At 67.6% G+C, this 56,405-nt stretch carries 50 protein-coding genes (2 of these 50 cut by a window edge); 25 read left to right on the top strand and 25 right to left on the bottom strand.

The window, feature by feature from the left end; translation table 11 throughout:
* On the bottom strand, nt 1-612 hold the 5' portion of the coding sequence (locus tag FG154_RS05505; RefSeq protein ID WP_186312291.1) for a class 1 fructose-bisphosphatase. The gene continues 396 nt to the left of window position 1, outside the view; only the first 612 of its 1,008 coding nucleotides appear in the window; its start codon is at nt 610-612; the stop codon falls past the left edge of the window.
* An 85-nt stretch (nt 613-697) separates the two neighbouring features.
* Here FG154_RS05505 and cbbR point away from each other — a divergent pair, with 85 nt between their 5' ends.
* A complete protein-coding gene (gene cbbR, locus FG154_RS05500; protein WP_145105069.1) occupies nt 698-1,636 on the top strand; it encodes a LysR family regulator CbbR in 939 nt (312 codons plus the stop codon).
* A gap of 7 nt (nt 1,637-1,643) precedes the next feature.
* Here cbbR and FG154_RS05495 read toward each other — a convergent pair whose 3' ends face one another.
* From FG154_RS05495 to FG154_RS05465, 7 genes are all read right to left on the bottom strand, one after another.
* Nucleotides 1,644-2,339, bottom strand: coding sequence for an ABC transporter ATP-binding protein (locus FG154_RS05495; RefSeq protein ID WP_145105066.1), 696 nt, complete (start codon nt 2,337-2,339; stop codon nt 1,644-1,646).
* Nucleotide 2,340: 1 nt separating this feature from the next.
* Nucleotides 2,341-3,042 (bottom strand): ABC transporter ATP-binding protein, encoded by a 702-nt coding sequence (locus tag FG154_RS05490; protein ID WP_145105063.1) that lies wholly within the window; start codon nt 3,040-3,042, stop codon nt 2,341-2,343.
* On the bottom strand, nt 3,039-3,971 hold the full coding sequence (locus FG154_RS05485) for a branched-chain amino acid ABC transporter permease (protein WP_145105060.1): 933 nt from the start codon (nt 3,969-3,971) through the stop codon (nt 3,039-3,041). Before FG154_RS05485 ends, FG154_RS05490 begins: the two co-directional genes overlap by 4 nt.
* A complete protein-coding gene (locus FG154_RS05480) occupies nt 3,968-4,846 on the bottom strand; it encodes a branched-chain amino acid ABC transporter permease (protein WP_145105057.1) in 879 nt (292 codons plus the stop codon). Before FG154_RS05480 ends, FG154_RS05485 begins: the two co-directional genes overlap by 4 nt.
* A 2-nt stretch (nt 4,847-4,848) precedes the next feature.
* The gene (locus FG154_RS05475; protein WP_145105050.1) at nt 4,849-6,129 is read right to left on the bottom strand and encodes an ABC transporter substrate-binding protein; all 1,281 of its coding nucleotides are present in this window, start codon (nt 6,127-6,129) and stop codon (nt 4,849-4,851) included.
* An 87-nt stretch (nt 6,130-6,216) separates the two neighbouring features.
* Nucleotides 6,217-7,272: a tyrosine-type recombinase/integrase gene (locus FG154_RS05470; RefSeq protein ID WP_246100138.1), complete on the bottom strand. Its 1,056-nt coding sequence runs from the start codon at nt 7,270-7,272 to the stop codon at nt 6,217-6,219.
* A gap of 70 nt (nt 7,273-7,342) precedes the next feature.
* Nucleotides 7,343-7,912: a peroxidase-related enzyme gene (locus FG154_RS05465; protein ID WP_145105048.1), complete on the bottom strand. Its 570-nt coding sequence runs from the start codon at nt 7,910-7,912 to the stop codon at nt 7,343-7,345.
* 103 nt (nt 7,913-8,015) lie between these two features.
* On the opposite strand from FG154_RS05465, the gene FG154_RS05460 reads away from it, so the two are divergent.
* A complete protein-coding gene (locus FG154_RS05460) occupies nt 8,016-8,531 on the top strand; it encodes a DUF2478 domain-containing protein (RefSeq protein WP_145105046.1) in 516 nt (171 codons plus the stop codon).
* A 2-nt stretch (nt 8,532-8,533) separates the two neighbouring features.
* Here FG154_RS05460 and amaB read toward each other — a convergent pair whose 3' ends face one another.
* The 4 genes from amaB to FG154_RS05440 all read right to left on the bottom strand — a co-directional run bounded on the left by amaB (nt 8,534) and on the right by FG154_RS05440 (nt 14,516).
* A complete protein-coding gene (gene amaB / locus FG154_RS05455) occupies nt 8,534-10,018 on the bottom strand; it encodes an L-piperidine-6-carboxylate dehydrogenase (protein ID WP_145105044.1) in 1,485 nt (494 codons plus the stop codon).
* The gene (locus FG154_RS05450) at nt 10,015-11,049 is read right to left on the bottom strand and encodes an ACP S-malonyltransferase (protein ID WP_145105042.1); all 1,035 of its coding nucleotides are present in this window, start codon (nt 11,047-11,049) and stop codon (nt 10,015-10,017) included. Before FG154_RS05450 ends, amaB begins: the two co-directional genes overlap by 4 nt.
* Complete coding sequence (locus FG154_RS05445) at nt 11,046-13,229, bottom strand: thiamine pyrophosphate-dependent enzyme (RefSeq protein ID WP_145105040.1); 2,184 nt, start codon at nt 13,227-13,229, stop codon at nt 11,046-11,048. The genes FG154_RS05450 and FG154_RS05445 overlap by 4 nt, the downstream gene beginning before the upstream one ends.
* Nucleotides 13,230-13,304: 75 nt before the next feature.
* Nucleotides 13,305-14,516: an acyl-CoA dehydrogenase gene (locus FG154_RS05440; RefSeq protein WP_145105038.1), complete on the bottom strand. Its 1,212-nt coding sequence runs from the start codon at nt 14,514-14,516 to the stop codon at nt 13,305-13,307.
* 80 nt (nt 14,517-14,596) lie between these two features.
* Here FG154_RS05440 and FG154_RS05435 point away from each other — a divergent pair, with 80 nt between their 5' ends.
* Nucleotides 14,597-15,511, top strand: a complete 915-nt coding sequence (locus tag FG154_RS05435; RefSeq protein ID WP_145105036.1) for a LysR family transcriptional regulator — start codon at nt 14,597-14,599, stop codon at nt 15,509-15,511.
* Here the strand turns inward: FG154_RS05435 and nagA are convergent.
* Complete coding sequence (gene nagA, locus FG154_RS05430; RefSeq protein WP_145105034.1) at nt 15,483-16,616, bottom strand: N-acetylglucosamine-6-phosphate deacetylase; 1,134 nt, start codon at nt 16,614-16,616, stop codon at nt 15,483-15,485. The genes FG154_RS05435 and nagA overlap by 29 nt on opposite strands.
* Nucleotides 16,617-16,904: 288 nt before the next feature.
* Between nagA and FG154_RS05425 the strand changes: the two genes are divergently transcribed.
* From FG154_RS05425 to FG154_RS05385, 9 genes are all read left to right on the top strand, one after another.
* Nucleotides 16,905-18,665: an AfsR/SARP family transcriptional regulator gene (locus FG154_RS05425; RefSeq protein WP_425456834.1), complete on the top strand. Its 1,761-nt coding sequence runs from the start codon at nt 16,905-16,907 to the stop codon at nt 18,663-18,665.
* A gap of 26 nt (nt 18,666-18,691) precedes the next feature.
* The gene (locus tag FG154_RS05420) at nt 18,692-19,618 is read left to right on the top strand and encodes a phosphatase PAP2 family protein (protein WP_145105032.1); all 927 of its coding nucleotides are present in this window, start codon (nt 18,692-18,694) and stop codon (nt 19,616-19,618) included.
* Nucleotide 19,619: 1 nt separating this feature from the next.
* The gene (locus tag FG154_RS05415) at nt 19,620-21,275 is read left to right on the top strand and encodes a S8/S53 family peptidase (protein ID WP_145105030.1); all 1,656 of its coding nucleotides are present in this window, start codon (nt 19,620-19,622) and stop codon (nt 21,273-21,275) included.
* 149 nt (nt 21,276-21,424) lie between these two features.
* Entirely contained in the window at nt 21,425-22,327 is a 903-nt protein-coding gene (locus FG154_RS05410) for a hypothetical protein (protein WP_145105028.1), read from the top strand.
* A 75-nt stretch (nt 22,328-22,402) separates the two neighbouring features.
* Complete coding sequence (locus tag FG154_RS05405) at nt 22,403-23,239, top strand: flagellar motor protein MotB (RefSeq protein WP_145105027.1); 837 nt, start codon at nt 22,403-22,405, stop codon at nt 23,237-23,239.
* A 96-nt stretch (nt 23,240-23,335) separates the two neighbouring features.
* A complete protein-coding gene (locus tag FG154_RS05400; protein WP_145105025.1) occupies nt 23,336-24,760 on the top strand; it encodes a flagellar hook protein FlgE in 1,425 nt (474 codons plus the stop codon).
* Nucleotides 24,761-24,772: 12 nt separating this feature from the next.
* On the top strand, nt 24,773-26,203 hold the full coding sequence (gene flgK / locus FG154_RS05395) for a flagellar hook-associated protein FlgK (RefSeq protein ID WP_145105023.1): 1,431 nt from the start codon (nt 24,773-24,775) through the stop codon (nt 26,201-26,203).
* Nucleotides 26,204-27,205 carry a flagellin gene (locus tag FG154_RS05390; protein WP_145105022.1) on the top strand — a complete coding sequence of 334 codons (1,002 nt, stop codon included), beginning with the start codon at nt 26,204-26,206 and terminating at the stop codon, nt 27,203-27,205.
* Nucleotides 27,205-28,302, top strand: a complete 1,098-nt coding sequence (locus tag FG154_RS05385) for a flagellar basal body P-ring protein FlgI (protein ID WP_145105020.1) — start codon at nt 27,205-27,207, stop codon at nt 28,300-28,302. The genes FG154_RS05390 and FG154_RS05385 overlap by 1 nt, the downstream gene beginning before the upstream one ends.
* Here FG154_RS05385 and FG154_RS05380 read toward each other — a convergent pair.
* A complete protein-coding gene (locus tag FG154_RS05380; RefSeq protein ID WP_145105018.1) occupies nt 28,289-31,120 on the bottom strand; it encodes a hybrid sensor histidine kinase/response regulator in 2,832 nt (943 codons plus the stop codon). The two genes, FG154_RS05385 and FG154_RS05380, sit on opposite strands and share 14 nt — an antisense overlap.
* Before the next feature lie 133 nt (nt 31,121-31,253).
* Here FG154_RS05380 and FG154_RS05375 point away from each other — a divergent pair, with 133 nt between their 5' ends.
* A complete protein-coding gene (locus FG154_RS05375; protein WP_145105016.1) occupies nt 31,254-32,285 on the top strand; it encodes a hypothetical protein in 1,032 nt (343 codons plus the stop codon).
* Here FG154_RS05375 and fliP read toward each other — a convergent pair.
* Genes fliP through fliF form a run of 4 tightly spaced genes read right to left on the bottom strand, consistent with a single transcriptional unit; the run spans nt 32,276 to nt 35,436 of the window.
* Nucleotides 32,276-32,986 carry a flagellar type III secretion system pore protein FliP gene (fliP, locus tag FG154_RS05370; protein ID WP_145105013.1) on the bottom strand — a complete coding sequence of 237 codons (711 nt, stop codon included), beginning with the start codon at nt 32,984-32,986 and terminating at the stop codon, nt 32,276-32,278. The two genes, FG154_RS05375 and fliP, sit on opposite strands and share 10 nt — an antisense overlap.
* Nucleotides 32,987-32,991: 5 nt before the next feature.
* Nucleotides 32,992-33,258, bottom strand: coding sequence for a FliM/FliN family flagellar motor switch protein (locus FG154_RS05365; RefSeq protein ID WP_145105011.1), 267 nt, complete (start codon nt 33,256-33,258; stop codon nt 32,992-32,994).
* Entirely contained in the window at nt 33,251-33,844 is a 594-nt protein-coding gene (locus tag FG154_RS05360; RefSeq protein WP_145105010.1) for a FliH/SctL family protein, read from the bottom strand. The genes FG154_RS05365 and FG154_RS05360 overlap by 8 nt, the downstream gene beginning before the upstream one ends.
* Nucleotides 33,844-35,436 carry a flagellar basal-body MS-ring/collar protein FliF gene (gene fliF, locus FG154_RS05355; RefSeq protein WP_246100133.1) on the bottom strand — a complete coding sequence of 531 codons (1,593 nt, stop codon included), beginning with the start codon at nt 35,434-35,436 and terminating at the stop codon, nt 33,844-33,846. The genes FG154_RS05360 and fliF overlap by 1 nt, the downstream gene beginning before the upstream one ends.
* A 113-nt stretch (nt 35,437-35,549) precedes the next feature.
* On the opposite strand from fliF, the gene FG154_RS05350 reads away from it, so the two are divergent.
* The 5 genes from FG154_RS05350 to FG154_RS05330 are packed head-to-tail and all read left to right on the top strand — an operon-like array spanning nt 35,550 to nt 39,929.
* Nucleotides 35,550-36,032 carry a flagellar basal body-associated FliL family protein gene (locus tag FG154_RS05350; protein WP_145105005.1) on the top strand — a complete coding sequence of 161 codons (483 nt, stop codon included), beginning with the start codon at nt 35,550-35,552 and terminating at the stop codon, nt 36,030-36,032.
* Nucleotides 36,033-36,041: 9 nt separating this feature from the next.
* Entirely contained in the window at nt 36,042-36,428 is a 387-nt protein-coding gene (locus tag FG154_RS05345; protein ID WP_145105003.1) for a hypothetical protein, read from the top strand.
* Nucleotides 36,425-36,985, top strand: a complete 561-nt coding sequence (locus FG154_RS05340) for a MotE family protein (RefSeq protein ID WP_145105002.1) — start codon at nt 36,425-36,427, stop codon at nt 36,983-36,985. Before FG154_RS05345 ends, FG154_RS05340 begins: the two co-directional genes overlap by 4 nt.
* A 56-nt stretch (nt 36,986-37,041) precedes the next feature.
* A complete protein-coding gene (gene motA / locus FG154_RS05335; RefSeq protein WP_145105000.1) occupies nt 37,042-37,911 on the top strand; it encodes a flagellar motor stator protein MotA in 870 nt (289 codons plus the stop codon).
* On the top strand, nt 37,908-39,929 hold the full coding sequence (locus tag FG154_RS05330; RefSeq protein ID WP_145104998.1) for a hypothetical protein: 2,022 nt from the start codon (nt 37,908-37,910) through the stop codon (nt 39,927-39,929). Before motA ends, FG154_RS05330 begins: the two co-directional genes overlap by 4 nt.
* A 207-nt stretch (nt 39,930-40,136) precedes the next feature.
* Here FG154_RS05330 and galU read toward each other — a convergent pair whose 3' ends face one another.
* From galU to cysQ, 3 genes are all read right to left on the bottom strand, one after another.
* Nucleotides 40,137-41,030 carry a UTP--glucose-1-phosphate uridylyltransferase GalU gene (gene galU, locus FG154_RS05325; RefSeq protein ID WP_145104995.1) on the bottom strand — a complete coding sequence of 298 codons (894 nt, stop codon included), beginning with the start codon at nt 41,028-41,030 and terminating at the stop codon, nt 40,137-40,139.
* A gap of 251 nt (nt 41,031-41,281) precedes the next feature.
* Nucleotides 41,282-42,079: a 3-deoxy-manno-octulosonate cytidylyltransferase gene (locus tag FG154_RS05320; RefSeq protein ID WP_145104993.1), complete on the bottom strand. Its 798-nt coding sequence runs from the start codon at nt 42,077-42,079 to the stop codon at nt 41,282-41,284.
* 82 nt (nt 42,080-42,161) lie between these two features.
* Nucleotides 42,162-42,956: a 3'(2'),5'-bisphosphate nucleotidase CysQ gene (gene cysQ, locus FG154_RS05315; protein WP_145104992.1), complete on the bottom strand. Its 795-nt coding sequence runs from the start codon at nt 42,954-42,956 to the stop codon at nt 42,162-42,164.
* 240 nt (nt 42,957-43,196) lie between these two features.
* Between cysQ and rimP the strand changes: the two genes are divergently transcribed.
* Genes rimP through infB form a run of 4 tightly spaced genes read left to right on the top strand, consistent with a single transcriptional unit; the run spans nt 43,197 to nt 48,597 of the window.
* Entirely contained in the window at nt 43,197-43,811 is a 615-nt protein-coding gene (rimP, locus tag FG154_RS05310) for a ribosome maturation factor RimP (RefSeq protein WP_145104990.1), read from the top strand.
* A 21-nt stretch (nt 43,812-43,832) separates the two neighbouring features.
* Nucleotides 43,833-45,437, top strand: coding sequence for a transcription termination factor NusA (gene nusA / locus FG154_RS05305; protein WP_145104987.1), 1,605 nt, complete (start codon nt 43,833-43,835; stop codon nt 45,435-45,437).
* Between the two features lie 14 nt (nt 45,438-45,451).
* A complete protein-coding gene (locus FG154_RS05300; protein WP_145104986.1) occupies nt 45,452-46,084 on the top strand; it encodes an RNA-binding protein in 633 nt (210 codons plus the stop codon).
* The gene (gene infB, locus FG154_RS05295) at nt 46,081-48,597 is read left to right on the top strand and encodes a translation initiation factor IF-2 (protein WP_145104984.1); all 2,517 of its coding nucleotides are present in this window, start codon (nt 46,081-46,083) and stop codon (nt 48,595-48,597) included. The genes FG154_RS05300 and infB overlap by 4 nt, the downstream gene beginning before the upstream one ends.
* Before the next feature lie 86 nt (nt 48,598-48,683).
* On the opposite strand, the gene FG154_RS05290 is transcribed toward infB, so the two are convergent.
* The 4 genes from FG154_RS05290 to FG154_RS05275 all read right to left on the bottom strand — a co-directional run bounded on the left by FG154_RS05290 (nt 48,684) and on the right by FG154_RS05275 (nt 51,571).
* Nucleotides 48,684-48,824 carry a hypothetical protein gene (locus FG154_RS05290; protein WP_044248362.1) on the bottom strand — a complete coding sequence of 47 codons (141 nt, stop codon included), beginning with the start codon at nt 48,822-48,824 and terminating at the stop codon, nt 48,684-48,686.
* Nucleotides 48,825-48,961: 137 nt separating this feature from the next.
* A complete protein-coding gene (locus tag FG154_RS05285; protein ID WP_145104982.1) occupies nt 48,962-49,360 on the bottom strand; it encodes a (deoxy)nucleoside triphosphate pyrophosphohydrolase in 399 nt (132 codons plus the stop codon).
* Nucleotides 49,357-50,694: a bifunctional glutamate N-acetyltransferase/amino-acid acetyltransferase ArgJ gene (gene argJ, locus FG154_RS05280; RefSeq protein ID WP_145104981.1), complete on the bottom strand. Its 1,338-nt coding sequence runs from the start codon at nt 50,692-50,694 to the stop codon at nt 49,357-49,359. The genes FG154_RS05285 and argJ overlap by 4 nt, the downstream gene beginning before the upstream one ends.
* Before the next feature lie 22 nt (nt 50,695-50,716).
* Nucleotides 50,717-51,571: a peptidylprolyl isomerase gene (locus FG154_RS05275; RefSeq protein WP_145104979.1), complete on the bottom strand. Its 855-nt coding sequence runs from the start codon at nt 51,569-51,571 to the stop codon at nt 50,717-50,719.
* Nucleotides 51,572-51,769: 198 nt separating this feature from the next.
* Here FG154_RS05275 and secA point away from each other — a divergent pair, with 198 nt between their 5' ends.
* The 3 genes from secA to FG154_RS05260 all read left to right on the top strand — a co-directional run.
* Nucleotides 51,770-54,490: a preprotein translocase subunit SecA gene (gene secA, locus FG154_RS05270; protein WP_145104977.1), complete on the top strand. Its 2,721-nt coding sequence runs from the start codon at nt 51,770-51,772 to the stop codon at nt 54,488-54,490.
* A gap of 146 nt (nt 54,491-54,636) precedes the next feature.
* On the top strand, nt 54,637-55,506 hold the full coding sequence (locus tag FG154_RS05265; protein WP_145104975.1) for a hypothetical protein: 870 nt from the start codon (nt 54,637-54,639) through the stop codon (nt 55,504-55,506).
* 15 nt (nt 55,507-55,521) lie between these two features.
* Nucleotides 55,522-56,405, top strand: the 5' portion of a protein-coding gene (locus tag FG154_RS05260) for a phosphate ABC transporter substrate-binding/OmpA family protein (protein WP_145104973.1). It continues 616 nt past the right edge of the window; 884 of the gene's 1,500 nt are visible here — the first part of the coding sequence; it begins with the start codon at nt 55,522-55,524; its stop codon lies beyond the right edge, outside the window.

Raw genomic sequence — 56,405 nt, 5'->3', positions numbered from 1 at the left:
GATCGGCTTCGGCCAGTGGCGGTAGTTGGAGGCGTTGATGGCGAACTCGGTCGAGGTGGGCGGCACCTTCACGGCACGATCCACCAGCACGAAGCTGCGGCTGCCGGGATCGAGGACATATTTCTGCGTTCCCTGGCCAAAGCTGACCATCAGGCAGACCTGCGGGCCGTAGATGATGTAGCCGCCCGCGATCAGATCGGACCCGGGCCGCAGGAAGCTTGCCTCGGGCGTGGCGGCGGCGGGCCAGATGGCGAAGATCGTGCCGACCGAGAGGTTGGTGTCGATGTTGGAGGAGCCGTCGAGCGGATCGATCGCCAGGGCGAGCGTGCCGGCCTCATTCAGCGTCACGGCCTTCTCCTGCTCTTCCGAGGCGTAGAACCTGACAGCCGAACCCTCGAGCGCCGCGCGGAAAGCGTCGTCGGCAATCACGTCGAGCGCCTTCTGCCCGTCGCCGTCGGTGTTGGTTCCGCAGAGGCCGGCCAGATCCTCGTCGATCCCGCCGCGGGCGATCCGGGTCGCAACCTCGATCGCGACCGAACCGAGGCGATCCATCACGTCCTGCAGATCGGCCGGTATGGCGTCGGGATGGGTGGCAAAGGGCTTCACTTGCATCTCCTCCACGGGTCGATGCGCAGCTTGCCTCAAGCCGGATTTTATGGAATTTAATAAGACTGAAGTAATCTTTCAGAAATACGAAATGGTCCGCCTCGACGCCATCACATTGAAGCAGCTTCGGGCCCTGTCTGCGGTGACGGACTGTGCCTCCCTGACGGGTGGCGCCTTGCGGCTTGGGCTGACGCCTCCGGCAATCCACAGCCAGATCAAGAACTTGGAGGAAGCCTTCGGCGTGCCTCTGCTGCACCGCCCGCCCGAGGCCGGGGCTTTCACCCCGACTCTTGCAGGAACCACCGTCCTTGAGGCGGCGCAGCGGATCGAGGTCGTTCTGTCGCAGTGCTCATACCAAGTGATGGCGGTCAGCGAGGGGCGCGCGGGTCAGGTGACGCTGGGCGTCGTCTCGACCGGGCGCTACTTCGCGCCGCGGCTGGTCAAGATGCTGAGTCTCGCCTGTCCCGAGATCCGAATCGCGCTCCGGGTGGGCAATCGCGAGCAGTTGATCGACGATCTGGCGCGGCATGTGGTGGATCTGGCCATCATGGGCCGCCCGCCTCGCCAGCCCGAGGTGGCATCCGTGGCGCTGGGCATCCATCCGCACGGCATCGTGGCCCCGCCCGACCATCCGCTCGCGGGTCTGGCCGAAGTGCCGGTCCAGGATCTGCTGGCCCAGACCTTCCTCGCCCGCGAGGAGGGGTCGGGGACGAGGCTTCTGATGTCGCGCTATCTCGACCGGCTGGGCGAGGGGCAGGTGGTGGAGCTGATCGACATGGACTCGAACGAGACCATCAAGCAGTCGGTCATCGCGGGTCTCGGGATCGCCTTCATGTCGCTGCATGTGGTGATGGACGAGCTGCGCTTCGGCCAGCTCGTGCAGCTCGCGGCGCCGGGCCTGCCGATCGAGCGTCACTGGTTCCTTGTCCATCCCGTCGATCGTCAGCTCAGCCCGGCGGCGCAGAGGTTGCAGGAAGAGATCGCACGACTGAAGGGCACCTACCTGCCTGGGGCGCCGGTGCAGCCCTGAGGGCTCTTCAGACCCCGACATAACGGGCGAACTGCGGCGCGGCGGCCGTGAGATCGGCGGCGGGCAGGGTCTCTGCCACCCGCCCGGTCTCGACGAACGCCACCCGGTCGGCGAGTTCGAGGACCGCCTCGATCCGCTGTTCGACCAGCACCACCGCCACGCCCATGCCGCGCAGCGTCCGCACCGTGTCGCGGATCAGCGCGATCATCGAGGGCTGAAGCCCTTCGGTCGGCTCGTCGAGCAGCATCACCTTGGGCTCGAGGCAGAGCGCCCGCCCGATGGCCAGCATCTGCTGCTCGCCGCCCGAGAGGGTCGAGGCGGTCTGCCCCAGACGCTCGCGCAGGCGCGGGAAGAGGTCGAGCACCCGCTCGCGCACCCGCGGGCCGCGGCCGCGGGTCATCAGGCCGATCTCGAGGTTCTCGGCCACCGTCAGCGGGCCGAAGAGGCGGCGGCCCTGCGGAACATAGCCGATCCCGAGTTGCGGGATGCGATGCGCCGCCAGCCCGTCGAGCCGCTGCCCGTCGAGGGCGATGCGGCCCCCGGTCAGAGGGATCTGCCCCATGATCGCGCGCAGCATGGTGGTCTTGCCCGCGCCATTCCGGCCCATCACGCAGGTCACCTCGCCCGCCTGTGCCGCGAACGAGAGGCCGCGCAGCACCTGCACCCGGCCGTAGCCCGCATCCACGCCTTCGAGGGTCAGCATCTCAGCCTCCGAGATAGGCGGCCTGCACCGCGCGATCGGCCCGGATCTCGGCGGGCGTGCCCTGCGCCAGAACCCCGCCGTTGTTCAGCACCGTGATGCGCTGGGCGAGGTCCATCACCACCTCCATGTTGTGCTCGATCAGAAGCACCGTGACCTTGGGCACAAGACCTCGCACCAAGGCCTTGAACCCTTCGATCTCGCCCGCCGCGAGGCCCTGCGTCGGCTCGTCGAGGATCAGCAGGCGCGGCTCGAGCGCAAGGCCCATCGCGATCTCCAGGAGGCGCTGATGCCCGTAAGAGAGGGCGCCCGCCATCCAGTCCGCCTCGGCCTCGAGCCCCACCCGCGCCAGCGCGGCCCGCGTCGCGGCGGCCAGATCACGGGCGCCCGCGCGTTGCACGGCCAGAGCCACATTGTCGAAGGTCGTGAGGCGGGGATAGACCGAGGTGATCTGAAAGGCATAGGCGATGCCGCAGCGCACCCGCGCGTGGGCGGGCAGGCGCGTGATGTCGCGCCCGTCGAAGCGGATCGTGCCCTCCTGCGCCGGGACGCGGCCGGAAAGGAGCCCCACCAGCGTGGACTTGCCCGCACCGTTCGGCCCGATCAACGCGTGGATCTCACCGGATGCGAGGTCGAAATCCACCCCGTCGATCGCGCGAAGGCCACCGAAATGGCGCACGAGGCCACGGGCCTCGAGGAGGCTCATGGCAATCTCCGCAAGGCATGGTCACGCACGAGGCCCAGCAGGCCGCGCGGGGCAAAGAGGACAAGCAGGATCAGCACCGCGCCCACCACGAACTGCGAGGCCGTGGTGACGGATGAGGCCCAGTCGATCAGGTAGAACATGAGCGCCGTGCCCAGAAGCGGGCCCAGAACGGTGCCCGCGCCCCCGAGCAGCACCCAGATCAGCGGCAGGATCGAATACTGGATCGAGGCGAACGAGCCGCCGACATAGCCGAACATCAGCCCGTAGGTGGCCCCTGCCGCCCCGGCGACAAGGCCCGAGAGCGCGAGGGCGAAGAGCTTCGCGCGGAAGGTGTCAAAGCCCAGCATCCGCGTCCGCTCCTCGTTCTCGCGCACCGCGACCAGCACCCGGCCCGTGCGCGAGCGCGCCAGCGCGAGGCAGCCGAGCATCGCGGTCCCGAACAGCAGGAAGGCCGCGGCATAGCGCGTCGCAGGGTCGGCGAGGTCGAAGGCCCCGATCCGCCGCGCGGCGCCTGACAGCGTGAAACCCTCGTCGCCGCCGGTGAAGCGCCCCCAGTAGAGGATGGCCAGGTGGAACGCCTGCGCGAACATGAGCGTGACGATCATGAAGGCGGGCCCCGCCGTCCTCAGCGCGAGCAGCCCCACGGCTGCGGCCAGCGCGCCCCCCGCAAGGGGCCCCGCCACCAGCGCCATCCAGGGCTGCCAGCCGCCCTGGTCGATCAGAAGCCCCGTCGCATACATGCCCCCCGCAAAGAAGAGCGCGTGGCCCAGCGACAGGAGGCCCGTGTAGCCGAAGGCGATGTTGAACCCGATCGCGTAGGTCGCGAGCACCATGATCCGCGCCGCGTTGGTGTGATGGTAGGCCGGCAGCACGAACTGGAGCGCGAAAAGCCCTGCGAGCACGGCCAGATGAAGGGCGATCATCCTCATGCGCGCGCTCCGAACAGGCCCTGCGGGCGGAAGACCAGCACCAGCGCCACGAGAAGCGTGGCGAGGATCTTGGCCAGCGTCGGCTCGAAGAAGGTCGAGATCACCCCGTCGGACACGCCGATCAGCAGCGCCGCGACCAGCGTGCCCCGAAGCGAGCCGAGGCCCCCGATCACCACGACGATGAAGGACAGCAGCAGCGGGTCGCCTCCCATCAGGTAATGGGCCTGCTGGATCGGCACGATCAGCACGGCCGCGATGGCCGCAAGGCCCGCGCCGAGCGCGAAGGTGGCCGCATAGACACGATCCACGTCGATGCCGAAGGCCGTGGCCGTTTCGCGGTCCACCTGCGTCGCCCGCATCACAAGGCCGATCCGGCTCCGTGACAGGAGAAGCCACAGGCCCGCCAGAACCGCGCCCGCCGCCCCGATCACGAAAAGCTTGTAGCCCGACCAGCCGAACCACGGCAGCTGCATCCGCGCCTCGAACGGCGGCGGAACAGGCCGCGCCTCGGGGCCATAGAGGCTGAGCGCCGCCTGTTGCAGGATGTAGAGAAGCCCGATGGTCGCGATGATCGTGGCCTCGGGCTCGTAGGCGAGACGCTTCAGCACCAGCCGGTCGGCCAGCGCCGCAAGCCCCGCCACCAGAAGCGGACAGGCCACCAGCGCCACGGCAAAGGCCGCGGCGGGCGGTCCCGGCACCCATTGGCTCACGAACCAGGCGGCGACCGCGCCCAGCATGAAGAACTCGCCGTGGGCCACGTTCACCACCCGCATCACGCCGAAGACGAGGCTCAGCCCTGCGGCCGTCAGCGCGAGCACCGCCGCGCCGACCAGCCCCTCCATCCCGGCGAGAAGCAGGAAGGGTCCGAACTCCATCCTCAGAAGGAGGTGGCGGTGTAGTCAACGTCGCTCGGATAGAGCCCGTCCTCGATCGAGGTCTCGTGGACCTTCACGAGCTTGCCGCCCTCGAGCTTGCTGATGAACTGGTGCCCGAACGCCTGATGCAGCTGCGCGTTGAAGACCTTGGCGCCCTGCGGCCGCTCGCGCCCCGCGGGCATGTCGGTGAAGGCCTCGACGGCCTCGACGAAGGCCTGCCGGTCCTGCGGGCCGCGCCAGCCGCAGGCCTCCATGCCCTGCTTGATGGCAAAGAGCGTTTCCCAGACCGAGAACATGTGCCCGTAGCACGAGACATTCTTCGGATCCTCGATCGCCGCGCCATTGGCATCCACGCCCACCGCGTCGCGGTAGAAGGTCTCGGCCTCGGAGGCGTCGGGCTGCAGCATCCGGCACTGGCCCTCCCAGAAGTGCGAGCCCTCGAGGAACTCGAGCCCCGGGCTTGCGATGTCCACCGCCTCGAGCGAGTCGATGAAGCCGAAGATCTCGGGCTTCGCGCCCGATCCGTAGAACTCGCCCAGCTCCTTGACGAAGGTGAGCACGGCCGGCCCCACCATGACGTGGTAGAGCACTTCGGTGTCGCGCGGGATGCGCGGGAAGTAGCGGGTGAAGCTGGTCTCGGTCGGCGGGATGGCGATCTTTGCGATGACCTCGCCGCCCTGCGCCGCCACGGCCTCGGTGAAGAAGTCGCGGTGGTCGTGGCCGAAGGCGTAGTCGGGGAAGATCATCGTGACCTTCTTGCCGAGGTTTTGCGTGACCCAGGGCGCCATCGCCGTGACCTGCGCGCGCACGTCGGTGATGCCGGGCTGCAGGGTCCAGCGGTTCAGCTTGCCCGAGGCGACATGGTAGCCCTCGGAGCAGACGAGATAGGGGATCTTCAGTTCGCCCGCGCGCGGGGCCGAGCCGATCACCACATGGCTGAAGAGCGGCCCGAAGATCAGGTCGACCTTCGCCTGCGTCGCCAGCTTCTCGACCACCTCGGCGCCGCGGCGGGGGTCGGTCGCGTCATCCTCGAACAGGATCTCGACCGGGCGGCCCGCGATGCCGCCGGCCTCGTTCACCACCTTGAGTGCGGCCAGCGCCGTCCGCTCGTACCAGCGCCCGTAGACCGCGCCGATCCCCGTGCGGTGCAGCTGGAAACCGAGCCGGATCGGCTCCGAGCTTTGCGCCTGCGCGTAGCGCGGCAGGGCTGCGGCCGTCAGCGCGGCGGCACCGCCGGCAAGCAGCGAGCGGCGGGTGGGGTGAAGGATCGTCTCGCGAGTCATGGGCGTCTCCGCGGTGGCTGAGCCTTGGGGTTGAATTGCTGCAACGCAAAACACCGCGGGCGCCGATTTTCAAGCAAGAATATTGCGTCAGCCGAGGAGATCGGTGGCCGGATTGCCGGTGATCTCCACATCGTCGTAATACCGCTGCGCCTGCGCAACAGAACGGTGCAGCGAAAGCCGCATGGCAGCCTGAATGGGTGCCCCGTCCAGCGCGGCCTGCGTGAGAAAGCCCGAGCGCAAGCCGTGCGGGCTGGCGTGATCGGGCGGCAACCCGGCCAGCGCAAGGCGGTGGACGAGGATCGTGCGGATCGCATCCGGCGCCAGCCCCCGTGCAAGCGGCCGCCCCGCCTTCGAGATCGGCCGGAAGAGCGGCCCCTCCTCGGCGCCGAGCGCGAGCATCCAGCCCATCACCGCGCGCGCGGCCCGCCCCTTCAGCACCAGCCGCGGCGCGGTGCCCTTGGCCGTCGTCTTGGTCTCGAGCAGCCGCAGCCAGAGGGTGCCCTGCCCGGCGAAGTCGTCCGTCCCTATGTCCTCGATCCTCAGCGCGGTGATCTCGGACCGCCTGCGCCCGCCGCTGGCAAAGCCGAGCGACAGGATCGCCCGGTCGCGCAATCCGCGCATCGTGGAATCGCAGGTGGCGAGAAGCTGATCCAGCAGCGGGCGGGTGATGGGCCGCGCGCTCTTGGGCCGGCGCGGCCGGGCCGCGGCACGGCGGGCCTTGGCGCGGGCCTGCCGCACGAGGGGCGCCTCGAAGGGCGAGACGAGGTTTCGCATCCGGTGGAAGGTCTGCCAGCTCGCGATGCGCCGGTCGAGCGTGGCCGGGGCGGGGCAGTCGAGCGACCGGCGAAGCCCCGCGGCTACAAGCGCCTCGGCCACCCGCCGCCCCGGATCGTCGGCGGCCGCGAGGCCCAGATCGCGCGCGTGATCGGTCACGAAGCGGAGGGCGACCGCCTCGCTCTCGGGCCAGACCAGGGGCTGACCGAACGCCTCCTGCTTCCAGGCGGCGAGGTAGATCAGGTCCCTCTCATAGGCGCGCAGCGTGTTGGCGGGCGTGCCGCGGATGAACAGATCCGTCAGCGCGGCCTCGTCGGCGGCCGAAAGGCTCGGCACCGTGGGCGCCGGAAGGGAAGCGGGTCGCATCATGCCGGAGGCCGTGTCATACTGGCTGCACCCTAGCCCGCCACCGGCCGCCGCGGAAGCCCCGCCGGGTCGGTCAGCGGCCCATCCCGTAGAACTCGGGGTTCGCGCGCATGTCGGTCGCGTTGGCGATCCGGTTCGACATCCCGAAGAAGGCGGCGATCGCGGCGATGTCCCAGGCATCCTCGGCATCGAAACCGTGCGCGGCCAGCGCCTCGTGATCCTCTGGCCCCACCCGATGCGACGCCTGCGAGACCTTCATCGCGAAATCCAGCATGGCCCTCTGTCGCGGCGTGATCCGAGCCTTGCGGTAGTTGACCGCCACCTGATCGGCGACCAGCGGGTCCTTGGCCCGGATGCGCAGGATCGCGCCGTGGGCGATCACGCAATACTGGCAGCCGTTCGCGTTCGAAGTCGCCACCACGATCATCTCGCGCTCAGCCTTGGTGAGGTTGCCGGGCTTCTCCATCAGCGCGTCGTGATAGGCGAAGAAGGCCCGGAACTCGTCGGGCCGCCGGGCCAGCACGAGGAACACGTTCGGGACGAACCCCGATTTCTCCTGAACGGCGAGGATGCGGTCGCGGATGTCCTCGGGCAGTCCCTCGATGTCGGGAACGGGGTAGCGGCTGATCGGTTCGGCTGTCATCTGTGGTCCTCCCGGTTGGATGGTGGCACGGCTGGCACCGCGACACGAGACCCGCTTGCGCAGGATCAAGGCGGGTGACGCCGCGTCGGGGCAGAGAGGGCCGATGAACCAGAGCGACATTCCCGACGAGCGGCTTCCGATCGCCGCGCTGCCGATCCGCCCGGACACGCCCATCGACCGGCTTCTGGCCGAGGTGGTGGCCGACCTTCAGGCCGCCGGGCTGCGCATCGCGGGCTTTCTGCAACGCGACGGGGTGCGGCTCGAGGATCTGATCACCGGCGCCTCCTATCCGATCAACCAGAGCCTTGGCCCCGGCTCGAGCGGCTGCCGGCTCGACCCGCAGGGGCTGGCCGTCGCCGCCGCGGCCGCCCTCGCGGCGCTGGAGGAGGGACCGGATCTCCTCCTGATCCCGCGCTTCGGCAAGGCCGAGATGGAGGGCGAGGGGATGCGGGCGGTGATCGCGCGCGCCTGCGAGCGGGATGTGCCCGTTCTCGTCGCCGTCCGATCCAGCGCCGAGCCCGCCTGGGAGGCGTTTGCCGGTGGGCTCTCGCACTGGCTGACGGTCAAGCGCGAGGCGGTGACGGGCTGGTGCCGCACCGCCTGCGCAGAGCGCGCCTGAGGTCAGATGTCGAACCGGACCCCCTGGGCCAGCGGCAGCGCCGCCGACCAGTTGATCGTGTTCGTCTGCCGCCGCATGTAGCCGCGCCAGGCGTCCGACCCGCTCTCGCGCCCGCCGCCCGTTTCCTTCTCGCCGCCGAAGGCCCCGCCGATCTCGGCGCCCGAGGGGCCGATGTTGACGTTGGCGATGCCGCAGTCGGACCCTGCCGCCGAGACGAAGGCCTCGGCCTCGCGCAGGTTCAGCGTGAAGATGCAGGAAGACAGGCCCTGCGGCACGGCGTTCTGCAGCGCGATGGCCTCATCCAGCGTCTCGTAGCCCATGACATAAAGGATGGGCGCAAAGGTTTCTTCGCGGACGACGCCGGTCTGGGCGGGCATCTCGACCAGCGCGGGCTGGATGTAGGCGCCGCCCGGCACGCCCTCGACCACCTGGCCACCGTGGACGGTGCCGCCTTCGGCCCGCGCCCGGTCAAGCGCCGCCACCATCCGGTCGCGCGAGTCCGCGTCGATCAGCGGGCCCACGAGGGTTCCCTCTGCGCGCGGATCGCCGATCCTCAGCGAGCCGTAGGCCTTGACCAGCCGCCCCACCAGCTCTTCGCGCACCGAATGGTGCACGATCAGCCGCCGGAGCGAGGTGCAGCGTTGCCCGGCCGTGCCCACCGCCGAGAAGACGATGGCGCGCACCGCCATGTCGAGATCGGCCGAGGGCGCCACGATCATCGCGTTGTTGCCGCCCAGCTCGAGGATCGGGCGGCCGAAGCGGGCCGCCACCCTGGGCCCGACGATCCGCCCCATCCGGGTCGAGCCCGTGGCCGAGACGATCGGGATCTCGCTGGACGACACCAGCGCCTCGCCGATCTCGGGGCCTCCGATCGCCAGCTGCACCAGCCCCTCGGGCGCATCCCCGAAACGCGCCAGGGCCCGCTCGAGGATCTTCATCGAGGCGATGGCGGTCAGCGGCGTCTTTTCCGACGGCTTCCAGATCACCGGGTTGCCGCAGACCAGCGCCAGCGCCGCGTTCCACGACCAGACGGCGACCGGGAAGTTGAAGGCCGAGATGACGGCGCAGGGCCCCATCGGGTGCCACGTCTCCATCATCCGGTGGCCCGGCCGCTCGGAGGCGATCGTCAGGCCATAGAGCTGCCGCGACAGGCCCACGGCGAAGTCGCAGATGTCGATCATCTCCTGCACCTCGCCGAGGCCCTCCGAGGTGATCTTGCCCGCCTCGAGCGTGACGAGGGCGCCGAGGTCGTCCTTGGCCGCCCGCAGTTCCTCGCCCAGCAGGCGGACCAGCTCGCCGCGCCGGGGGGCGGGCACCTCGCGCCAGACGCGGAACGCCTCCTGCGCCCTGAGGATCATGCCCTCCATCGCCGCGGGATCGGTGGTGCGGACGCGGCCGATCTCGGCCCCGTCGATGGGGGACCGGACGGAGAGGCTCCCTCCCGTCGCTTCGTCCGCGATGCCGAGGGCGGTGAACAGATCTGTCATGTGGGTCCTCCTGTGACGAGCCCGCGCTGGTCCTCGCGCCCCATCGCGATGAGGAGAGGGCTCTCGGCCTGCCGGGTCTGGAAATCCTTGCGGTCCTTCATCCCGCGCCAATCGGCGAGGATCAAGCTCTGGGCGACGGCGCCGCCCAGCGTGGTGCCGGGGCCGAGCACCACGAAGGCGTCGGGCGCGAACTCGCGCGCTGCGACCGTGATGGCGCGGGTGAAGTCGTAGGGCTCCGTGACCTGATGGCCAAGCGTATAGGCCCGCAGCGCGGCCTCGTCGGTGGCCCTGGGCCACCAGACCGCGCCGCGCCCGTCGATCAGCGGCAGCCGGGGCTGGCGGAACAGCTGTCCGGGCAGCGCCGCCTGCCCGCGCGCGGCGACCGGCGCCTGAAGGGCGGTGTGGAAGGCCGCGTGATTGGCCAGCCGCATCGGAAAGCGGCCCTGCTCGGGCGGCACCTCGGCCTCGAAATCGGCCAGCCCTTCGGCATTGCCCGCCAGCACCAGCATCCCGCCGAGCGCGATGGAGAGGCCGAGGGTGCGGCCCGGGCGGGCGTCGATCTCGGCCACCTTCTCCAGCAGTTGCGCGCGGCGGTCGGGGTCGGGCCGCCAGTCCTCGCCCATCGCCGGATGGACGATCTGGCCGCCGATCAGCGCCTCCTGCATCAGCCTGCCCATCGTGTTGACGACCCGGAAGCCGTCCTCGTCCGAGAGGGCGCCGCCGCAGGCCAGCGCCGTGTACCAGCCCATCGAATTGCCGGTGACGGCCACCACCTCGACGCCCGACAGCGACAGGAAGTCCGCGTAGCTCGCCGCGTAGATCAGCGCCGAGGCGTTGTCGCCCCGGGTGTGGCGCGCGACGGAATAGCTGGCGGCCCCGTCGAGATCGGCCAGCGTCTCCTGCCCCTCGGCCCGGCGCTGGGCGTCGAACCGGGCGAAGAGCGCGGCCTTGTCGGGATGGAGCCGGCCGAGCGAGCCGAGTTCGGTCTTGGTGTAGGTGCCGCGGCCGGGGCAGACGACGACGACCCTCATGCCCGCACCAGCGCAAGCGCCGCTTCGGCGATCCCAGCGGCCGAGGGCAGGGTCGCGGCATAGGCGGGGCCGGTGGCGATGAAGCTGTCCTCGGCCGTGACGCGGGCGATGCGGGTGCGGCCCGCCTCGGCCAGCGCCGTCATCAGCGCCTCGGCCGGCCCACCGGCCGAGCGGCGGCATTCGTCCACCACGAGGACGGCGCGGCAGTCGCGCGTGGCCTCGAGCATCGCCTCGAGCGGCAGGGGAGCGAGCCAGCGCAGGTCGAGGATCCGTGCGGCCACCCCATTTTCGCGAAGCGTGAAATTCGCCTGCTGCGACAGATACATGCCGTTGCCGAAGGTCACGATGGCCAAATCCTGACCCTCGCCGTGGCACCCGATCTCGCCGAAGGGGATGCGCTGCGACGGGTCGGGATAGGTCCGCATCCAGCCCCCGTCCTTCTCCTCCGTCAGATCGCGCATCGGATAGAGCGCGATGGGTTCCAGGAAGACCACCAACCGCTGCTCCTCGCGGGCGAGCCGCACGCATTCGCGCAGCATCATCGCTGCCTCGGCCCCGTCCGAGGGGCAGGCGAGGATCAGCCCCGGAATGTCACGTAGGACGGCGATGGAATTGTCATTGTGGAAATGGCCGCCGAAGCCCTTCTGGTAGCCGAGCCCCGCGATCCGAAGGACCATCGGGTTGGTGTATTGTCCGTTCGAGAAGAAGGGCAGGGTGGCCGCCTCGCCGCGGATCTGGTCCTCGGCGTTGTGGAGATAGGCGAGGAACTGGATCTCGGGGATGGGCAGGAAGCCGTTGTGGGCCATGCCGATCCCAAGGCCGAGGATGGATTGTTCGTCGAGCAGCGTGTCGATCACCCGGTCGCAGCCGAAGCGGGTCTGGAGCTTCTGGGTCACGCCATAGACCCCGCCCTTGCGGCCCACATCCTCACCCATCAGCACGATCTCGGGGTGCGCGAGCATGAGGTCGGTGAGCGCCCAGTTGATGAGGCGGCTCATCGGCTGCGGCTCGGCCATCGCCTTGAGGTCGGCTCCGAAGGCCGCGGCGCGGGCCTCGGACGAGGGGCCGTTGGTGGGCGCGCAGGTCCGCGGCGGGGGGATCAGGCTTGCCATCACGTCAGCGGCCGCCTTCAGGCGCGGCCGGGTGACGGCTTCGGCGGCCACACGGTCCACCCGCTCCTGCGTCTCGAGATAGATCGCCAGCGCCTCATCGGGCGACAGCGCGCCCGCGTCCTCCATCAGCCGGACGGAATGGAGCAGCGGATCGTTGGCCTCCTCGGCCTCGACCTCCTCGCGGCTCATGTAGGTGGTGGGCAGGTCCGCCCCGGCATGGCCATAAAGGCGGACCGTTCCCAGATGCAGGAAGGCAGGCTTGCGGCGGCTGCGGACATAGGCCGCGGCCTCGGCCGCCACGGCGTAAGCCTCCGTAATGTCGAGCCCGTTGGCGCGGAAGTAGCGCAGGCCGGGGCGGGCGCGGAAGCTCGCCTCGATCCAGCCGCGCGGGGTCCTGGTCGAGATTCCGATGCCGTTGTCCTCGCAGACGAAGAGGAGCGGCAGCGGCACCGACTGGAAGGCGGTCCAGCCCGCGGTGTTGAAGGCGCCCTGCGCCGTGGAATGGTTGGCCGAGGCGTCGCCGAAGCTCGCCATCACCAGCGCATCCTCGGGCAGGGCGCGGTGTTCCGGCGGGCGGCGCCGGGCCAGTCCCAGCGAATAGGCGGCGCCCACCGCCTTCGGCAGGTGGCTCGCGATGGTCGAGGTCTGGGGCGGAATGGCGAGCGCCTTCGAGCCCAGCACCTTGTGGCGCCCGCCCGAGATCGGGTCCTCGGAGGAGGAGGCGAAGGACAGGAGCATGTCCCAGGCGATGCTCTGGCCGAGCTGCGCCGCGCGGGCGATCTGGAAGGCCGCGTCACGGTAATGCAGGAAGGCCATGTCGGTCGGGCGCAGCGCATGGGCGACGGCCGCCATCCCCTCGTGCCCCGAGGAGCCGATCGTGTAGAAGCCCTGCCCCGCCTTCTGCATCGCCCGGCTGGTCCGGTCGAGCGCGCGTGACAGGCACTGGCTGCGGAAGAGCGCCACCATCTCGTGCGGCGCGAGGCCCGGGGTGGGTGGGGCGCCCGCCGGCAGGTCGCGGGCCTTCACGCGGGACAGGAAATTCTCATGGACGATGAGGGAGCGGGGCATGGGGCCTTTCCGTCCGGCGGAGGCTCCGGGGAACGGTCGGAGCCTCCGGCGGGGATATTTTTGCGAGAATGAACGTCAGAAGAAGGCCTGCAGCCCGGTAATCGCGCGGCCGAGGATGAGGGCATGGACGTCGTGGGTGCCCTCGTAGGTGTTCACCGTCTCGAGGTTCGCCATGTGGCGCATGACGTGGAAATCCTCCTGGATGCCGTTGCCGCCGTGCATGTCGCGGGCGTGGCGCGCGGCCTCGAGCGCCTTGCCGCAGTTGTTGCGCTTAACGATCGAGATCATCTCGGGCGCGGCGTTGGCCTCGTCGAGGAGGCGGCCGACGCGGAGGCTGGCCTGCGCCCCCAGCGCGATGTCGGTCATCATGTTGGCGAGCTTGAGCTGGTAGAGCTGGGTCTGGGCCAGCGGGCGGCCGAATTGCCGGCGGTCGAGGCCATACTGGCGCGCGGCATGGAGGCAGGCCTCGGCCGCGCCGAGCACGCCCCAGCTGATGCCGTAGCGGGCGCGGTTGAGGCAGCCGAACGGGCCCTTGAGCCCTTCGACACCGGGCAGGAGGGCCTCCTCGCCGACCTCGACCGCATCCATCACGATCTCGCCGGTGATCGAGGCGCGCAAGGAGAGCTTGCCGCCGATCCTGGGTGCCGAGAGGCCCTTCATCCCCTTCTCGAGCACGAAGCCGCGGATCTTGCCGCCGTGCGCCTCGGACTTGGCCCAGACGACGAAGACATCGGCGATGGGGGCGTTCGAGATCCACATCTTCGAGCCGTGCAGGACGTAGCCCGTGGCGGTCTTGCGGGCCGTGGTCTTCATGCCGGCAGGATCGGAACCTGCGTCAGGCTCGGTCAGGCCGAAGCAGCCGATGAGCGCGCCCGTCGCGAGACCGGGCAGATAGCGGCGGCGCTGTTCTTCGGACCCGTAAGCGTAGATCGGATACATCACGAGCGAGGATTGCACCGACATCATCGAGCGGTAACCGGAATCCACCCGCTCGATCTCGCGCGCGATGAGGCCGTAGGAGACGTAGGAGGCGCCGAGCCCGCCGTACTCCTCGGGCACTGTGGCGCCGAGCAGGCCCATCTCGCCCATCTCGCGGAAGATGGCGGGATCGGTCTGTTCCTCGCGGTAGGCGGCGGTCACGCGCGGCATCAGCCGCTCTTGTGCGTAGGCGCGGGCGCCGTCGCGGAGCATCCGCTCTTCTTCCGAAAGCTGAAGCTCCATGCGGAAGGGGTCCTCCCAGTCGAAGCGGCCGAGATCGGGGGCATCCTTGGCCTTCAGGTCCTTCATGGCGTCCTCCGGAGATATGCGGTTTGCGGGCAGATACCGCTTCATGCCGGCCGAGGATAACGCTAATTTCGCCGGAGTTCATGCAGGGAGTGCATCAAGTGGCTTTTGCGCGGCGCTACCTGCCCCCGGTGGGGCAGCTTGCGGCCTTCGAGGCGGTGACGCGGACGGGCTCGACCGCGGCGGCCGCGCGCGAGCTGGATCTGACGCAGGGCACGGTGAGCCGGCTGGTGCAGGGGCTCGAGGAGCAGCTGGGCGTGGCGCTTTTCCAGCGGCAGCGGAAGCGGCTGAAGCCCACGCAGGCGGCGCTGGCCTATGCGGCCGAGGTGCGGCGCGCGCTCGACATCATCGGGCGGGCCTCGCTGCGGCTGGCCTCGGACCCGGACGGCGGGGTTCTGTCGCTGGCGATCCTGCCGACCTTCGGGACGCACTGGCTGGCTCCGCGTCTGCCGGGGTTTCTGAGGGCGCATCCGGGGGTGACGATCAACCTCGCCACCCGGCTGAAGCCGTTCGAGTTCGAGGGCGAGGAGTTCGACGCCGCGATCCACTTCGGCAGCCCGACCTGGCCGAGGGCCGGGCACATGCGGCTCTTTGGCGAGGGGGTGGTGGCGGTCGCGGCGCCGGAGTTCCTTGCCGCGCATCCCGTGGCGGGGGCTGCGGACCTGCTGGGCCTGCCGCTTCTGACGCTCGAGACGCGGCCGCGGGGATGGACGGGGTGGTTTGCGCATCATGGGGTGACGGCGGCGGTGCCGCGCGGGATGGTGTTCGACCAGTTCGCCACCATGATGCAGGCGGCGATCCACGGGATCGGCGTGGCGCTCCTGCCGGAGTTCCTGGCCGGACCGGCGCTGGCCGAGGGGGTGCTCGCGCCGGCCTTCGGTGGGGCGGTCGAGGGGCGGCACGCCTACTGGCTGGTCTGGCCCGAGGACCGCGGAGACCACCCGCCGCTTGCCGCCTTCCGGGACTGGCTCAGGGTCGAGACGGAAGCTCTCGCCTGACGCCGGCGCGCCAGATGCCGGTGGGGCGCAGGTCGGGCGTGAGGAGCACGAGGTCGGCGGGCGTGCCGGGCGCGATACGGCCGAGATCGGGGCGGCCGATCGCGCGGGCCGGGGCCGAGGTCGCCATGGTCAGCGCGCGCTCGATGGGGGCGCCGAAGCGCAACAGGTTGCGGATCGCGGCGGGCAGCGTCAGGTCGGCGCCGGCGAGCGTGCCGGAGGCGAGCGTGAGCTGGCCGTCGCGGCGGAGGATGCGCCGGCCGTTGAGCTCGAACTCGTCGAGGTCGGTGCCCGCCACCGCCATGCAGTCCGAGACGAGGAAGAGCCCCTCGGGCTTGGCGGCAAGCGCGATGCGGATCACCTCGGGGGCCACATGGCGGCCGTCGGCAATGAGGCCCGTGGGCACCGCCGAGGTGAGGGCCGCGCCCGGCAGACCGGGCGCGCGGTGGCCGAGGGCGCTCATGGCGTTGAACAGGTGGGTGACGCAGGAGGCGCCCGCGGCGAAGGCGGCACGCGCCTCGGCCATCGTGCAGTCGGTGTGTCCGAGACTCACGACGATGCCCGCCGCGGCGAGGGCTGCGATCTGCCGCGCGCTGGCCGCAGCCGGCGAGAGGGTCAGCATGAGCCGGGGCAGGGTTCGGGCCGCGGCGAGGTAGAGTGCGAGGTCCGCCTCTTCCATCGGGCGGATGAGGCTGCCGTCGTGCGCGCCCTTCCGTGCAGGATCGAGGTGCGGCCCCTCCAGATGGAGGCCAAGGAGGCCGGGCGTGCCGGCTGCGTCCCGTGCGGCCCCGATGACGCGCGCGACGGCTTCGGGCCGGTCGGTGATGAGCGTGGGAAGGACATGAAGGACGCCCAGAGCCTCCTGGCTGTCGCAGATCCGGGCGAAGGTTGCAGGAGTGGCCGTGCCGTCGAGCGTGACGCCACCGCTGCCATTCACCTGAAGGTCGATCAGGCCGGGGGCGAGGATGCCCTCGATCTCCTCGACCGGCCCGCCCGCCACCGCGCCCGGCGGAAGGATCTCGACCACCTTGCCCTCGCGCAGCACGAGCGCGCCCTCGCGGAAGGAGAACCCGTCGAAGATCCTGGCGCCGCGGAGGATCAGGGGCATGGGGTTCCCTTTCGAAATCAGGATTGGCGGGCGCGCGGCCGTCTTTGACGTTCGCTTGACGCCTCGATCACGCGCAGGGGCTAAGGATCGTTTCCGAAGTCGTCAAGGAGGGACGGGATGTTGTCCTGTGCCATCGCGGCCGCCGCTCGTCGGCCCGCGCCGGTCATTCGCGTTACTGCTTTACCCGAGCCCGTCCCTCGGTCACTCTGTCGTGATCGGACGGATGCCGGGGCTCCGTCCTGCGGAGTGGTGGTTGACCGGATGACGGGCGTGCCTCCTGCCTTGCGGATGTATCTCTTCGGGCCCTTCACCCTGCTGGGGCCCGAAGGCGAGGAGCTGACTCCGAAATCCCGCAAGTCACGAGCGATCCTTGCCATGCTGGCGGTGGCACCCCGTGGCTCGCGCTCGCGCGTGTGGCTGCGGGACAAGCTCTGGAGCGATCGTGGCGAGGATCAGGCTTCCGCGAGCCTTCGGCAGGCGCTGCTCGATATCCGCAAGTCACTGGGGCCGCGCGCGGCCCATGTGCTGACGGCCGACAAGAACACCGTCTCGCTCGATCTGGCGGCGGTGTCGGTCGATGCGCTCGAGTTCGCCTCGCGCGAGCGGCGGGGAGAGGAGGCGGGCACGACCGAACATTTCCTCGAGGGGATCGACGTGCGCGATCCCGAGTTCGAGGACTGGCTGTCGCTCGAACGGCAGAGCTGGTTCGCCCGGCTGGAGGAGGCGGGATTCGAGGCTGACCTTGCCCCGCGGCCCGCGCCGTCCGAGGCGCGCCGCGAGGCCTCGCAGGCCGTGCCGCGCACCTCGCCCCCGGCGATGCCGCAGGTGCCGCCGCAGGGTCTGCTCCGGCAGGAGGATGAGGCGGGCTGGCGCGTGGCGATGATGCCCCCCGTCATCCTCGGCGGTGATCCCGCGGCGGCAGTGCTGCAGGCCGACGTGCAGCGTGCGTTGCGCCGCGCGCTGATGGAGACCGGCGACCTGCGCCTCGTGGAGATGGGGCCCCTGGGGTTCGGCGAAACCGGCCTGGCCGGAGGCGCGCTTGCGGCACGGCTGCCCGAGCTGATCCACCTGAGCGTTCAGGTCCGTGTCCTGGCGGACGTCAGCTATTTCCGTCTCGGGATCGTGCTGCAGAACCCGGCGGACAACGGGCTGGTCTGGGCCGACGAGATGGTGGTGCCCCGCCGGGAAGTGGCCACCGAGGCGAGTTTCGTCATGCCGCTGATCGTGCGCGCCACGGAGGAGGCCATGCTGTATTTCCTCCGCCGGCAGGGAGGAGAGGCGGCCGAGGCCGACGGCCGCATCGCCGCCGCGGTGGCCTCGATGTTCCGGCTGGCGCGCGGTGATCTGGACCGTTCGGAACAGATCCTGCGCCGGCATCTCGACCGGACGCCCACCGCGCAGGGTTACGCCTGGCTGGCCTTCCTGAACACCTTCCGCGTGGGCCAGCGGTTCAACCCCGCCGACGCGCCGCTGATCGAGGAGACGCAGCACCTCGCCCGCCGGGCACTTGCGCTCGAGCCGAACAACGCGCTGGTGTCGGCGCTGGTCGGCCACATCCACTCCTACCTGTTCGGCGAATTCGACTATGCCGCGGCGCTGTTCGAGCAGTCCTTGCGGGTCAATCCGGCGCAGACGCTGGCGTGGGATCTGTATGCCATGCTGCACGCCTATGCGGGTCAGCCGAAGCGGGCGCTGGCCATGGCGCGCTGGGCGCGGCATCTGGGGGCCTTCAGCCCGCACCGCTACTATTTCGAGACGACGCGCGCGATCACCGGCAACTTCTCGGGCGATCACCGGACAGCCATTGACGCCGGCCAGTCGGCGCTGGCCGAACGGCCGGACTTCAACTCGTTGCTGCGGGTGCTTGTCTCCTCGAACGCCCATCTCGACCGGCCCGACGAGGCGCGGCTGTTCCTTGAGCGGCTGTTGCAGGTCGAGCCGAACTTCTCGATCGCCTCGTTGCGCGAGGCGGGCTACCCCGGCCTCGACACCGAGGGAGGACGGCATTTCCTGGACGGGCTGATGAAGGCCGGCGTGCGCAGGCACTGAACCGAACATCTTGCGGAGGATGAGGGATGTGTGAACCCGGAGGAGGGGGCGTGGCGGCCTTTCTGAACCGCCATCCCTATGAAGTGAACGCCGAGCGCGTGCTGCCGCTGGACGGTGGGCCCGCGCATCCGGTGGGGGCCGACGGCTCGGCCGTGGGCGATGTGCCGATGGGAGGGGCCGCATTGTCGGCCCTGAACAAGTCGGTGCGGAACAAGTCCTCGCTGAACAAGAACAAGAATAAAAACAAGAACAAGAACAAGATGGCGGGGGCCGGCGGCGGGGGAGCTGCGCTCTCCAGCCTCATGCCCGCACTGGAGTTGCGGCGCCTGCATCAGCTGCCCGAAGCCGACCCCTTCACGGTGGCGCGGCGCTTCGTGTGGGAATGTCTCGACATCTGCCTTCCACCGGGGCCCGACTTCACACGGCTCGAGACGGCCGTGCTGCTTGCCATGCAGACCCGCGACGCCGAGCGGATGCGGCGGCTGCCCGACATCGAGGCGCAGGCCGCCTTTTCGGTCGAGGAGTTCCTGCGCCCGCTCGGCATCTCGGAGGTGGCGGGATACGAGGCGACCGAGGGGCTGTTCCTGAACATCCTGCAGGCCACGGAATATGTCGGGCTGCTCTACAAGGGCCGGATCGACCGCGACCGGCCGAATGTGGTCGAGCCCCGCCTGCGGCCGCTGCTGTCGGTGCCCGCGCACCAGAGCTTCCCCTCGAACCACGCCTTCCAGGCCCATTCGATCGTGTTCGCCTTCAACGCGATCCTGCCCGAGCATCCGGCCACCGAGGAACTGCAGCGCATCGCCCAGAACGTGGCCGAGAACCGGGAGTGGGCGGGGCTGCACTATCCGTCGGACACGCAGGCGGGAAAGGAGCTGGCACGCCGCTTCGCGCCCTACCTGCGCGATGCCTTTGCCGCCGGCTTCCTCGCGGCCCAGTCGGAGTGGCATTGACATGGAACGGCAGACGATGACCCGCCCGGTTGCGCCCCGCTATTACTGGCTCTGGCACCTTGCGGCGCTGAAGGTGATAAACGCGGACTTTGGCCCGGTGATGGACCCGCTCCCGCCGCTCTCGGAGAGTGCGCTGCGCGAAGTGCCCGCGCCCCGGATCCGCTCGACGGTCTGGGACCGGATCAAGGGCGGCACGGCGACGGTGGCCCTGATCGATACGGGCGTCAGCCGCACCCACCCAAATCTCGCAAGCCGCGTCGATGCCGACCGCTCGATCGACTTCACGACCCATCGGTACGGCGCGCAGAGCGTTGCCCTGGGGCAGGCCACGCCCTGGACGCGCGAAGGGCGGCGGGCCTTCTTCCGGGATCTGGATCTTGACGGGCTGCATCCGCTGCAGCTCTCGTCCCACGAGCAGGATTTCCTTGAGGCCCTGGTTGAGGATCTGCGCCAGTCGCGGGGTGTGACACGCCCGTTGTCCGATGGCGACGAGAGCTTTTCGGCGCATGGCACCGCCTGTGCCGGACTGATCGTCGGCGAGCCTGCGGCGGTGGCGCCGGGTTCGGCCGAGCCGCTTCCGCCTGAACAGGCCTTTCCGCATGGTGAGCCCAGTCCGAATGGCAATCTGCTGCCCTATTTCGGGGTGGACCCCTTCTCGCGCCTGATCTCGATCCGCACCTCGTTCGAGAGCGATCCCTACCAGTACATCAACGCCTTTCTCTATGCCTGGCAGCACAAGGTCGATGTGATCGTGCTGCCGCGCGGCCTGCCCGACCCGGTGCGCGGCCCGCTGCGGCCGAAGGAGGATCTGAAGGCCGACCTCGAGACCTGGAAGAGCCGTCATGCGGCCGACCTGTTCGCAAGGCTGGAGGTGCTTGGGAACGGGGTGGGCGATCCCTTCGCGGCGCAGCCGGGGTTTCAGCCCGACCGGCCGTGGAAGATCCTCAGCCATCTGATGCAGGCCATCTCGTGCCACATTCCGGTGATCTGTGCCGCGGGGAACGACGGCGAGAGCCAGCTGATCTATCCGGCCAGTCTGGCCGACGATTCGAACGGCATCATGGCCATTGGCGCCGTGACGGCCGAGGGGCTGCGAGCGGGCTATTCCAGTTACGGCGAGCGGCTGACGCTGGTGGCGCCTGCGGACGACTACCCCGTCTACAACCGGCACCAGATGCGGTTGAACCGGTTCGACCCGCTGATCGCGCTGCACGATCATTCCGTGGGCGCCGGCAAGGAGCATGTCTTCTGCCCGTTCGCACTGGTGACGACCGACCTTCCCGGCGTCTTCGGCTATGAGAGCGGCTCTCGACCCTGGTCCTCGGTCATGCCTGCCCAGGGCAATCCGGGGCTGGGCGGGGGCTACTACACCGCCTTCGGGGGCACATCCGGGGCCTCCGCGCTGATCGGCGGGCTGGTGGCCCTGGTGCAGCGCGCGCGGCGGGCTGCAGGCAAGGCCCCGCTCGACGGATTGCAGATCAAGCGGCTGCTCGTCCGATGCTCCTCGACCGCGTCCGTGGTCGAGCCGGGTTGCCGTCCCCTCACGCCCGACACGATGAACGCCGACGACGAGCATCACCTCGGGCATGCCGCCTTCTTCGGCGCCGGCCTGCCGGACGCGGGCGCCCTCGTGAGGGCCGCCCTTGCGGAGACCTAGCCGGACAGGCCGCGGTTTTGTCGCACGAACGGAGCGGCGATTTCGGGGCGGATCATTGATCTGGCGGTTTGACGCATGTTTGACGTGTCCGTTACGGTGAAGTCACACCGTCGGAGGCAAGCTGACCGCAGAGAAACAGGGAGCAAGCCATGTCTGCCACAGTGACATCGTCGTGCCGAGTGCGTGTAACTCTCCTGTCCGCGCCGCAGCGGTCCTCCATTGCGGCCGGCCTTCTGGTGCAGCATCTGGGCCTGGACCGTTCCCTCGCCAGCCGCCTGCTGGCCCGCGAGGGCGGCGTGCTGGCCGAGTCGGTGCCCGTTGCGCAGGCAGAGCGGCTGGGGCCGCTGCTCGACGCGCTGGGCGTGAAGGTGCGGCTGGATCCCGTGGGCGCTCCCGACGTTCCGGCGATGGTCGAGCTGGCGATCCAGCCGGTCCGCCGCCCGTCCGAGGGCACCGTCGCGCGGGTCGCGGCGCATCTGCGCCGGCCCTGCCCCGAGGTGCGCGAGGCGCTGACCGATTGCCAGGGGCTGGTGCTCAGCCTTTGCCGCCGCGAGGCCGAGGCCCTGCGCCAGGCCTTCCGCCGTGACCGGAGCCTGCGCATCGTCCTCTCGAACCCCTATGCCGCAAGGTTCGACCTGTTCCTGAGGCCGGAGCGCGCCCTGAGCCCCGGCCTCTCGCGGTTGCTGCGCCGGCTGGGGCTTTCGCCTTGCCCGTTCAGCGGTGCGGTCGGTGCCGCCCTGGACACGCGGACGGCCCGGCTGGTGACGGCCCGGCACGGCGACATCGTCGAGGCCCTGAACCGCGACTTTCAGCGATTTGACCTGTTTCTTGCCGGTGGGGGCGGTCTGGCGCGGCCGGACCTGGCGGATTTCCTTGCCAGCCGGGCCCGGATCGAACGGGCCCGGCTTTCGGCCGCGGCCGGGCTGCACAACATCCGGCTCGAGGCAGGGCTCAGCCGGGCCGCCGCGCGGCGCTTCCACGCCGATTACGCCACCATCGGCCTTGACACGCGGATCGCGCTGGCCTGCCGGCCTTCTCCGTTGAACGATTAAAATCCCGCCGGTTAAGGCGCCATTCATCCGACGCCTCTAGTCTCGGACCCGGGTGTGTAGGAACGGGTGGACGGAATGGCCGGGCAGTCAAATGCTGCGCCAGTCGTCATCAAACGGAAGAAGGTCGTGCAGGGCGGCGGGCATCATGGCGGTGCCTGGAAGGTTGCCTATGCCGACTTCGTGACGGCCATGATGGCCTTCTTCCTTTTGATGTGGCTGCTGAACGCGACGACGGAAAAACAGCGCAAGGGTCTGGCGGATTACTTCAATCCGACAATTCCGATGAACCGGGTCTCTGGTGGGGGCGACGGGGCCTTTGGCGGCGATTCCGTCTTTCACGACCGGACGATGACCCAGACGGGCACCGGCGCCGTGGACGAACGCGCCACGGCTGAGAACAAGGCCCGCGGCGAACGCGGAGAGACGGGCGAAGCCGCGGAAGAGCAGGCGCGTCTCGAAGGGGTCGAGAAGCTGCTCAAGGCGCGCACCGGCGAAAGCATGACGATGGAGCGCCTCTTGCGCCATATCGTGACGCGGATCACCGACGAGGGACTCGTGATCGAGATCTTCGACCTGCCGGACGTGCCGCTGTTCTTTGGCGATACCGACCAGCCCGAGCCGATCCTGCCGCAGATCGCGCGACTTCTGGCCGAGGTTCTGCCGATCACCACCAACAGGATCGCGGTGAGCGGCCATGTGCGGAGCTATCCGATCACCCTCATCCGCAACCCCGCCTGGGACCTCTCGGCGGTCCGGGCCCAGCGGATGCGGGAACTGATCGAATCGGCGGGACTCCCGGGTGAACGGACGCAAAGGATTTCGGGCTTCGCGGATCGCAAGCCCGCCACGCCTGATCCCACGGCGGTCCGAAACAATCGACTTGAAGTAATTCTCCTCAGAAAGGACCGGTAAGCGCCTCGGTCGGGCGCTGATGTTAGCGCGGTGTTAAGGCGCCGCGCGCAGTTTCGGAAGGACAAGGCCCGAAGCAGCAGAAAGGCGCTTTCCTCCATGACCATCTCATCCTCGCTCAACGCGGGAGTGGCCGGACTTTATGCCAACGCCACCAAGCTCGCCAGCATTGCCGACAATATCGCGAACTCCGGCACCTATGGCTACAAGCGCGCCGACGCCGATTTCGAAAGCATGGTGATCACCCAGTCGGCGAATTCGGGCACCTATTCGGCGGGTGGCGTCCGGGCGAACACCCTGCGACTGGTCGAGGAGCGGGGGGCGATTGTCTCGACCTCGAATGCGATGGACATCGCCATTTCGGGCCGTGGCATGCTGCCGGTTGTGCGTGAGACATCGCTGGGCAGCACGACGGGAAATGACGCGCTGCTCATGACCCGTACGGGGTCGTTCAAGACGGATCCCAATGGCGTTCTGAAGACGGATACGGGGCTTGTGCTGCTCGGGTGGCCCGCCAACGCTGACGGGACGGTCCCCACGATGTCGCGCGACTCCATCTCCCAGCTTCAGCCGGTGGTCATCGCGGCCAATCAGACGGCAGCCGATCCGACGACGCGAATGAACCTGGGCGTCAATCTTCCTGCTGAGCGGACCAAGCTGGGCGCGTCCGCCTCTCCCCTGACGGTGGCGGTCGAATATTTTGGCAACCTGGGCACGTCCGAGACCCTGCAGGTGAGCTATTATCCGACGGTCCCGACGACTGCAGCGGACTCACCCACCAACAAGTGGACAATGGTCATCCAGGATTCGGCCAGCTCTGACCGGACGATTGGTATTTACGAGTTGCAGTTCAGTGACGCGCGGAGTGGCGGCGGCACGCTTCTCGATCTCTCGGGAGCCACGCCCCCCGGGTCTCCGGCCGTCACGCCGCGGAGCACCTTCTCTCCGGTTGCAGGGGTCACTTTCGATGTGGATCCCTACGGAACAGGCACCCCCACGGCCTCCCCTCCCTATAGCAGCACCACGGGCCAAGTGACGCTCGCCGTCGGCGGCAGCGCGGCCAACACGCTTGATCTGACGCTTGGCAGACCGGGCAGCGCCAGTGCCCTCACGCAGGTTTCGGGCGACTTCGCGCAAACCGGCATCACCAAGAATGGATCGCCCGTAGGCAACCTGACCGGCGTCGAAATCGATGCCGGAGGCTATATCAAGGCCACCTACGACACCGGATTCACGCGGGTCATCTATCAGATCCCTCTGGTGGACGTGCCGAACTACAACGGGCTGACGGCGCTCAACAACCAGACCTTCGCGATTTCGCCGGATTCGGGCTCTTTCTATCTGTGGGACGCGGGCGACGGCCCGACGGGTGACGTCGTGGGGTATGCACGCGAAGGTTCGACAACGGACGTGGCGCAGGAGTTGACGAACCTCATCCAGACCCAGCGCGCCTATTCCTCCAACGCGAAGATCATCCAGACCGTGGATGAAATGCTGCAGGAAACCACCAACCTCAAGCGCTGACGGGGCTGAGAGATGAGCATCACCACCGCCCTGTCGAGCGCGCTTTCCGGTCTCACCGTCACGTCGCGAGGGGTCGAGAATACCGCGAACAACATCGCCAACGCCCTGACCGAAGGCTTTGCGCGGCGCGAGCTCGAGGTGTCCGCCCGGGCTTACGGCGGCGAAGGGCAGGGCGTCCGGGTGGTGGGCGTCGATCGCATCATCGACATGACCTTGGTTGGCGATCGACGCCTTGCGGACGCGACGACGGGCGACCGCAACACGCGGTCTGCCTTTTACGCGACCGTTGCAAAGGTCGTGGGGGACACAGCGGAAGGCTCTCTGCTTTCCCGCATCACGGACCTCTCGGCCGCTCTCGCCTCGGCCGCCAGCCGGCCTGAGTCGACGGTTCGGCTGCAGGATGTGCTGGACAAGGCTCAGGCGCTGGCATCCGGCCTGAACGCGGCGTCCGACGCGGTGCTGACGGCACGTCGCGACGCGGATGCCTCGATTGCGGATCAGGTGGACCAACTGAACGCGGGGTTGGAGCGTGTGAGGGATCTCAACCTCCGCATCACACGCCTCCGGGTGACCGGGCGCGACAGTTCCGCGCTCGAGGATGAACGGCAGCGGGTGGTGGACAGCATGGCCACCATCGTGCCGCTGCGCGAAATCGAGCGGGAGAATGGCCAGATCGCGCTCTTCACCACGGGCGGGGCCGCCCTGCTGGACGGGCGCGTCGCGGATATCGGCTTCACGCCGACACCGGGACTGGTCTCGGCGTCTTCGTCCCTGGGCGGTCTGACCATGAATGGCAGGCCGATCGGCGTGCCGGGCGATCCGGGCCTGATGGATGGCGGCTCGCTCTCGGCGGCCTTTGCCGTGCGCGACACGCTCGCGCCGAACGAGCAGCAAAGGCTCGACATGCTGGCCCAGGACCTGATCGAGCGGTTCACGGCTGCGGACTCCAGTCTGTCCGCCGGGGACGCAGGTCTCTTCACCGACGACGGTCTTGCCTTTGACGCGGCAAATACAAGAGGGCTGGCCGGCCGCATCAGCGTGAACGGTTCGGTTGATCCAGAACAGGGAGGGGCGCTGCGATATCTGCGTGACGGTCTCCAGTCGCCAGGCGGCAGCACGGGAGACGGCACGCTCTTCAACGCCATGAGTGCGGCCCTCGATCGTCGTGTTGTCTATTCCCCGGCGGACATCGAGGGCAGTTTCAGCTTTGCAGGCCTCGCGACCGAGATCGTGTCGAGCCTGTCCTCCTCGCTGCTTTCCGCCGATCGGGAGGCGAGCTTCGCCTCGGCGAGGCGCGACGAGCTTCAGGTCCTCGTCCTGGGGGACGGTGTCGATACCGACAAGGAACTCGAGCAGCTTCTCCTGCTCGAGCGCGCCTACGCGGCCAACGCCAAGGTGGTCACGGCCTGCGATGCCCTTCTTCAATATCTGCTGGAGATGTAGATGAGCGCTGTTTCCCTGGGCGATCTCGCGCGGAACTTCATGCTCCGGCGACAGAACGTGGCCCTGAAGACCGACGCGCAGCGCCTGTCGACGGAAGTGATCACGGGCCTTGCGGCGGATACGCGCAGGAAGGTCGGTGGCGACCTCGCCGTCCTCAACCGCATGGATTCCAGTCTCGCTCTCCTCGCCGCACGCTCTTCCATAACGGCCGAGACAGCGATGACCGCCTCTGCCATGCAGACGGCGCTCGCGCAGATGGACGGAGTGGCTTCCGGGCTCTCGCTCGATCTTCTGAGCCTGACGCCTGGCGGCTCGAGCATGACGATCGATCAGCTGGGTGAACAGGCCGAAGAAGCCTTCCGAAGCGCCGTTTCGGCCCTGAACACCCAGGTCGGCGACCGCTCGATCTTTGGAGGTACCAGACCGCAAGCGGCCGCGGTGATGGACGCCGACGCTCTTCTGGGCCTGCTCGAGACCGTCGCGGCAGGTGCGACAAGCGCCGCCGATGTCCAGGCGGCAATCGGGAACTGGTTCGACAGCCCTGCCGGATATGCGACCCTCGCTTATGGCGGGGGGGATGTGCTGGCCCCGGTGACTGTCGGTTCCGGTGAGAAGGTCACGCTTGATGTGACGGCAAACGATCCCGCCCTGCGGGAGACATTGAAGGGGCTGGCCATGGCGGCAATGCTCAACCGGGGCGCCTTGGCGGGCGCGTCGGCCGACCGGGCGGAACTGGCCCAGATTGCGGGCAATGTCCTTCTCCAGGGTCAAGGCGAACGTGTGGATCTGGCCGCGCGTCTGGGCCGGACGGAAGCGAGGATCGAGCAGGCTGCCAGCGCTGCAGCCGCGGAGGCGACCGCTCTCAAGATCGCGCGCAAGGACTTGCTGGGGATCGACGAATATGAGGCGGCAAGTCTGCTGCAGGCCACCCAGTCCCAGCTGGAGACGCTCTACAGCCTTACCGCGCGCCTGAGCCGCCTGAGCCTGACGGACTATCTGTGATGCTGATCCGGCTGTTTGTCCTGCTTCTCTGCCTGACATCCTCGGCCTCCGCCGGGCAGATCCGGATCAAGGATCTGGTCCGCTTTGACGGTGTGCGCGGAAACGACCTGGTCGGCTACGGGCTGGTCGTGGGCCTCAACGGAACGGGCGACGGGCTGCGCAACTCGCCCTTCACCGAAGACATCATGTCCAACCTGCTGGAACGGCTGGGTGTCAACGTGACTGGGGAGGAGTATCGACCGAAAAACGTCGCCGCCGTTTTCGTCACCGCCACGCTGCCGCCTTTCGCGAGGGCGGGGGCGCAGATCGACGTGACGGTCTCGGCAATGGGGGATGCCAAGAGCCTTCTGGGCGGCACGCTGGTGATGACGCCTCTGAACGGCGCCGACGGGCAGATCTATGCCGTGGCGCAGGGCGCCATCATCGCGGGTGGCATCGCGGCCGAGGGGCAGGCTGCGCGCGTGGTCCGGGGTGTTCCGACCGCCGGCATGATCCCCGAAGGCGCGCGCGTCGAACGCGAGGTGGATTTCGATTTTGCGAGCCTGAACAACGTCCGGCTCGCCCTGCGGACGCCCGATTTCACCACGGCCGGTCGCATCGAGGAGCGGATCAACCGAGAGCTTGGTCGCGGTGTGGCCGCCATGCTCGACGCCGGCACGGTCTCGCTCGATCTTGCGCGGGTGCGCTCGCCCTCACCCGCCCACACGCTGGGCCGCATCGAGAACCTTGCGGTCGAGCCGCAGATGGTTGCGCGAGTCGTCGTGGATCAGCGGTCGGGGACGATCGTGATCGGCGAGGATGTGCGGATCAGCCGCGTGGCCGTGGCACAGGGCGGGCTCACGTTGCGCGTCGAAGAGCAGCCTGCCGTTGTTCAGCCGAACCCGTTCAGTCAGGGCGAAACGATTGTCGTGCCCCGCACGCGCGCATCCATCGAGGAACGGGAGGGCACAGGGCTTGCCGAGATCCCCTCGGAGACCACCCTGTCTCGCGTTGTCGCCGGCCTGAACGCTCTCGGGGTGGCCCCGAATGACATGATCGACATCCTCAAGAGCATCCATGCCGCCGGAGCACTTCATGCCGAGTTCATCGTGAAATGACCTCATCTGCCAGGAGCCGCGCCACGCACTCGAGCATGGCCTCGTCTCCGAACGGCTTGATCAGCACGTCGGCGTGCGGCCTGAACTCGAGATCGGGGATCTGGCTGTCGCCTGTTGCGAACAGGATTGGCAGGTCCGGGTGGATGGTCCGGGCCGTCCGGGCCAATTCGAGGCCGCTCATGTCAGGCAGGCCGAGATCCACGAGCAGCATGTCCGGGGCTTCCTGCCTGATCTGCATGAGGGCGGCGCCACCTGCGCCTGCCTGAGTAACGCGGTAGCCGGCCTCGGCCAGCGTCTCGGCAAGGTTCATACGGATGATGACATCGTCCTCGCACACAAGCACATGGCGCGCGGGTGCCAGCGGCGAGCTCGGAGAGCCGCCCGTCGAGAGCACTTCGCGGATCTTCCGTGCCAGGGCCTCCTGCGTGTAGGGCTTGCTGAGCAGGTGCACGCCGCTGTCAAGCCGGCCCCCGTGCACGATGGAATTCTGCGTGTAACCCGAGGTAAAGAGCACGGGAAGACCGGGCCTCAGCATCCGGGCCTTCTCTGCCAGCTGCCGGCTGTTCAGCTGCCCGGGCATGACGACATCGGTGAAGAGCAGATCGATGCGTGCGCCACTTTCGACGATCGTCAGCGCGCGATCGGCATCCCGGGCCTGCAGGACCGCATAACCCAGATCATGAAGTAGGCCCGCCGCGGTGAGACGCACCTGCTCGTCATCCTCGACCAGCAGAATCGTCTCGTCGCCACCGGTCATGGGACCGATCGCCGGAGGTCTCGCAGCATCTTCCGCATCGAGGGAGCGGGGCAGGTAGATCTTGATCGAGGTGCCGTTGCCGACCTCGCTGTAGATCTTGATATGTCCGCCCGACTGCTTGACGAATCCATAGACCATGGACATTCCCAGCCCCGTGCCGCGCCCTTCCGCCTTCGTGGTGAAAAAAGGTTCAAACACGCGCTCGATGATGTCGGGGGCCATGCCGCAGCCGGTGTCGGTCACTGCCAGCATCACATACTGGCCCGGTGCCAGATCCTGGATCCCCTTGGTGTAGGCATCGTCCAGCCAGGAGTTGCCGATTTCAATCGTGAGGTGCCCGCGGCCGTCCATGGCGTCGCGCGCATTGATCGCGAGGTTGAGGAGAGCCGTCTCGACATTCGCCGGATCCACGCAGGTGTTCCACAGCCCGCCCGCCACGACCGTCTCGACCTCAATGCCCTCGCCCACGGCGCTGCGGACGATATGGTCGGCGTCCCTCAGCAGCCGGCCTAGATTGATCACGCGGGGCGCCAGGGGCTGCCGGCGGCCAAAGGCCAGCAGCTGCGACGCCAAAGTTGCACCGCGCCCGACGGCGCTCAGGGCCTGGTCGAGGCGGGGGCGGGCCGCATGTCCTTCGTCCAGCGATCGAAGAGCCAGCTGCACGCTGCCCGTGATGGTCTGCAGCAGGTTATTGAAATCATGTGCTATTCCACCTGCGAGATTTCCGATGGCCTCCATCTTCTGGCTCTGCCGCAGCGTGTCGCTCAGTTCCTCCAGCTCGCGGTTGCGCTGCTCGACCCGTTCCTCGAGCGTGGCGTTCAGCCCGGCGATCGCTTCCTCGGCAAGCTTGCGATCCTCGATATCCGTGTTCGTGCCGACCCACCGCAGGATGTGTCCCTGGTCGTCACGGATCGGCAAGGCCCGCGAGAGGTGCCACCGATCGGCACCGTCATGTCGCCGGATGCGGACCTCCTGCTCGAAGGGAACGCCCTGCGTCAGCGAGCTCGACCAGGCTTGCAGTGCGCGCTCCCTGTCGTCGGGACGCAGGATGGACATGGGCGCCGCTCCCACCAGGTCCTCGGCCGGGAGACCGCAGTAGTCGCGCAACCGATCATTGATCCAATCGAGCCTGCCATCGGTCCTCGCCGTCCAGACGTGGTTGGGCATCGTCTGCGCCATCAGCCGGAACCGCTCGCGCGTCTCGATTACCTCGGCTTCGGCCAGCTTCTGACCGGTGACGTCATGGCCCTCGACGAAGACGCCCCGCACATCCCCATCCGGCCCCCGAAGCGGGCACATGATGAAATCGACATATCTGCGGTCAATCTCGGCGCCGTTGCGCAGCAGGACCGGCGCGGCGCGGCGGGTGAACGCCCGGCCGGTCAGGAACACTTCGTCCAGAAGTTCAAAGAACCCCTGGCCGTCGAGTTCCGGCAGCGCCTCTCGCACCGTGCGATGCACCAGGTCGCGACGCCCCACGAGTTGCAGGTACGCCTGGTTCACGATGCGAAAAACATGATCCCGGCCCTCGAGCACGACCATGAAGCTCGGCGCCTGGTCGAACGCGCTGCGGAAGAAATCGATCGCGCTTCCGAGTTCGAGGTTCTCGCGCGTCACCGCCTCGGCGCGCCGGATCATCCGCGCCTGATCCGAAGGTTGCGCGCCGACCCCGTCCTCACGATAGAGCGCCGTGATGTCGTTGGTGTTCTGCAGGATGAATTCGACCTGCCCGTCCGCATCCTTGATCGGCGTGTTCGTCGCGCTCCAGAACCGTTCCTCCTTCCGGCCGTCGGCGCTCGTAATCGGGTAGGGAATGAGCGGCAGATGGTCGGGCCGCCCCAGCTCGATCACCCTGCGAAAGGAGCCGCGGAGCATCTGGTCAGGGATGGAGTCCGGGTCGGCCGGAAAGACCTCGGTCATGCACTTGCCGATGATGTCCTCGCGCGTGCGCCCGGTTGCACGCAGGTAGGCGGTATTCGCCCAGATCATTGTCAAATCGCGCTTCAGAAGAACGTAGGGTGATGGATCTTCGGCAAAAATCTTGTCAAGTGCGACGAGCATCGGGCTCTCCGTGGAACTTCTCCGGTTCGGAGACTGGCGCAGGATGCCGATGTTCCCCGGCAGGGTAAAGACCACTTGTGTGGCAATGGGACGCACCCTCCCTTCGCTCCCGCAGCGGTGGTATGCTGGCACGATGAAGCGGCCCCAGTGCGATCCCGATGAGACCTTGCCGTCCCTCTACGACCGGGCGACGGCTGACGATGACCTCTGGTTCGACCCCTGCAATCTCGACGAGGAGGAGCCGTCGCTTTGCGCGCCCCTGCCTCAGGCTGATCGCAAGGATCTGTTGCGGGCGGCGGAGTGGCGACGTGCCGAATCGGCGCTCGCCCCCGAACTCGCGCGGGCTGCCCAGCGGTTCGGAGCCCTGGATGAGCGGCTGCGGGCTTCGTCTCCGGGGGCGCGCGAACGCCTGGCGGTTCTCGAGGCTTCGGAGATCAGCTGGTGGGTCGGTGATCGTGTGACGGCAGACCGACTTTCGCTCTGGATGGCGCTCCGGTTGGGAGCGGCGCACGAAGACAGCCTTGCCCTGTCGCGTGCCGCATGGGCTGCCCGCCGTCTGGTTTCCGGCCCCGGTCCCGAAACCGGCCTCGCTGCCTTTGTCGGGCGACCCGAGGAAGCGGACTGGCTCATGGACTGGCGTGATGTGGAGGGGGCTTCGCTCGGGCTCCATCCCATCACGCGGGCCGCCATGGGATTTCACGGCTGGACGCTGATTTCCGGCGGAGCCGAAAGCCGGCGCATGGAAGCGGCCGTGGTCGCGGCCCGCGCGGCGGCCGTGGAAGGCCGGTCGCAGGCCTTTCTGCCCCTCGCTTCCGGAGGAGCCACGGCCCTTCGGCCAGGAGGCACGCCGGAAGAGCGCCTCGCGCGCTGGTACGCCGGAGCGAATCAGGCAACCTGGTCGCTCCTGCGGCTGCTGGACCGGCTGGACGACTGGCGCACGAGCGCGCTTGCCCGCATCTCCGGCCTGTCCGGCAGGACACCACCCCGACTGATCGAGGCGCTCTGCCGTTGGCCACTGCTCTCCGCCCCGGTCGCGGAGGCCGAAACCGGCTCGTCCCGCGCGTCCGTCCAGCGCAACCTCGAGCGTCTGACCGATCTTGGCCTGATCCGCGAGGCCACCGGGCAGGAGCGCTTTCGGCTCTGGACGGCGGAGTTTCAGAAGTAGCTTCGCACAAGAGCGCCGGAGATCAGGCTCCAGCCGTCACCAACGACGAAGAAGGCCAGTTTGAAGGGCATGGAGACGACAGCGGGTGGCACCATCATCATCCCCATGGACATGAGGACGGCAGCCACGACCAGGTCGATGATCAGAAACGGCAGATAGATCAGGAAGCCGATCTCGAAGGCGCGCTGGATCTCCGAGAGCAGGAACGACGGGACGAGCACCGAGAACGGCGCATCGATTGGCGGCGAGATCTCGCCCGGCCTCAGCGCCTGAAGCGTCGAGAACGTCTCGAGGTCGAGACGCGCGGCCATGAAGCCCCGAAACGGGGCGCTGGCCAGGACGAGCGCCTGCTGAATGTCGATCTCGTTTCGGGTGAGCGGCTCGATGCCCCGGGTCCAGGCCTCGGTGAAGACGGGGTCCATGATGTACCAGGTCAGAAAGAGCGCGAGACTGACAATGAGCATGTTGGGCGGCGCCTGCTGCAGCCCGATCGCCTGCCGCAGAATCGAGAGCACCGTCACGATGAAGGGAAAGCAGGTGATCATCATCCCCAGGGCAGGCACGAGGCTGAGGAGTGTGATGAGCACGATGAGCTGGATGCTGCGCGTGGTGAGAGAGCTTCCGTCACCGAAATCCACCGAGAGGGACTGCCCCGCCGCCGGTGCAGCCGTGGCGGCTAGCAGCAGCAGGGGCATGAACATGCGCGTCACAGTCCGCCCCGAAGGTTGGCGACCTCGGTAAGCCGAACCGCGAGCTGCCCTGCCTGATCGCCCTCGAGTTCGGTCAGCTCGCCCCGCCCGATCAGCCGGTCGCCGACATAAAGGTCAACGGGATCATCCACGCGCCGATCGAGCGCCAGGACCGCGTCTCGCTGCAGCTTCAGCAACTCGCGCACGGGGGGGCGCGCTCGGCCGACCGAGATGGTGATCTCGATCGGGACCTGGCTGAAGGGATTCTGGTCGGCCTCATCCATGACGGATCTCCTTTTCGTCGAGATCGAAGAAGCTGCGCACCGCGCCCGCGATCTCATTCACCGCACGGTCCAAGTCCACACGTGTCTCCGCCTCCCCCAGACGCAGCGACACCTGCCCGTCTCCCAGGCTTGGCTCGTCCACAAGGGACAGCGGGAGTCCCGTCGCCTGGCCGAGCAGCGCCTCGATCTCGGGGCGCACCGAGGGATTGACCAGGAGGGTGACGGGCGTCTCCGCCATCTGCTCGGCCAAGGGCATCAATGTCTCGAGCACCACCGGAGCCAGCGTTTCCCGCGCCATCTCGGGCAAAATGCGGCCAACGAGCGCCTCCATCAGGGGCTCCAGGGCGCGCAGAACATGCATTCGCGCTTCGTGGAACGTGAAGCCCAGAGCCTGCATGTTCCTTGAGAGCTCGCTCTGCAGGCGCGCCTGATCCGCCGCCTGCGCCTTGACCGCGTCCTCCCAGCCGGCGCTGTAACCCTCTTCGTAGGAGGCAAGGCGGCCGTTCTCGATGGCCGTTGTGTCCGTCACGACAAGATCCGATGCCTCTTCAGCCTCGACCTCGAATGTCTCGAGCCGGATCGCCATCACGGAGCCTCACGCTGCGGTTCCATCCAGCCGCGCAGGATTTCAACCGACTCGGCCTGCCGTTCCTCGATCAGTCGGCGCAGGCGCGCGACGGGATCGGGTTCATCGTCGAAATCGAGCGGAGCCGAGGCCACCATCGGGAAATCGGGCAGATCGGTGCTGTCGTCGATTTCCCCCGTCAGTGCCTCGTTGCTGCCGCCGTAGCCGGGCAGGGCGAGCGGGGGTGCTCCCGACGACAGGGCCTGCTCGCGCCGCGCTGTCAACACCGGTCGCACGACGAAGAGGCCCAGAACCAGCGCCACGAGCGCCAGCACCGCCATCTGGATCAGGCTCATCAGGTCGAAGCTACCCAGGCGACCCAGCACTCCAGCCTCAGCCAGTGTCCCGAGTTCCGGCGGAGCCTCGAAGATCAGCGACCGCAGGGTCAGATTGTCGCCGCGCGAATCGTCCAGCCCGACGGCCGCACCGACCAGTTCGCGAAGCACGGCCAGTTCCTCTTCGGGCCGAGGTTGCCAGGTCAGCTGTCCATCCTCTCCGGCAGTCCTGATGCCATCGACCAGCACGGCGACCGTGAGGCGCCGGACCGTGCCAGGCTGGCGCAGAAGCTCGCGCTGCGTCTGCGATACCTCGTAGTTGGTTGTCTCGCGCGTCTCGCTCGAGTTCGACTTGCCGGCAGAGCCACCCGCGGCATCGCCTTCCGGCAGGTTCGAGGCCACCGTCACATCGGGCGCGGGCTGTGTGGAGGAACTGGTTTTTTCCTGCGACTCCGATGAGATGGGCACGCGCCCCTTCGGATCGAAGGTCTTCTCCACGATCGTCTCGCTCGCGGTCTCGACATCCACGCTGACTTCGACGACCGCACGGCCCGGACCCACCCGCGCCTCGAGCAGGCGCTCCACGTTGCGGCGCAGTTCTGCTGCGCGGGTGCCGGCTGCGCCCGCGATGCCGTCTCCGGTGTCACCCGCACGGATAAGGCCGCCAACCGTGTCGATAACCGAGACATCCTCAGGCTGCATTCCCGCCACGGCGGAGGCGATCAGGTGCTTGAAGGCCCGCGCCTGTTCCATGGTGAGGGTGCCGCCCGATGTCGTCACCGTGACGCTGGCCGTGGGCCTGCGCTCGCGCTGAAACAGCTGCGCGGCCGCTTGCGCGATATGCACACGCGCCGCCTTGACCTGCGGACTGGCGAGGATCGTCCGGGCAAGCTCTCCTTCCTTCGCGCGCAGATAGGCGGCGTCGAACATCTGCGACGTCGTGCCGAAGCCGGACAAGCCGTCGAGCAGCTCATATCCCGCCGTGCCCGTGGCAGGCAGCCCCTCACCCGCCAGCTTCATTCGCAGCTCGTCCCGCCGGCTCGCATCGACATGGATCGAATCGCCCTGCACTTCATATGCCACGCCCTGCGCTTCAAGAGCCGCGACGACCTCGCCCGCGGCCGCGTCCTGCAGGCCCGCATAGAGAAGGGCCATGTTCGGCTTGTTCGCGAACTGCGACAGGCCGAAGATGGCAAGGAACATGGCCAGCGTCGCCCCGACGACGATGGCGCGGCGGCGCCCGTCAAGATCGTTCCAGATGGAAATCAGATTCTGCACTTCGGTCTCCGACTTGGGGCTTCTGCCTCGCCGGACAATCAATGACGGATGTGGCTTAACAATCGGTTAGGAGGATCTCGCCTATAGATCGACTGCGAGGGAAGGAGTCGATCATGGCGGATGCGGCGGCGGATCAAGTCGAAACTGGAAAGAAGCGGTCACTGATGCCGTTGATCGGCGGCGTTGTCCTGGCCCTGGCGCTGGGCGGTGGGGGATTCTACGCGACCTGGTCGGGCCTGATCCTGTCCAAAGGGCACGGCGGTCCCACGGTGGAGGCGGGGCCGGTTCCGCTGCCCGATATTGCCTTTGTGCCCATCGATCCGATCGTCATCAGCCTGGGCCGCGACTCGACGCTCTCCCATCTGCGATTCACCGCGCAACTCGAGGTTGCGAAGGCAAATGCGGCCGATGTTGCGCTCCTCATGCCGCGGATCATCGATGTCATCAACGGCTACCTGCGGGCTGTGGCCGTCTCGCGCCTGGAAAATCCCGGCGCTCTGGTCGAGCTGCGCGCGCAGATGCTGCGCCGCATCCAGATGGTCACCGGAGAAGGCCGCGTGCGTGACCTGCTGGTGACCGAATTCGTGCTGAACTAGGAGGCGAGAATGGATTTCATTGCGGACATCCTGATGGCCGGCGGTGCATTCGGCGCCGCCCTTTACTGCTATGTGCTGTCTCAGCGGCTCAAGCGGTTTGCGACGCTCGAGGGGGGAATGGGCGGTGCGATCGCCGTGCTGTCCTCTCAGGTGGACGAGATGACCCGCGCGCTGGAGAAGGCGCGCGGTGCGGCCATGGTCTCGGCCAGTTCCCTCGAATCGCTGACGGAGCGGGCCGAGGCGGTTGCGGCCCGACTCGAGCTCTTGCTGGCCTCGATGCACGACCTGCCCGACACGGGTGGGGATCCGCGGGCCGAGCAGGAGGCTGAGGCCGAGCGACGTCTCCGCTTCGTGCGCCGCCGATCCCACCGCGATGAAGCCGAGGCGCGCGCATGACCTCCCGTCGCTTTCGCGCGCGCGGGGCCCTCGTGCTGCTCGCGTTGCTGCTCGCGTCCTCAGCCGCGATGCGCCTGGGCTCGGGGATTGGTGCCGCGATGGCGCGGGTCCCGGAGAAATCGGTGTCCGATGCGCCTCTCAACTGCCCGGAGCCGCCTCTCGCCCTTGCCGAGGCATTGCGCGAACGCGCATCGGAGGTTCGGGCGCAGGAGCGGGCGATGGAGGACCGCAGGGCCGCACTCGACGAGGCGGAAGTGCTTGTACGAGAGCGGCTTGCCGAACTGGCAGCAGCCGAGGCTTCCCTGAGCGAGACCATCGCGCGCGCCGACGGGGCTGCTGAGAATGATGTGGCCCGCCTCACCAGCGTCTACGAATCCATGAAGCCGAAGGAGGCTGCGGCTCTGTTCGAAGCCATGGCTCCGGAATTTGCGGCGGGCTTCATGGGCCGCATGCAGCCCGAGGCGGCCGCGGCCGTCATGTCCGGCATGTCGCCGGAGGCGGCTTACAGTGTCAGCGTCCTGCTCGCGGGGCGGAATGCGCTCGCGCCCACCGAGTGAGGCTTTCTTAACGTCGCCCTGCGAAGGTCGGCCGCACCACAAGCAGGAGGTTGGTCATGTTCGGGATCGTCGGCGTCATCGTGCTGTTCGTGATGGTGTTCGGCGGCTACATGATGGCCGGCGGAAAGATCGGCATCATCCTGAAGGCGTTGCCGTTCGAGATGATCATGATCGGCGGCGCCGCGGTTGGCTCCTTCCTGCTCTCCAACGACCTTTCTGCGGTCAAGCAGACACTCAAGGACGTCGGAAAGGTATTCAAGGGGCCGCGCTGGAAACCGACGGACTATCGGGACCTGCTGTGCCTGCTGTTCGAGCTTGTGCGGATTGCCAAGGCCAATCCTGTCGGCCTTGAGGAGCATATCGAGAACCCGGAGGCGTCCCCGGTCTTCTCGCGCTATCCGAAGATCCAGCACGATCACGACGCGATAGAGCTGATATGCGATACGCTCCGCGCGGCCTCGATGAATTACGATGATCCGCATCAGGTCGAAGAGGTGCTCGACAAACGGGTCGAGAAGGCGCAGCACCACGCCCTTCACTCCAGCCATGCTCTGCAATCCATGGCGGATGCACTGCCGGCCCTCGGGATTGTCGCCGCCGTTCTGGGGGTGATCAAGACCATGAGTTCCATCGATCAGCCGCCGGAGGTTCTGGGAAAGATGATCGGCGGTGCCTTGGTGGGAACATTCCTCGGCGTATTCCTGGCCTATGGCCTCGTCGGTCCGTTCGCGACCCGGGTGCGGGCCGTGATCGAGGAGGATGGCCATTTCTACAATCTGATCCGCGAGGTGCTGATTGCGAATCTCCACAATCACCCCGCGAACATGTGCATCGAAGTCGGGCGGCAGAACACGCCGCATCATGTCCGGCCCAGTTTCACGGATCTCGAGGAAGCGATCCGCGCCCTGAAACAGGAGGCGGCATGACAAGGATCGGCATGGGCTCCGTTCTCGCCCTCCTGGCCGCAAGCTCTGTCGCAGGTGCAGAGCCGGTGACGGTCCGTACGGGAGAGCATCCGGGTTTCACCAGACTTGTTGTGGAGGATCCTAGCATCCGGTCCTGGCAACTCGGCCGGTCGAGCGAGGGCTACGCCCTCCGCCTGTCACCGGGAAATCGCACGTTCGCCTTGTCGAGCGCCTTCCGCGTGATCACGCGCCAGCGCCTCGGGTCGCTGGAGCCGGCTCCGAATGGCGACCTCAGGATTGGCCTTTCCTGCGCCTGTCACATCAAGCCCACCGAGATTCGGCCCGGCGTGATCGTCCTTGATATTCATGATGGGGCAGCCCTTGCGGGGGCTGCCCATGAGCGGCCCCTGCCGCAGCCCGGCATGTCCGAGACCAGGCCGCGTTCGCGTCCCGTTTCCTCTCCGCCTCCCTACGATTGGCGGACAGCCGACAGGCGGCCGTTCGAAGCTGCGCCCGCGCTGCCCTTGGAGCAACCGTTCCTAGCGGCCATGCGTCAATCGCTGGTCGAGCAACTCAGCCGCGGCGCGGCCGCCGGAGCTGTCGATTTCGTCGAGAAGCCGCCGCCGGCGGAAAGTGCCGCACCTGCGACCGATGCTGAAGCGAATGTTCGGATCCTGCCGGAGCCAGGGTATGGAATCTCGGCGCTCGAGCACGATCCAGCAAAGCTCACCGCCACGGGCGCCGAATGTCCGGGCGATGAGAGGATGGATGTTGCTTCCTGGCTGGACGATCGGCCTGTTGCCGAGCAAATGAGTGCGGCGCTTACGGGCCTGGCCGGTGAATTCGACCAGCCTCAGCCGGAGGCCATTGCGGCCGCTGTCCGCTTCTACCTCGGTCTCGGCTTCGGAGCAGAGGCCCGGCTCCTGCTTGAGACCTTCACGTTCAAAAGCGCCGATCGCAAGATATGGGAGACGATGGCGCGTGTTCTCGACGGAGAAAGACAGCCGGGGGGGCCCCTTTCCTCGATGGCGACCTGCGATACGGCCGCCGCGCTCTGGTCGGTGCTCGCCGATCCGCCCACGAGCCGCCGGGCTGCCAATGCTCCCGCCGTATTGCGCGCCTTCTCCTCGCTGCCGCGACACCTGCGCCAGACGCTCGGCCCCGGGTTGGCCGAGACATTCATGAACCAGGGCGATCTCGCAAATGCCGAAGAAATCCGGCAGATCATGATGCGCGGCAACAAGGACCCAAGCGCGGGCGTGACCCTGACGGGTGCACGCCTCATGATGGTCGCAGGGGAACCTCTCCCCCTCGCTGACCTTGAGCGCGTAAAGGCAGAGCCGGGTTCCATGGGCGGTGAGGCACTCGCGCTGCTGATCGAACAGAAGGCCGCTGATGGGGAGGCGCCGAGTGCAGACGACGTGCTGCAATTGGCGGCCATGCATCATGAAGCTCGAGGTACCAGACTGGAGGCGGTGCTGGGCCGAGCTTACCGACTTGCCCTTGCTTTGAGCGGTGACTTCGATCAGGCCTTTGCGCGTCACGACCTTGCCCCTGAAACGGACGAGGACATCTGGCGTCTCCTCGCTGCGTTCGGTCCCGACAGCAGCCTGCTCGAACATGCCGTTGTGGCGGACTCCGATGGGCTGCCAACGTTGCCTCAGGCCACGCGCCAGGGCTTGGCGGACCGGCTGCGCCGTCTCGGCCTGGAGGCATCAGCCGACCGATGGTGGAGAGGGGGTGATGTGTCCCCGAATGGCCTTGCCATCATGCCCGTGGAACTGCCGCTTCAATCGGAGACGCAAGAGACTGACCACGCCATCCCGCCAGTTACCGCTCCTGGCCCCCGAGCTGCAGATCGTCCGAATGATGAGGTGACGCGAGAGACAGACGATGCTGCGCCTCAGGCGGCCTCTGCAGGCAAGGTGGTCGAGGCGCTGGAGAAGACCGCTGTTTCTCTCCATGACGGTCGGAACGTCCTCGAAGAGAGCGTTCGTACGCGGCAAAAGATTGAAAACCTGCTGCGCCCGCTCCGGTGAGTTCCTGGCCCTCGCCGCCGCGCGCCGCCGATGACATCGTCGGCGTGTCTGGTCCAGATGACGTGCGCAGCAGGTCAAGCTTCGGCTTGTCCCGCCGCGAGAATGGGAGACAGACTGCCTCCATCCGGCCGATGCCGTCAGCGGCTCGAGATCCCGCACGCGAGCGAAGTCGCGTTCGGGTCACGAAGCCGCCGGCCCGGGCCCCGGTTACTGGGCGGCCCTCTCGAGAGCCATCATGTCGTTCAGGTATCCCGAGAACTCTTCGCGCAACTCGGGCCGGGCGAGACCGAAGGCCACGGTCGCCTGCAGGAAGCCCGCCTTCGAGCCGCAATCGTACCGCTGGCCGCGGAACCGGAAGCCATACACCTTGCCCGAACCCTCGATCTCCTCGGCGATCGCGTCTGTCAGCTGGATCTCGCCGCCGGCACCTTCCTTCTTGCGGTTCAGGTTGTTCAACACCTTGGGCGTCAGGATGTAGCGCCCGATCACCGCGAGGTTCGAAGGCGGATTTTCCTTCGGTTTTTCAACCATCCCATTGACCTTGACGATCGAGCCCATGTCCTCCTCGACCGAAAGCACGCCGTAGGCCGACGCCTTCTCTGGCGGCACCTCCATCGCGGCCACCATGTTGCCGCCGGTCTGCTCGTAAGCCTCGACCATTTGCTGGAGGCACGGCTTTTCCGCCGCAATCACGTCGTCGGGCAGCATCACGGCGAACGGCTCGTCTCCGATCAGCCGCCGGGCGCACCAGACGGCGTGCCCGAGGCCCAACGCCTTGTGCTGACGGACGTAGGCGATGGCGCCGCTTTCCATGTTGGTGCTTTCCAGCACCTCGAGCAGATGCTCCTTGCCCGGCTTCTTCAGCGCCGCCTCGAGTTCCGGGGCATTGTCGAAATAATCCTCGAGCGCGCTCTTGCCGCGCGAGGTGACGAAAATGAATTCCTTGATGCCGGCCGCCCGCGCCTCGTCGATCGCATACTGGATCAGGGGGCGGTCAACCAGCGTCATGATCTCTTTCGGGATCGACTTGGTCGCCGGCAGAAAGCGCGTTCCAAGCCCGGCGACCGGGAAAACGGCTTTGGTAACCTTTTTTGTTGTCATAGCTCTCACTCTGCTTCGCCTGCCCTGATCCGCAGGCACCGTGCAACTTACACGGAGTTGGAACCCACCGCACCTTATTGCGGCGATATGTCGGCAATTTGGCGCCGGTAGGGAAAGTTCCCTCCTGTGGATAAGATTCTACAGAATATCCACCGGTCGCACATCCAAAAGTCGCAGGTGCGCAGCCTTGTTGCAGGCGGCAAGCCGACCGGCCGAAAGGCGTAAATCTGCCGTCGCAATCAGGCGCGGCTTCATCCCGCCTGCATCTCGGAAAGCATGGCCTCGATTCGGGCCACGTCCTCGGGATTGTTCAACTCCCAGAACTGCCGGCCGCGGGCCTCGACCTCGACGCAAAGCACCCGGCGGCCGTTCTCGACGAAACGGAGCTGCTCCAGCCCCTCCAGCTCTTCGAGTGGGCCCGTGGGCCAGTCGGGATAGAGCGCCAGCGCCGAAGGGCGGTAGGCATAGACGCCCACATGATGGAAGACCGGCGTCGCCTCGGCGTCGGCATAGGGGCGGCCGGTGTAGGGGATCACTTCCTTGGAGAAGTAGAGCGCGTGGCGCGTCACCCCGAAGACGGCTGTCGTGCCGCCCACGCGGCCGGCGCGGCGGTCGGCGAGAAAGCTGTTCAGCGCCCGCCCGTCGCAGCGCAGGACGGGTGTGGCCACCTCGGCCGAGGGATCGGCGCGCAACCCTTCGATCAGATCCTCGATGAACCAGGGCGGGGTCAGCGGCGCATCGCCCTGCAGGTTCACCACGATCTCGGAGCCGGGCAGCGCCGCGGCCACCTCGGCACACCGTTCGGTGCCGTTCCGGCAATCCGAAGAGGTCATCACCACTTCGGCGCCAAAGCCCTCGGCCGCGTCCAGGATTCGCGCATCGTCGGTGGCCACGACCACGCGCGCGATGCCGCGGACGGCCATCGCGGCCTCCCAGCTGCGCTGGATGAGGATCTTTTCGGTGCCGTCCGGGTCGCGCAGGGCGACGAGCGGCTTGCCGGGATAGCGGGTCGAGGCGTAGCGGGCGGGGATCACGATCAGGACGGACATGGCACCTTCCGGGGCTGGAACGGCGGGCGCCGTGCCCGCCGCAATCTCGATGGAGCCGGGCCGGAGGGGGCCCGGTGGCGCATCAGCCGTGCAGGGTCACGCCCGGCGCGTAGGCGATGAAGAAGGGATTGTCCCAGCCCTCCTTGCCGTAGCCGAGCGGTTGATGGTCGTCGAACCGCACCACCGCACCCCCGGCGCCGCGCAGGACCGCATCGCCGGCGGCCGTGTCCCACTCCATCGTCCGGCCGAGGCGGGGGTAGAGATCGGCCTCGCCGGTTGCCACGAGGCAGAACTTCAGGCTCGATCCCGCGCTCGTCATGTCCTTGACGGCATATCGGGCGATGTAGTCGTCGGTCGCCTGGTCGCGGTGCGACTTCGAGGCCACGACCATGAGCGCGCCGTTGTCCGGCCTGGAGACCGAGAGGCGGCGGAGGTTGCCGGGCTTCATCTTGTCGAGGGCGCCGGTCTCCTCCACGGCCGTGCCATCGGCCTGGGTGTAGAACAGCCGCCCCTTGGCCGGAGCATAGACGACCCCGCGGACCGGCACGCCCTCCTCGACATAGGCGATGTTCACGGTGAAGTCGCCCCGGCGCTGGACGAACTCCTTGGTTCCGTCGAGCGGGTCCACGATCAGGAAGGTCCGCGCGCTCAGCCGGTGCGACTCGGCCTGTTCCTCGGTGATGAGGGGCAGGTCCGGGTAGGCCGCCCGCAGCCCGGCCGAGATCAGCCGGTCGGCCGCCTCGTCGGCCTCGGTCACGGGGCTGGCGTCGGACTTGGCCTTCACCTCGAAGTCCGGGCTGTTGTAAACCTCCATGATCCGGTCACCCGCTTCCAGCGCGAGACGGCGGATGAGGGCAACGAGTTCTTCGTGGTTCATGGAGACCTCTGGAAATGTGGATCGGCAGGGATTGCGACCTTATCCCCGCTCGGCCGACAAACGGCAAGGTTTCCATACCGGGCGAGGATCGTGCGGGGCGCCGCCTGTCAATCGGCGCTTGCGTCGAACGGGGTTTGGCCCTATACGCGCCTTCATAGCGGCGCCTCGGCCTCCAAACCCGACGGCTCCACCGATGATCGCAACGGGCCGCTCGGCCCGTTTTTTCGTTTTGGGGTTCCCATGTCCGACCTCGTCGCCAAGACCGCCATTGACCGCCGCCTCGCCGACATCGTGACGCCGGTGATCGAGGGCATGGGATTCGAGCTCGTCCGCCTCCGGCTGATGAGCGGCAAGACCCGCACGCTGCAGATCATGGCCGACCGGCCGGATGGCGGCATCGTCGTGGACGAATGCGCCGAGATCTCGACCGCCGTTTCGGCCGTGCTCGATGTCGAGGACCCGATCGAGGACAATTATACGCTCGAGGTCTCCAGCCCCGGCATCGACCGCCCGCTGACCCGGCTCAAGGATTTCGACGCCTGGGCGGGCTACGAGGCGCGGATCGAGACGGCCGAGCTGATCGACGGCCGCCGCCGCTTCAAGGGCGAGCTGGCCGGCACCGAGGGCGATGAGGTTCTCATCACCATCGAGGACGGCAAGGACGGCTTCGTGACCATCGGGCTGAAGTTCGACTGGCTGTCGGATGCCAAGCTGATCCTCACCGACGAGCTGATCGCCGAGATGCTGCGCCAGAAGAAGGCCGGCGGCACGTTCGACGAGAGCCAGTTCGACGAGATTCAGGAAACCGAAGGCGAGGAGGCCGACGAGGCCGAGACGCCCATCACCCGCCACTGACCGCCAACCCGGAGCACGCCCATGGCAATCACCTCTGCCAACCAGCTTGAACTGCTGCAAACCGCCGAGGCGGTCGCGCGGGAGAAGATGATCGACCCCGATCTGGTGATCCAGGCGATGGAGGAAAGCCTCGCGCGGGCCGCCAAGTCGCGCTACGGCTCGGACCTCGACATCCGGGTGAAGATCGACCGCAAGACGGGTCGCGCCACCTTCGCGCGCATCCGCACCGTGGTCGAGGATGAGGCGGTCGAGAATCACCACGCCCAGATCACGGTGAAACAGGCGAAGAGCTACAAGTCCGATCCCCAGATCGGCGACGAGATCATCGACGAGGTGCCTCCGGTGGACCTCGGCCGGATCGCCGCCCAATCGGCCAAGCAGGTGATCCTGCAGAAGGTCCGCGAGGCCGAGCGCGACCGGCAATTCGACGAGTTCAAGGACCGCAAGGGCACGATCATCAACGGCGTGGTCAAGCGCGAGGAATACGGCAACATCATCGTGGACATCGGCCGCGGCGAGGGCATCCTGCGCCGCAACGAGAAGATCGGCCGCGAAAGCTATCGCCCGAACGACCGCATCCGCGCCTACATCAAGGACGTACGCCGCGAGGCCCGTGGCCCGCAGGTCTTCCTGTCGCGGACCGACCCGCAGTTCATGGCCGAGCTCTTCAAGATGGAAGTGCCGGAAATCTACGACGGCATCATCGAGATCAAGGCCGTGGCCCGCGATCCGGGTTCGCGCGCGAAGATCGCCGTCATTTCCTACGACAATTCGATCGACCCGGTGGGCGCCTGTGTCGGCATGCGCGGCAGCCGCGTTCAGGCCGTCGTGAACGAGCTTCAGGGCGAGAAGATCGACATCATCCCGTGGAATCAGGACCAGGCCACGTTCCTCGTGAACGCGCTGCAACCGGCCGAAGTGTCCAAGGTCGTGATCGACGAGGAAGCCGGCAAGATCGAGGTGGTGGTGCCCGACGAGCAGCTCTCGCTCGCCATCGGCCGCCGCGGCCAGAACGTCCGGCTCGCCAGCCAGCTGACGGCGCTCGACATCGACATCATGACCGAGGCCGACGAATCGGCCCGTCGCCAGGCCGAATTTGCCGAGCGGACGAATCTCTTCATGGAGACCCTTGATATCGACGAGATGATGGCCCAACTTCTGGTGTCCGAAGGGTTCACGAACCTTGAGGAAGTCGCCTACGTCGATCCTGAGGAACTCCTTTCGATCGATGGATTCGACGAGGATACGGCCGCCGAACTTCAGGCCCGTGCCCGCGACCATCTGGAAGAAGCCAACCGCAAGGCGCTCGAATCCGCCCGCGCCCTCGGGCTCGAGGATTCTCTGGCCAATTTCGAGGGGCTGACGCCGCAGATGCTCGAGGCGCTGGCCAAGGACGGCATCAAGACGCTGGAAGATTTCGCCACCTGCGCCGACTGGGAACTGGCCGGCGGCTGGACCACGGTGAACGGCCAGCGGGTGAAGGACGAAGGTGTCCTCGAGAAGTTCGACGTGAGCCTCGAGGAAGCGCAACATCTGGTGATGACCGCGCGCGTCATGCTCGGCTGGGTCGATCCGACCGAGCTTGAGACGGCCGAAGAGGAAGAAGAGACGGAGGGCGAGGCCTGAGCCTCGCGAAGCCGATGACTCGCGGGGGCCGGGACGACATGCGGGACGAGCCGGAAAGGCGCTGCCTTGCCACGGGCGAGAGCGGGCCGAAGGCCGGCCTGATCCGCTTCGGGCTGGGCCCCGAGGGCGAGGTGGTGCCCGACATTCTCGGACGCCTGCCCGGGCGGGGCATGTATGTCTCGGCCGACCGCAAGGCGATCGAGAAGGCCGCGGCAAAAGGTCTTTTCGCCCGTGCCGCGCGCCAGCCGGTGAAGGTGCCGGAGGGGCTGGTCGATCTGGTCGAGGCGCAGCTCGCGCGGAGGGTGATCGATCTGATCTCGCTTGCTCGCAAGGCGGGAGAGGCGGTCGCCGGATACGAGAAGGTGAAGGACTGGCTGACCAAGGATGAGGCGAAAGTTCTCATCCAGGCCAGTGACGGGTCGGAGCGCGGCAAATCGAAGCTGCATCCGCCCAGTGGAAAGAGGTCGTTCATCGGCTGTCTGACTGCCCGGGAATTGGGTTTGGCATTCGGCCGTGAACATGCGATACACGGCGCGCTCGCGGCTGGTGGACTCACGACGCGCGTTCAGGATGAAGCGGCCAGACTGGCCGGGCTTCGCGGGCAGATCGGCGGCAGGGCCGCCGGAAGGGATACGAAAGACGCATGAGCGATACAGACGGCAAGAAACCCCTCGGCCTGGGTGGCGGCTCGCGTTCGGGCCAGGTGAAGCAGAGCTTCAGCCACGGCCGCACCAAGAGCGTCCTGGTCGAAACGAAGCGCAAGCGCGTGGTCGTTCCGAAGCCGGGTGCTTCGGGGTCTTCGACCACGACGAGTTCGCCGTCGCACCTCGGCGACCCGGCGAAGCGCCCCGCCGGCATCTCGGATGCCGAGATGGAGCGTCGCCTCGCCGCCCTGCGCGCTGCCAAGCTGCGCGAAGTCGAGGACGCCAAGCGCCGCGCCGACGAAGAGCGCCAGCGCGAGGAAGAACGCCAGCGCCGGCGCGAAGAGCTCGAGGCGAAGGAGCGCGAAGAGCGTGAGCGCGCCGAAGCCCTGCGCCAGAAGGCCGAGGAAGAGGAGCGCGCCCGCCGCGAGGCCGAAGAGGCCGCTCGCCGCGCCGAAGAGGCCAAGCGTGCGCCCGCCCCGGCTCCGGCCGCAACGCAGCCGAGCGCGGCCGACTCGCGCGCTTCGGCGCCGACCTCGGCCAAGCCGGGTCTTCCGCCCACGCGCAAGGAGCGCGAGCGCGAGGCCGATCGTGACCGCACGACCAAGAAGGACGATTCGCGCCGCTCGGGCAAGCTGACCCTGAACGAGGCGCTTTCGGGCGAGGGCGGGCGCACGCGCTCTCTCGCCGCGATGAAGCGCAAGCAGGAGAAGGCCCGCCAGAAGGCGATGGGCTTCGGCCACAAGGCCGAAAAGCAGGTGCGCGACGTGCAGCTGCCGGAAACCATCGTGGTGCAGGAACTCGCCAACCGCATGGCGGAGCGGGCGGCCGACGTGGTCAAGGCGCTCATGAAGATGGGCATGATGGTCACGATGAACCAGTCCATCGACGCCGACACGGCCGAGCTGGTGATCGAGGAATTCGGCCACCGCGCCGTCCGCGTCTCGGACGCCGACGTGGAGCATGTGATCGACACGGTCGAGGACAAGGCGGAGGATCTCCAGCCGCGTCCGCCGATCATCACGATCATGGGCCACGTTGACCACGGCAAGACCTCGCTTCTGGACGCGATCCGCAAGACGAGCGTCGTCTCGGGCGAGGCCGGCGGCATCACGCAGCACATCGGCGCCTATCAGGTGACCACCGAGAGCGGCGCGGTGCTGACCTTCCTCGATACGCCGGGCCACGCGGCCTTCACCTCGATGCGCGCCCGCGGCGCGCAGGTGACGGACATCGTCGTGCTGGTGGTGGCCGCGGACGACGCGGTGATGCCGCAGACCGTCGAGGCCATCAAGCATGCCAAGGCGGCCAAGGTGCCGATGATCGTCGCGATCAACAAGATCGACAAGCCGGACGCCGATCCGAACAAGGTCCGCACCGACCTGCTTCAGCACGAGGTCATCGTGGAGAAGATGTCGGGGGACGTGCTCGATGTCGAGGTCTCGGCGAAGACGGGTCTGGGGCTCGATGAGCTGCTCGAGAACATCGCGCTTCAGGCCGAGCTTCTCGACCTTCGCGCCAACCCCAAGCGGGCGGCGCAGGGGGCGGTGATCGAGGCCAAGCTCGACGTGGGCCGCGGCCCGGTCGCCACCGTGCTGGTGCAGCACGGGACGCTCAAGCGCGGCGACATCTTCGTCGTGGGTCAGCAGTGGGGCAAGGTCCGCGCACTGGTCAACGACAAGGGCGAGCGTGTGGACGAGGCCGGTCCGTCGGTCCCGGTCGAGGTTCTGGGTCTGAACGGGACGCCGGAAGCCGGTGACGTGCTGAACGTGGTCGAGACCGAGGCCCAGGCCCGCGAGATCGCCGACTACCGCGAGAAGGCGGCGCGTGACAAGCGTGCGGCTGCGGGCGCGGCGACGACGCTGGAACAGCTGATGGCGAAGGCCAAGGCCGATGCCGACGTGGCGGAGCTGCCGGTGGTCATCAAGGCCGACGTGCAGGGCTCGGCCGAAGCGATCGTCCAGGCGCTGGAGAAGGTCGGCAACGAGGAGGTCCGCGTGCGCGTCCTCCACTACGGCGTGGGCGCGATCACCGAGACCGACATCGGCCTCGCGGAGGCGTCGCAGGCGGCGGTTATCGGCTTCAACGTCCGGGCCAACGCCTCGGCGCGTCAGGCCGCGAATCAGAAGAGCGTCGAGATCCGCTACTACAGCGTGATCTATGATCTCGTGGACGACGTGAAGAAGGCTGCCTCGGGCCTGCTCAAGGCCGAAGTGCGCGAGCATTTCATCGGTTATGCCCGGATCCAGGAGGTCTTCCGCATCACCGGCGTCGGCAACGTCGCGGGGTGCCTGGTGACCGAGGGTGTGGCGCGGCGTTCGGCCGGCGTGCGCCTGCTGCGTGACAACGTGGTGATCCATGAAGGCACGCTGAAGACGCTCAAGCGCTTCAAGGACGAGGTCAAGGAAGTGCAGTCCGGTCAGGAGTGCGGCATGGCCTTCGAACGCTACGAGGACATCCGTGCCGGAGACGTCATCGAGATCTTCGAGCGTGAGGAAGTCGAGCGCAAGCTCGCCTGATCCGCAGGTCTTCTGCCGAAAAAGAAAGGCCGGGCGCTTGCCCGGCCTTTTCCTTCAACACTCCGGGCCGCCCGCCCGCAGGATCATCAGGCGGCGCGTTTCGATGGAATCGGGTATCCGACGAAGGTCTTTTCATCGACCCGGACCATCACCTTGCCATCGGCGAGCTGACCGATGAGAAGACCCTGAACCGAGACGCAGCTTCCGATCGTGATCGTCCTGAGCATCTGCTTTCCCCCAAAGAAGCATGTTTCCCCACGGACAGGTTAGTTACAAATCGATAAAGAAACACGCAGGATTTTGGTCGTAGAGCCTTATTGGGGTGCGGCAAATAAACGATTGATACCCTTCTGCCACAGGGACGTTACAGCCAGTCGCGCAGGATCGGGATGAGCGGCAGATCCGCCGGCGGCATCGGATAGTCGCGCAGCGCCTGCGGGCGCACCCAGGCGAGCTTCTGGCCCTCGTGCGGCTGGGGGATCCCCTCCCACCGGCGGCAGGCGAAGAGCGGCATCAGCAGGTGGAAGCTCTCATAGGCATGGCTTGCGAAGGTGAGCGGCGCAAGGCAGCTCGCCTTCGTGTCGATGCCAAGCTCTTCCCTCAGCTCGCGGATCAGCGCGGCCTCGGGGGATTCGCCGGGCTCGACCTTGCCGCCGGGAAATTCCCACAGTCCCGCGAGCGACTTGCCCTCGGGCCGCTGCGCCAGAAGCACGCGGCCGTCGCCGTCGATGAGGGCCACGGCCGAGACAAGCACAATCTTCACGAGCGATAGTCGGCGTTGATGTCGATGTAGCCGTGCGTCAGGTCGCAGGTCCAGACCGTGCGGCTGCCGGTGCCGAGGCCCAGATCCACCGCAATGACCAGATCGGACTGCTTCATGTAGGCCGCGCCGTCCTCCTCGCGATATTCGGGGCTGCGCCAGCCCTTCTCGGCGACCAGGATGTCGCCGAAACGGATCGAGAGCTTGTCGCGGTCGGCAGCCGCACCCGATTTGCCCACGGCCATCACGATGCGGCCCCAGTTCGGATCTTCGCCCGCGACGGCCGTCTTGACGAGCGGCGAATTCGCGATGGCCATGGCCACCCGGTGCGCGTCCTCGGGGCTTTGCGCACCCGTGACCCGAACCTCCACGAACTTCCTGGCGCCCTCGCCGTCACGCACCACCTGATGCGCAAGGTCCAGCATCACCCGCCCCAGCGCGGCCTCGAACTCGCGCCCCGCCTTGGAGCGGCCGTTGAGCTCGGCGGCCGGGCTCGCGCCGGTGGCGGCCAGCAGCAGCGCGTCCGAGGTGGACGTGTCGCTGTCCACGGTGATCGCGTTGAAGGTCGCCTCCACCTGCCGCGAGAGCATCTTCTGCAGGAGGGGCTGGGGGATCTTCGCGTCGGTGAAGATATAGACGAGCATCGTGGCCATGTCGGGCGCGATCATGCCCGAGCCCTTGGCGATGCCGGCGATGTGGATGGGGCCGCCCTCGCCCTCGACCACCGCAGAGGCGCCTTTGGGGAAGGTGTCGGTCGTCATCATCGCGCGCGCCGCCATTTCGATGGCCTCGCCCGACAGGGCTTCGACCAGCGCGGGGATCTGCGCGGTGATGCGCTCGTAGGGCAGCGGCTCGCCGATCACGCCGGTCGAGGAGGAAAAGACCCGCTCGGCGGGCAGATCCAGCGCCTCTGCCACGCCCCGGGTCACGGCCTCGACGGCCTCGACCCCCACGGCGCCGGTGAAGGCGTTCGAATTGCCCGAGTTCACGATGATGGCGGCGCCGGCCTCGGACGGCTGGCCGATCTTGGCCTGGCAATCCAGCACGCAGGCGGCGCGGGTGGACGAGCGGGTGAACACCCCCGCCATGGAGGTTCCGGGCGCCAGCCGGATCAGCATGACGTCCTTGCGGTTCTGGTAGCGGACGCCGGCCTCGACGGCGGCGAACTCCACCCCGCCGATGGCCGGCAGGGTGGGAAACGTTTCCGGGGCAAGCGGAGACACCATCCTGGCGCCTGCCGGCTTTGCGCCGGCCTTCTCGGCCTTTGCGCGGGCCTTGAGCTTCGACAACTTCTTCTTCAGCGCCCTGGCTTCGTCTTTCCAGTCCGTCTTGCCCATGCCCGTGCCTCCGGTTCGCGGATCAGTCGAGCAGTTCTTCCTTCCGAAGCGTCGCCGGGTCAATCCCCTCGCCGGGGCGGGCGATCGTTGCCTTGGCCGTCACCTCGTCGATGTGGCGGGCGATCGCCTCCTGTTCGATCTGACCGGCCAGCTCGTCGCGCATTTCGTCAAGCGTGGGCTTCTCGGCAATGCGCGTCTCGTTCAGCTTGACGAGGTGCCAGCCGAACTGGGTCTCGATCGGGCCGGCAACCTCGCCCGGCTTCATCCCGACGACCGCATCCTCGAAGGGCTTCACCATCATTCCCAGACCGAACCAGCCGAGCGAGCCGCCATTGGCCGCCGCACCGTCGGACGAATGCTCACGGGCCACATCGGCGAAATCGGCGCCCTCCTCGATCTCGGCCTTGAGGGTGGTGGCCTCTTCCTCGCTCTCCACCAGGATGTGCGAGGCGTTGTATTCCGTCTGCTCGGCCGCATCGGCAAAGCGGGCGTCATAGGCCGCCTGAAGGGCCTCGTCCGTCACGGCGCCTTCGACCACCCGGCGCATCGCCACGGCCGAGAGGAACCCGCGCTCTTCGTTCTGCAGCGACAGCTGGTCGCGCTTGGTCACCGTTCCCTCGATCGACTGCGAGAGGGCGGCCTGCTGGATCAGCTGCTCGAGGATGCCCTTGAAGAGCGCCTCGTCCGGCAGGCTCTGATACTGGTCCGGCAGACCGGCGCGGAGCGCGATCATGTGGCCGAGCGTGATGTCCTGCCCGTTGACCGTGGCCACCACCGTGTCCGCCGTCACCTCTTCCGCACGGACCGGAGCGGCCAGCGCCAGGGCGCAGAGGGCCGCGACGGAGGCACCCCGCCAGAACCTTGCAATGTTCGCCATTCTCACCTTCTCCTGAACGGGCGCGCCCTCGCGCGACGTTGACTTGACCCCTCCATCCCCTTACATCGCTTGGGTCGCGTGAGCCGGGGCCGGGCTGTCTGCCTTCTAGGAGACTACGGGCGGAAGGAGCAAGGCCGATGGGTCACACGATCATGTCAAGAGCACTTGGCTTGTCAGGAACGACCAGGCGGAGAAAACATGCTGGGTCTCGGAACGCTCGCGCGCAAGATCTTCGGAACGCCCAACGACCGCAAGGTTAAGTCCGTCAGGGGCATGGTGGCCCGCATCAACGAGCTCGAGGCCGAGTTCCAGGCCCTTTCGGACGAGGGGATCAAGCAGAAGACCGCCGAGTTCCAGCGCCGCGTGCAGCAGGATGGCGAGAGCCTTGACGATCTCCTGCCCGAAGCCTTCGCCAACTGCCGAGAGGGCGCGCGCCGCGCCCTTGGCCTCCGGGCCTTCGACGTTCAGCTGATGGGCGGGATCTTCCTGCATCAGGGCAACATCGCCGAGATGAAGACGGGCGAGGGTAAGACCCTTGTCGCCACCTTCCCCGCCTACCTGAATGCGCTCGCCGGCAAGGGCGTGCATGTCGTGACGGTGAACGACTACCTCGCCAAGCGCGACTCCGAATGGATGGGTAAGGTCTATGCCCAGCTCGGCCTGACGACGGGCGTGGTCTATCCCTTCCAGTCCGAGGAAGAGAAGAAGGCCGCCTATCGCGCCGACATCACCTACGCGACGAACAACGAGCTTGGCTTCGACTATCTCCGCGACAACATGAAGGCGTCGAAGGAAGAGATGAAGCAGCGCGGCCATTTCTTCGCCATCGTGGACGAGGTCGACTCGATCCTGATCGACGAGGCCCGGACGCCGCTCATCATCTCGGGGCCCAGCCAGGACCGCAGCGATCTTTACACCAAGGTGGACAAGCTGATCCCGGAACTCGTCGAGGAGCACTACAAGCTCGACGAGAAGACGCGGAACGTGACCTTCACCGAGGAGGGCAACGAGTTCCTCGAAAAGCGGCTGCACGAGACCGGCCTGCTGCCAGAGGGCCAGTCGCTCTACGACCCGGAAAGCACGACCATCGTGCACCACGTCAACCAGGGCCTGCGCGCCCACAAGCTCTTCCACCGCGACCAGCAATATATCGTCCGCAACGACGAGATCATGCTGATCGACGAATTCACCGGCCGCATGATGCGTGGCCGCCGCCTGTCGGACGGTCTGCATCAGGCGATCGAGGCCAAGGAGGGCGTCTCGATCCAGCCCGAGAACGTGACGCTCGCCTCGGTCACCTTCCAGAACTACTTCCGCCTCTACGACAAGCTGGGCGGCATGACCGGCACCGCGGCCACCGAGGCCGAGGAGTTCATGGAGATCTACGGCCTTGGCGTGGTCGAGGTGCCGACGAACCGCCCCGTGGCCCGGACCGATGAGCACGACGCCGTCTATCGCACCGCCCGCGAGAAGAACGACGGGATCGTCGCCTCGATCAAGGAGGCGCACGAGCGCGGACAGCCGATCCTCGTGGGCACCACCTCGATCGACAAGTCCGAGTCCTTGTCCGAACTGCTGAAGGCCGCGGGCATCCCGCACAACGTCCTGAACGCGCGCCAGCACGAACAGGAGGCGCAGATCGTGGCCGACGCGGGCAAGCCGGGCGCCGTGACGATCGCGACCAACATGGCCGGCCGCGGCACCGACATCCAGCTCGGCGGCAACGTCGAGATGAAGGTGATGCAGGCGCTGGCCGCCGATCCGACCGCGCACCCCGACGAGATCCGCGCCCGGATCGAGGCGGAACATGCCGAGGAAAAGCAGAAGGTCATCGAAGCCGGCGGCCTGTTCGTGCTCGGCACCGAGCGCCACGAGTCGCGCCGCATCGACAACCAGCTGCGCGGCCGCTCGGGCCGTCAGGGCGACCCGGGCCGCTCGGCCTTCTTCCTGAGCCTTGAAGATGACCTGATGCGGATCTTCGGCTCGGATCGGCTCGACAAGGTGCTTTCGACGCTCGGCATGAAGGACGGCGAGGCGATCGTCCATCCGTGGGTGAACAAGTCGCTCGAGAAGGCTCAGGCCAAGGTCGAGGCCCGCAACTTCGACATCCGCAAGCAGCTGCTGAAGTTCGACGACGTGATGAACGACCAGCGCAAGGCGATCTTCAGCCAGCGCCTCGAGATCATGGAGGCCGAGGATCTGTCGGACATCGCGCAGGACATGCGCTATCAGGTGATCGACGACCTGATCGACATGCACATGCCGCCTAAGAGCTACTCGGACCAGTGGGACGTCGAGGGGATGCACCGCGCGGTGATGGACAAGCTGGGCCTTGACGCGCCGATCGCGAAATGGGCGCAGGAGGAAGGCGTCGATCAGGATGTGGTGCGCGAGCGGCTGTGCGAAGCGGCCGACCGGCAGATCGCCGACAAGACCGCCGCCTTCGGCCCCGAGACCATGCGGTCGATCGAAAAGCAGATCCTTCTCCAGGCCATCGATGCGAAATGGCGCGAGCATCTGCTGACGCTCGAGCATCTGCGCTCGGTCGTGGGCTTCCGCGGCTATGCCCAGCGGGATCCGCTGTCGGAATACAAGACCGAGGCGTTTGCTCTGTTTGAGTCGATGCTGAACTCGCTGCGTCAGGATGTGACGCAGAAGCTGGCTCAGGTGCGCCCCCTGACCGAAGAGGAGCAGCAGGCCGTGATGCGCCAGTTCCTCGATCAGCAGCGCACGGCGGCCGAAGCGCCTGCATCGGTGCCCCAACCGCAGGCCGCCGTGGCGCCGCAGCCCGCCCCGGAACTCGTCGGCGCCGGGAACGGCGAATCGGAGCCTCGGAACTGGGCCGACGTGGCCCGGAACGACCCGTGCCCCTGCGGCTCCGGCCTCAAGTACAAGCACTGCCACGGCCGCCTCGACTGATTGTGGCGAAATTAAGGCTTGAACCGGCTTCTTTCTCACGCTGAGCGGGAGGAAGCCGGTGCTACCGGGCCTCGGCAAGTTGTTGCCACCAATTTGCCCCTTTTCCTCCTTATCAGCTTCTGACCGGCAGCAGGCAGGGCGGAAGGATGGAGCGGGTTCGGAAACTGGCAACAGCCGCGGTGACGGTGACGCTGGCGCTGGGTGCGGGCCACTATATGGAGCGGTCGGCCCAGCGGGCACGCGACGATCTGCGCCCGACCCATGTCATCCCCGTTTCCGCAGAGACCCCTGCAACCTCGGACACCGCCACGCCTGATCTTCTCCGTAGCTCGCCACCCGCAGGGACGGACACCGCCGCGGCCTGCCTCACCGGTCTGACGCTGGCGGCCGAGCCTGCGGCCATGCTGGCCCTGACCCTCATCGCCCCCTGCCGCGCCGACGAGCGCGTGGTGCTTCGGCATGGCGGCCTTGCGGTGACGGGGCGCCTCTCTGCGGCGGGCCACCTCAACACCCACCTGCCCGCACTCGACACCAAGGGCCGGGTGTCTGTCCTCTTCGCCGACGGATCGCACGCCGAAGCCGCCCAGCCGATACCCGAGGCGGCCGCCCTTCACCGCTTCGGTGTCCAGTGGCTCGGCGCGCACGGGATCGAGGTCCACGCCTTCAACGGTCCGGTGCGGCACGGCGGCCCCGGGCATGTCTCGGCCGTCGATCCGGGCCGCACCTCCGGGCGGGGCGGTTTCCTCTCGCTGCTGGGCGAGGCGGAGGTGCCGCTGCCCATGCTGGCCGAGATCTACACCTTTCCGGCCGCCGACACGCGCGCCACCGTCCAGCTCGAGGCCGAGGTGCGCGCCTCCACATGCGGCCGCGCCCTGCTGGCCGAGGTGGTCGAGAGCATCGGGGGGCGCGCCTCGGTCACCGAACTCACCCTGGACATGCCGCCGTGCGACGGTGTGGGCGGCCATATCGTGTTGAAGAATCTGCCCCGGGACCTGAATATGGCCGCTTCTCGGTAGGGCAGGCAGGGATTCATGGGTGTGAAAGGGTGGCACGCGGCCGGTCTCGCCGCGCTGTTCTGGCTGGCCGGACCGGCCTCGGCGCAGGACATCACCCTTACGTCGCGCAGCGGCGCCATAACGCTCGAGGGCACGCTGCTCGGCTTTGACGGCGAGTTCTACCGGGTCGGGACGAAATACGGCCCGCTGACGGTGGATTCGGCGGGTGTCACCTGCTCGGGGCCCGAATGTCCTGAATTGGTCGCGCCGCTCGCCGAGATCCGCATCCTCGGGGCGACCGAGGCGGAGCATGGCCTGCTGCCCCGGCTTCTGCGGGCGCAGGCCGCGGCACGCGGATATTCCCTCCGGCCGCTGACGGCGGATACGGGCTTCGCGACCGAGGTTCTGGACGGAAAAGGTTCGCCCGTGGCCCGGGTGAGTTTCACGCCAGCCACCCCGGCAAACGCCGCCGAGGCGCTCGCCTCTGGCGCGGCCGATCTGGTGATCACGGCCCATGCGGATCCCGACATGACGACCCGGGTGCTGGCCCTCGATGCGCTGGTGCCGATCGTGGCGACGGACAATCCGTTACCGCGCATATCCACCCGCGATCTCGCGCGGGCGCTGTCGGGAGAGGTGACGAACTGGAAAGACCTCGGCGGGCCTGACATGCCGCTCGTGCTCCATGCGCTGGCGCGCGACATCAGCCTTGAGGCCGCGCTCGAGGCGCGGCTTGGCCGCCCCATTGCGGCAAGCGTGACCCATGGCGATCTGGCGAGCCTCGCCGCGGGCGTGGCCCGTGATCCCTATGCGCTCGCGATTACGGGGCTCACGGCGCAGGGCAAGGCGCGCGCGCTGCCCCTGACCGACAGCTGCGGCTTTCCCCTCATCCCCTCGCCGCTCGCAGTGAAATCAGAGGA

It is taken from the genome of Cereibacter sediminicola (assembly GCF_007668225.1).
In the GTDB taxonomy this organism is placed as follows: domain Bacteria; phylum Pseudomonadota; class Alphaproteobacteria; order Rhodobacterales; family Rhodobacteraceae; genus Cereibacter_A; species Cereibacter_A azotoformans.
The sequence above is the reverse complement of the archived record's forward strand: the minus strand, read 5'-3'. Positions and strand labels throughout refer to the sequence as shown.

Excerpts from the sequence above, each read along its gene's own strand:
- amaB (WP_145105044.1), bottom strand. The coding sequence starts at position 10,018 with ATGACAGATCTGTTCACCGCCCTCGGCATCGCGGACGAAGCGACGGGA.
- FG154_RS05415 (WP_145105030.1), top strand. The coding sequence starts at position 19,620 with ATGGAACGGCAGACGATGACCCGCCCGGTTGCGCCCCGCTATTACTGG.
- FG154_RS05470 (WP_246100138.1), bottom strand. The coding sequence starts at position 7,272 with ATGATGCGACCCGCTTCCCTTCCGGCGCCCACGGTGCCGAGCCTTTCG.
- cbbR (WP_145105069.1), top strand. The coding sequence starts at position 698 with ATGGTCCGCCTCGACGCCATCACATTGAAGCAGCTTCGGGCCCTGTCT.
- nusA (WP_145104987.1), top strand. The coding sequence starts at position 43,833 with ATGGCAATCACCTCTGCCAACCAGCTTGAACTGCTGCAAACCGCCGAG.
- FG154_RS05350 (WP_145105005.1), top strand. The coding sequence starts at position 35,550 with ATGGCGGATGCGGCGGCGGATCAAGTCGAAACTGGAAAGAAGCGGTCA.
- FG154_RS05425 (WP_425456834.1), top strand. The coding sequence starts at position 16,905 with ATGTATCTCTTCGGGCCCTTCACCCTGCTGGGGCCCGAAGGCGAGGAG.
- FG154_RS05440 (WP_145105038.1), bottom strand. The coding sequence starts at position 14,516 with ATGAAGGACCTGAAGGCCAAGGATGCCCCCGATCTCGGCCGCTTCGAC.
- FG154_RS05490 (WP_145105063.1), bottom strand. The coding sequence starts at position 3,042 with ATGAGCCTCCTCGAGGCCCGTGGCCTCGTGCGCCATTTCGGTGGCCTT.
- FG154_RS05380 (WP_145105018.1), bottom strand. The coding sequence starts at position 31,120 with ATGCTCGTCGCACTTGACAAGATTTTTGCCGAAGATCCATCACCCTAC.
- infB (WP_145104984.1), top strand. The coding sequence starts at position 46,081 with ATGAGCGATACAGACGGCAAGAAACCCCTCGGCCTGGGTGGCGGCTCG.
- motA (WP_145105000.1), top strand. The coding sequence starts at position 37,042 with ATGTTCGGGATCGTCGGCGTCATCGTGCTGTTCGTGATGGTGTTCGGC.
- FG154_RS05360 (WP_145105010.1), bottom strand. The coding sequence starts at position 33,844 with ATGGCGATCCGGCTCGAGACATTCGAGGTCGAGGCTGAAGAGGCATCG.
- rimP (WP_145104990.1), top strand. The coding sequence starts at position 43,197 with ATGTCCGACCTCGTCGCCAAGACCGCCATTGACCGCCGCCTCGCCGAC.
- FG154_RS05435 (WP_145105036.1), top strand. The coding sequence starts at position 14,597 with ATGCAGGGAGTGCATCAAGTGGCTTTTGCGCGGCGCTACCTGCCCCCG.
- FG154_RS05400 (WP_145105025.1), top strand. The coding sequence starts at position 23,336 with ATGACCATCTCATCCTCGCTCAACGCGGGAGTGGCCGGACTTTATGCC.
- secA (WP_145104977.1), top strand. The coding sequence starts at position 51,770 with ATGCTGGGTCTCGGAACGCTCGCGCGCAAGATCTTCGGAACGCCCAAC.
- FG154_RS05495 (WP_145105066.1), bottom strand. The coding sequence starts at position 2,339 with ATGCTGACCCTCGAAGGCGTGGATGCGGGCTACGGCCGGGTGCAGGTG.
- FG154_RS05345 (WP_145105003.1), top strand. The coding sequence starts at position 36,042 with ATGGATTTCATTGCGGACATCCTGATGGCCGGCGGTGCATTCGGCGCC.
- FG154_RS05320 (WP_145104993.1), bottom strand. The coding sequence starts at position 42,079 with ATGTCCGTCCTGATCGTGATCCCCGCCCGCTACGCCTCGACCCGCTAT.
- FG154_RS05330 (WP_145104998.1), top strand. The coding sequence starts at position 37,908 with ATGACAAGGATCGGCATGGGCTCCGTTCTCGCCCTCCTGGCCGCAAGC.
- FG154_RS05275 (WP_145104979.1), bottom strand. The coding sequence starts at position 51,571 with ATGGCGAACATTGCAAGGTTCTGGCGGGGTGCCTCCGTCGCGGCCCTC.
- cysQ (WP_145104992.1), bottom strand. The coding sequence starts at position 42,956 with ATGAACCACGAAGAACTCGTTGCCCTCATCCGCCGTCTCGCGCTGGAA.
- FG154_RS05460 (WP_145105046.1), top strand. The coding sequence starts at position 8,016 with ATGAACCAGAGCGACATTCCCGACGAGCGGCTTCCGATCGCCGCGCTG.
- argJ (WP_145104981.1), bottom strand. The coding sequence starts at position 50,694 with ATGGGCAAGACGGACTGGAAAGACGAAGCCAGGGCGCTGAAGAAGAAG.
- FG154_RS05265 (WP_145104975.1), top strand. The coding sequence starts at position 54,637 with ATGGAGCGGGTTCGGAAACTGGCAACAGCCGCGGTGACGGTGACGCTG.
- FG154_RS05465 (WP_145105048.1), bottom strand. The coding sequence starts at position 7,912 with ATGACAGCCGAACCGATCAGCCGCTACCCCGTTCCCGACATCGAGGGA.
- FG154_RS05365 (WP_145105011.1), bottom strand. The coding sequence starts at position 33,258 with ATGGATGAGGCCGACCAGAATCCCTTCAGCCAGGTCCCGATCGAGATC.
- FG154_RS05475 (WP_145105050.1), bottom strand. The coding sequence starts at position 6,129 with ATGACTCGCGAGACGATCCTTCACCCCACCCGCCGCTCGCTGCTTGCC.
- FG154_RS05390 (WP_145105022.1), top strand. The coding sequence starts at position 26,204 with ATGAGCGCTGTTTCCCTGGGCGATCTCGCGCGGAACTTCATGCTCCGG.
- FG154_RS05450 (WP_145105042.1), bottom strand. The coding sequence starts at position 11,049 with ATGAGGGTCGTCGTCGTCTGCCCCGGCCGCGGCACCTACACCAAGACC.
- FG154_RS05290 (WP_044248362.1), bottom strand. The coding sequence starts at position 48,824 with ATGCTCAGGACGATCACGATCGGAAGCTGCGTCTCGGTTCAGGGTCTT.
- FG154_RS05420 (WP_145105032.1), top strand. The coding sequence starts at position 18,692 with ATGTGTGAACCCGGAGGAGGGGGCGTGGCGGCCTTTCTGAACCGCCAT.
- FG154_RS05445 (WP_145105040.1), bottom strand. The coding sequence starts at position 13,229 with ATGCCCCGCTCCCTCATCGTCCATGAGAATTTCCTGTCCCGCGTGAAG.
- FG154_RS05485 (WP_145105060.1), bottom strand. The coding sequence starts at position 3,971 with ATGAGGATGATCGCCCTTCATCTGGCCGTGCTCGCAGGGCTTTTCGCG.
- FG154_RS05300 (WP_145104986.1), top strand. The coding sequence starts at position 45,452 with ATGACTCGCGGGGGCCGGGACGACATGCGGGACGAGCCGGAAAGGCGC.
- FG154_RS05410 (WP_145105028.1), top strand. The coding sequence starts at position 21,425 with ATGTCTGCCACAGTGACATCGTCGTGCCGAGTGCGTGTAACTCTCCTG.
- FG154_RS05375 (WP_145105016.1), top strand. The coding sequence starts at position 31,254 with ATGAAGCGGCCCCAGTGCGATCCCGATGAGACCTTGCCGTCCCTCTAC.
- FG154_RS05340 (WP_145105002.1), top strand. The coding sequence starts at position 36,425 with ATGACCTCCCGTCGCTTTCGCGCGCGCGGGGCCCTCGTGCTGCTCGCG.
- FG154_RS05405 (WP_145105027.1), top strand. The coding sequence starts at position 22,403 with ATGGCCGGGCAGTCAAATGCTGCGCCAGTCGTCATCAAACGGAAGAAG.
- FG154_RS05480 (WP_145105057.1), bottom strand. The coding sequence starts at position 4,846 with ATGGAGTTCGGACCCTTCCTGCTTCTCGCCGGGATGGAGGGGCTGGTC.
- nagA (WP_145105034.1), bottom strand. The coding sequence starts at position 16,616 with ATGCCCCTGATCCTCCGCGGCGCCAGGATCTTCGACGGGTTCTCCTTC.
- flgK (WP_145105023.1), top strand. The coding sequence starts at position 24,773 with ATGAGCATCACCACCGCCCTGTCGAGCGCGCTTTCCGGTCTCACCGTC.
- FG154_RS05385 (WP_145105020.1), top strand. The coding sequence starts at position 27,205 with ATGCTGATCCGGCTGTTTGTCCTGCTTCTCTGCCTGACATCCTCGGCC.
- fliP (WP_145105013.1), bottom strand. The coding sequence starts at position 32,986 with ATGTTCATGCCCCTGCTGCTGCTAGCCGCCACGGCTGCACCGGCGGCG.
- galU (WP_145104995.1), bottom strand. The coding sequence starts at position 41,030 with ATGACAACAAAAAAGGTTACCAAAGCCGTTTTCCCGGTCGCCGGGCTT.